Source organism: Gemmobacter aquaticus (assembly GCF_007859075.1).
Lineage (GTDB): Bacteria > Pseudomonadota > Alphaproteobacteria > Rhodobacterales > Rhodobacteraceae > Gemmobacter > Gemmobacter aquaticus.
Map to the genome: position 1 here is coordinate 444,058 of NZ_VOAK01000011.1, position 54,936 is coordinate 498,993.

Below are 54,936 nucleotides of genomic sequence, written 5' to 3' on the forward strand. Positions count from 1 at the left end.
GCAATCCGGGCATCGCGGACGAACTGCGACATGCCCCATTCCTCGATATAGCCGTGGCCGCCGTAAACCTGCTGGGCCTGAACCGCCATCTCGAAGCCCTTGTCGGTCTGGAAGCCCTTGATGACCGGGGTCAGCAGGCCGATCAGCCCGTCGGCGGCCGTGTCGTTCTGGCGGTGGTGGCGGTCAATCAGGGTGGCGCCCCAGAAGGTCAGCGCGCGGGCGCCTTCGACGAAGCTTTTCTGGTCCATCAGGTTGCGCCGGATATCGGGATGCACGATCAGCGGGTCGGCCGGGCCGTTCGGATTCTTGACGCCGGTCACGTCACGGCCCTGAAGGCGGTCCTTGGCATAGGCCACCGCGTTCTGGTAGGCGGCCTCGGCCACTGCATAGCCTTGAAGGCCCACACCGAGACGGGCCTCGTTCATCATGGTGAACATGGCGCGCATGCCCTTGTGCAGATCCCCAAGCAGCCAGCCTTTCGCCCCGTCATAGTTCAGCACGCAGGTCGAGTTGCCGTGGATGCCCATCTTCTCTTCGATCTTGCCGACCGAGACGGGATTGCGCGCGCCAAGGCTGCCATCTTCGTTCACAAGGAATTTCGGCACGATGAAGAGGCTGATGCCCTTGGTGCCCTCACCGCCACCCGGAGCCTTCGCCAGCACCAGATGGATGACGTTTTCCGCCATGTCGTGATCGCCGGCCGAGATGAAGATCTTTTGCCCGGTGATCAGATAGCTGCCATCCGCTTGCGGTTCAGCCTTGGTGCGCAAAAGGCCAAGGTCGGTCCCGCAATGCGGCTCGGTCAGGTTCATGGTCCCGGTCCAGTCGCAGGACACCATCTTGGGCAGATAGGTCGCCTTCTGCTCGGCCGTGCCATGGGCATGGATGGCCGAATAGGCGCCGTGGGTCAGGCCCTGATACATGTTGAAGGCCATGTTGGCCGAGACGAGAATCTCGCCCACGGCCGTACCCATGATGTAGGGCAGGCCCTGACCGCCGTATTCCGGGTCACAGTCCAGCGCGGTCCAGCCGCCTTCCTTGACCTTCTCAAAGGCGGCCTTGAAGCCCGTGGGGGTGCGCACAACACCGTTTTCCAACACGCAGCCCTCGTGGTCGCCCACGGCATTGAGGGGAGCCAGAACCTCGGAGGCGAGCTTGCCCGCCTCTTCCAGTACCGCCGAGGTGAAGGCCGGATCCAGATCCTCGTAGCCGGGCACGCCGGCCTCGGAAACCTGCAGCACCTCCTGCAACAGGAACTGCATGTCTTTCACAGGTGCGGTGTAGGTGGTCATCAGTCACTCCCTCTGATGGGCTTTGGCGGAGGCCGCCATCGTTTCTTCAGGCCGCGCCGGATTTGCGCAGCGATTTCAACATGTCCTCACCCCAGGCAAGCTGTGCCTTGAGCTCGTCAATCGCCTCGTTCAACTCGTCGCGCTGCTGCTCCATGACCTTCAGCCGCTCATTGGCAAGCTCATAGGTCCGCTCAAGCTGCACCGCCTGCTGGACGGGGTTGTGGTCGTACATGTCCAGCAGTTGCCGGATGTCCTCGAGCGAAAAGCCGAAACGCTTGCCGCGCAGGATAAGCTTCAGCCGCGCACGGTCGCGGCGGGTGAACAGGCGCCGCGTACCCTGACGGATCGGGAACAGAAGCTCTTTCTGTTCGTAGAACCGCAGCGTGCGGGGGGTGACCTCGTGGGCGTCACACATCTCGCGGATGGTCATGACGTCTGTCAGATCTGACACTTGGTTTTTGCTCATGGGTCGTCTCTCGCAGTTTACTCTGCGTCACAGATGTGAGGTCGTACCCTGTCTTACCAGAGTGGATGACGTTGACGTAAACGGAACGTAACGTCAGTTTCGGCTTGACGTAATGTCGGGAAAGATGACGCAAGGGAAACGAAAGATTATGATCCTGCGTCAGTCACGAAATCCGGTATTCGGGGCCGGCTCTGGCCCCGTTCACGGTCGCGAATCCTGTCGGTGTCTCAGCTGTTCAACTCGCCAGAGGCGGTCTCGCGCAGGGCGCGCAGGTCATCGATAGTCATTTCCAGCTCGGCCTTCTGGGCGGCAAGCGCCTCAAGCTGGCGGTCGGCCATGGCGATCCATGCCTCAAGCTGCGGCTTGGTGCCCTTCTGCTGGTAGATGAGCAGCCATTGCCGGATTTCCTCCAGCGAAAAGCCGAAGCGGCGGCCGCGCAGGATCAGCGTCATGCGCGCAATCTCACGCGGGCCGTAAAAGCGGGCGCGGCCCTCTTTCTCGGGGGCCAGAAGTTCGATGTACTCGTAATAGCGCAGGGTCCGCGGCGTCACGTCGAAACGGGCGCACATTTCCTTGAAGCTGAGGCGGGGTTCGGTCATGCGCTTGGTCCTCCTGTCGAAGCAGACTAACGGGGGAACGCCGCGCAGTGCAATCGCCTTGGAGATCTTCCGCCGCGTCGCTGCGTCGCGCCCGGTCATCTGCCACGTGGTGTGCAGGGCAGGGGCTTGAACAAGCCTGCGCGCGCGTGTCTGATGACGGCGAACAGGGGGATAGTCATGGACGATATTGCCAGACGGGCGCGACAGTTCATCGAGGCGCTGCCGCATGCCCGCGCATTGGGGATGCGGCTCGAAGGATTTGGCGAAGGTCGGGCGACGCTGGCGATGGACTATGATGCTCGTTTTGTGGGTGATCCGCGCACGGGGGTCATCCATGGCGGTGCGGTGTCGGCATTGATGGATACGGCAAGCGGTGCGGCGGTGATGAGCCATCCGGCCGCGCCGGCGGCAACCGCGACGATCGATCTGCGGATCGACTATATGCGCCCCGCAACGCCGGGTCAGGCGATCCGCGCGAAAGCGGAATGCTATCACGTCACCCGGACCGTTGCCTTCATCCGCGTGCTTGCCACCGATGATGACGAAACCCGGCCCGTCGCCGCCGCCACAGGGGCCTTCACGTTCGACCAGGGCGCCGCGCCCAAGAGAGGTGCGCAATGATCTTGCACATGAAGCCCGAGCCGGTTCAGGTCGTAAAAGGGCGGCGCGATGCGGCGCTGCGCTGGCTGGTCGACGGCATTCCCTACCTGCGTTTTCTGGGGATCGAGTTTGATCGCCGGGGCGACGAGCTGACGGCGGTTCTGCCCTTTCGGGAGGATCTGATCGGCAATCCTGCGCTGCCGGCGCTGCATGGCGGCGCGACGGCCGCCTTTCTGGAATGTGCCTCGATCATCGAGTTGAGCTGGGCGACCCTGTGGGAAGAGATGGAGAGCGGCCGGATCGACCCGACCGCCGCCGACATGCCCTATCCGCATCTGCCCAAGACCATCGACTTTGCGGTGGATTACCTGCGCCCCGGCCTGCCGCGCGATGCCTATGCGCGGGCGCGGGTGAACCGGTCCGGCCGGCGCTACGCCAGCGTGCATGTCGAGGCTTGGCAGGATAACCGCGCCCGCCCGTTCGCGCAGGCGACCGGACATTTCCTGATGCCCGAGGACGAGGTGTGAGCGTCGCCGGCGAGGATGCTGTCACCCATCGCAGGGTGCTGCGGATCGCCGGTCCGATCGTTCTGTCGAATGCCACCGTTCCGCTGCTTGGGGCAGTGGACACGGGTGTCGTGGGCCAGATGGGGGCTGCGGCCCCTATCGGCGCGGTGGGCCTGGGCGCGGTGGTGCTGGCCACCTTCTACTGGATCTTCGGCTTTCTGCGGATGGGAACGACTGGCCTTGCCGCGCAGGCCCACGGCCGCGGCGACGGGGCCGAGCGGGCGGCGGTGCTGTGGCGCGCGCTGACCATCGGCCTTGCTGCCGGACTGGGACTGATCCTGTGTCAGGGGCTTTTGTTCTGGGCCGCCTTCCGTGTCGCTCCTGCCTCGGCCGAGGTCGAGGCGCTTGCCCGCAGCTATCTGGGCCTGCGGATCTGGGGGGCACCTGCGACGATCTCGCTTTATGCGGTCACCGGTTGGTTGATCGCCATGGAGCGGACCCGCGGCGTTCTGGTCCTGCAACTGTGGATGAACGGGCTGAACATCGCGCTGGACCTATGGTTCGTCCTTGGCCTTGGTTGGGGTGTGCCGGGTGTGGCGATTGCCACGCTGATCGCCGAATGGACGGGGTTGGCGTTTGGCCTCTGGCTCTGCCGCGACGGTCTGGCGAGGCTCGAGTTGCCCCGGATTCTTGACCGTGTTGCCCTGCGCCGGATGGCGGGCGTAAACAGCGACATCATGATCCGCTCAGTGCTGCTGCAGGGCAGCTTTACGGCCTTCCTCTTCTTTGGGGCAGGTCTGGGGGATGTGACGCTGGCGGCCAATCAGGTCTTGCTGCAGTTCCTTGAGATCACCGCCTATGCGCTGGACGGTTTTGCCTTCGCGGCCGAAACCTTGGTGGGGCAGGCGGTCGGGGCGGGCTCGCGTCCGGCGCTGCGTCGGTCAATCCGGCTGTCCTTCCAGTGGTCCGTGGGTGGGGCCTTCGCCCTTTCTGCGCTGTTTGCCGTGGCAGGGCCGATCATCATTGACATGATGACCACCGCCCCCGAGGTGCGCGAGACGGCGCGTATCTACCTCTGGTGGCTGGTCGCGGCGCCCCTGATCGGTGTGGCGAGCTGGACCTATGACGGGATCTATATCGGCGCCACTGCAACGCGTGAGATGCGCAACGCGATGGTCTTCTGTGTCAGCCTCTATGCGCTGTCGCTGGCAATCCTGCTGCCTGCGTTGGGAAACCACGGCCTCTGGGCCTCGATCATGGTTCTGAACACGCTGCGCGGTCTGACGCTGGGTCGGCGCTGGCCGGCAATCGAGGCGCGGCTTACCACCTGAGCCGTGCGAAGATCGCCGAAGCGCCCCATCCTGCAAGCCCCGCAATCAGCAGGGCGGCAAAGCCGTAGAGCAACGCGTATTCATGGGCGGCATTGTGCAGAAACCGCTCAAGCCCCGTCTTGCGCACCCAGATCGTGCGGCGCATCTCGTCGACGACTTCGCCCTCGCGGGTCAGGAAGATGCGGACCTTGTAATTCCCTTCGGTCAGGGCCGCAGGCAGGCGGACGACCGTGTTGAAGAGTGTGTCTTCGGTGAAACCGATGCTGCCCTCATTCAGCGCATAGAACCCGCTCTTCGTACGCAAGCGCAGCAACGCATCCAGAAACGGTTGCGCAGCACTATCGGGGCTGCGCATCGCAGGAGGCAGGGTGATGCCAAGGCGCAGGTCCTCTTCCGGCGCGAGCGCGTCCTTGAGCGGGGCCGAGGTCGCAACGGCGTAAAAGGTGGGCACCGGTCCGGGACGCAGGCGCGCGTCGTTCAGCCAGATCCCGAAGGTGCGTTCCTTGCGGCGGATGACGACGGGCAGGTCCGGCCCTTCAACCGTGATGATCACACGCAGGGGCGGCTCTTTCAGGATCGGTGCTTCGCGCCGCACCGCGCCATAAATAAGGATCTCGGTCCCGGCATAGTCCGTGGTGATCGAAACCGAGGACTGCGACAGACCTGACACGATCGTCTCTGCCGTCGCAATCAAGGGCGTCAGCAGGCCAAGGATCAGGGTTGCGATCAAGGCGGGGCGCTTCATGGCAACCGCCCCGGCGTGATCGAGTAGAACTCCTCGGGCGTCAGCACCAGATCCAGCGCGACCCGCCCGCAGACCAGCAGCACCAGTATGGCAAGCGAAATCCGCAGGTACTCCGCCCGCATCCGGACCCCGACCTTGGCACCAAACTGCGCCCCGATGACCCCGCCGAGGATCAGCAGAAGCGCCAGCAGAATGTCGACAGACTGGCTGGTTACGGCATGCATGACCGTGGTGAATGCGGTGGTGAAGATGATCTGGAAGAGCGAGGTTCCAATCACCACCTTGGTCGGCATGCCCAGCAGATAGATCATCGCGGGCACCATGATGAACCCGCCGCCCACCCCCATGATGGCCGACAGGAAGCCGACGAAGGCACCGATCGCCATTGGCGGGATCACACTGATGTAGAGGCCCGAGGTGCGGAACTTCATCTTCAGCGGCATGCCATGTGCCCAGGTATGCACATGCGCCCGCCGCACCGGTGTTGCGCCCGTCCGTCGTGCGCGCAGGATCGCCCGCAGGCTTTCCTGCAGCATGATCAACCCGACGGTACCGAGGAACAGGACATAGGAAAGCTGGACGAAGGCATCGATCTTGCCCAAGGCATTGAGCCGCGCGAAGATCCATATGCCAATGGACGACCCGATCAAGCCGCCCGCCAAGAGGACGAACCCCATCCGGAAGTCGACGGCCTTGCGCTTCAGCTGCGCGAGAACCCCGGAAATTGACGATGCGACAACCTGGTTCGATCCCGTTGCCACCGCTACAGTGGGTGGCACGCCGATGAAGAACAGAAGTGGTGTGATCAGGAACCCGCCACCGACACCGAACAGGCCTGACAGAAAACCGACGATCCCGCCAATGCCGACAAGTGCATAGGCGTTCACAGAAACCTCGGCGATGGGGAGGTAGATCTGCATCGGTCCGCCTGCGCTGGAGTATGTCTCAGGCTTGCCGCATCGCGGCGGAAAGTCAAATCCGCAACCCGACCTGTCGATGCGATTTTGCGGCAGATGTTGCGAAAAGGCAGGGGGCGCTCGCGCCCCCTCTGGACCTGTCGGCCCATTCACCCCCTGAGGATATTTGAGAAAAAGAGAAAGGGATAGGCGGCTTCTTCTTTTCCCAAATATCCTCGGGGGGTGCGGGGGGCAGAGAGCCCCCCGTCGCCATCCGTTGGGATCAGAGATCGCGCAGGAATCGGCGTAGGACGCGCTCCAGCTTGGCCGCACCCAGCGGGGCCATCGCCTTGGTGTGTTCGTGGCTGATCTTTTCGTCCGACATGCCCTGGGCCATGTTGGTGATGGTCGAGATCGCCGCGACGCGCAGCCCGAGGAAGCGGGCGAGGATCACTTCGGGCACGGTCGACATGCCCACCGCATCGCCGCCGAGGATCTTGATGGCGCGGATCTCTGCCGGGGTTTCGAAAGAGGGGCCGGAGTACCAGGTGTAGACGCCTTCGGGCAAGGTGACATCTTCTGCCCTGGCCGCCGTTTGCAGCGCTGCGCGCAGGGTCGGGTCATAGGCATCGCCCATGGGCACGAAGCGGGCGTCCGTCGTCTCGCCAATCAGTGGATTGCGGCCCGAGAAGTTGATGTGATCGCTGATCAGCATCAGATCGCCCGGCGGGATATCCGGGCGCAGGCTGCCTGCGGCATTGGTTGCAATCAGCGTCGTGGCGCCCAGCGATTTCAACAACTCCAACGCCGGGCGCATCGCGGCGGGGTTGCCGTTCTCGTAGTAGTGTTCGCGCGCGCCGAAAACGGCGACGCGCACCCCCTCCAGCTGGCCGATCACAAGGTTCGGGTTATGGCCGGACACGCCCGCATGCGGAAACCCCGGCATCTCGGCGTAAGGGATCGCCACGCCATCGACAGCGCCCGCCAAGTGACCGAGGCCGGAGCCGAGGATCAACCCGACGCTTACCGGGTCGCTTCCCGCGCGGCTGTGCACGAGGGAGGTGAGGTCAGAAATGGCCATATCAGCGTTCTTTCACATAAGGTTCGCCACCAGCGCGCGGCGGCACGGCCTTGCCAACCAATCCGGCCAGCACGATGACCGTCAGGATATAGGGCAGGGCGTCGAGTACCGGCACAGGAACCCGCAGTCCAACCGATTGCAGCACGTCGGGCCGCAGCGCCAGCGACTGGAAGAAGCCAAACAGCAGGCAGGCCCACAGCGCATGCCATGGCCGCCATTTGGCGAAGATCAGCGCCGCCAGCGCGATATAGCCACGACCGGCCGTCATCTCGCGCCCGAAGCCCGCCTGCAGCCCGGTCGCCATATAGGCGCCCGCCAGACCGCAAAGAATGCCCGCGATCAGCACCGCCGCAAAGCGCAGCCGCGCGACCGAGACGCCTGCGGTATCGACAGAGGCCGGGTTTTCGCCCACAGCACGCAGCCGCAGGCCAAAGCGTGTCCGGTAGAGCAGCCACCAGGTTGCCGGGACCAGTGCAATGCCGACATAAACGAGCAGCGGATGGCCCGAAATCACATCGGCATAAAGCGGCCCGATGATCGGAACGGACCGCAATGCATCGGCGAAGGGCAGGGTGACCTCACCCATCCGGGCGCCACCTTCAAGCGGTGGGGTGCGTCCGCCCTGACCGAACAGCGCCAGCGCAACCAGAACGGTGATGCCCGAGGCTACGAAATTTAGCGCCACGCCGGAAATCAGCTGATTGCCCCGGAAGGTGATCGAGGCCAGCCCATGCACCAGCGCGAAGAGCAAAGAGCCTACAATGGCCGCCAGAGCCCCCAGCCAGACCGAGCCCGTCAGATAGGCAACCGTCCCTGCGCACATCGCCCCCATCAGCATCTTGCCCTCAAGCCCGATGTCGAAGATGCCCGCCCGTTCCGAATAGAGACCGGCAAGGCAGGCAAACAGCAGCGGCGTCGCGAGGCGCAGCGTCGTGTCAAGGAGCTGAAGGAATGTTGCGTAATCCATCATCGCCCCCTTATGCCCGCCGCGCGCGGAAGGCAAAGCCCAGCATCATGCGCACCATTTGGTCCAGCGCGCCGGTGAAAAGGATCACCAGACCCTGCACCACGATCCGCAGTTCGATCGGGATCGTCGTCTCAAGCCCAAGTGCCGCGCCACCCTGATAGAGAAAGCCGAAAAGGATCGCGGCCAGAAATACGCCGACCGGATGGTTTCGCCCCATCAGCGCCACGGCGATTCCGATGAAACCAGCCCCCTCGGCTGAATTCTGCAGAAGCCGTTCTGCCTGTCCCATCACATTGTTGATCGCCATCAGACCCGCCAGCGCACCCGAGATCAGCATGGTCACGATGGTGATCTTGACAGCCGAGATACCAGCGTAGCGCGCGGCCTTTTCGGATTTCCCGAAGGCGCGGATCATATACCCAAGCCGCGTGTGCCACAGCAGAACCCATGTCCCGACACAGGCGAGAATGGCCAGAAAGAAGCTGATGTTGGCCGGCACCTTCTGATACATCGGCTCACCTGCCGGGTTCAGGCGCACCTGACCATCCGGCGTGTAGCGCAGGAAGAAGTCGCTGATGAAGGGCAACTGGTGGAAATGCGGCAGCGAGACCGTGGCCGGAAACCGGGCAGAGGCCGGGTCCATGCTGGTCGGCGGCCGCAGGAAATCGACCAGAAGCCAGATCATCAGCGCTGCGGCGATGTAGTTGAACATGATCGTGGTGATCACGATGTGGCTGCCGCGTTTGGCCTGCAGATAGGCCGGAACTGCGGCCCATGCCGCTCCGAAGACTGCCGCTGCCACCATGGCACCGATCAGCGCCAGCGACCAGTGCGGCCAAGGCAGCATCAGGCAGCACAGCGCCACGCCCAGGCCGCCAAGCTGCGCCTGCCCCTCGGCGCCGATATTGAAGAGCCCGGCGTGATAGGCCACCGTCACCGCAAGCCCGGTAAAGATGAAAGAGGTCGCGTAATAGAGCGTATAGCCCCAGCCTTGCGGTGACATCAGCGCACCCTTGACCATCACCGTCAGCGCCTGCATGGGGCTTTGCCCGATGGCGAGCAGCACGAGCGCCGACACCAGCGCCGCTAGGATCAGTGAGATCAGCGGCACCAGAACGACATCGGCCCATTTGGGAAGCGAGTTCATGCGGCACCCCCTTCGGCGACACCGGCCATCAGCAAGCCAAGCTCGCGTTCATTGGTGGTGGCGGGATCACGCTCGCCCATGATGCGGCCGTCGAACATCACGGCGATGCGGTCAGAAAGGCTCATGATTTCATCGAGTTCCACGGATACGAGCAGCACGGCCTTTCCGGCGTCGCGCAGCGCCACGATCTGCTTGTGGATGAATTCGATCGCGCCGATATCGACGCCGCGGGTGGGCTGACCCACAAGCAGCAGGTCGGGGTTTCGCTCGATCTCGCGCGCGACGACGATCTTCTGCTGGTTGCCGCCCGAGAAGTTCTTGGCGGCCAGCGTCGGAATGGGCGGGCGCACGTCAAAGGTGGCCATCTTGGCCTCGCAATCGGCGCGGATCGCGGCATTATCCATCAAGAGCGCGTTCTTCTGATATTCCGGCGCGTGGTGGTAGCCGAAAGCGACATTCTCCCACGCCGTGAAATCCATGATCAGGCCAAGCACCTGCCGGTCTTCGGGTACATGGGCGATGCCATCGGCACGCCGGCTTTGGCCGTCGGAATGCTTGCCTGTCAGGTCCAGCTCCTTGCCGTTGATACGGATGGTGCCGGTGCCGTGATCGATGCCGCCCAGAACCTCCAGCAGCTCGGACTGGCCGTTGCCGGCGACCCCGGCGATGCCGAGGATCTCGCCTGCGCGAATGTGCAGATTGATGCCCTTCAGCCGCTCGACCCCGTGTTCATCGACGACACGCAGGTTTTCAACCTCAAGCACGGTGCGGCCGGGGTTGGCGGGTTGTTTTTCGACCTGTAGCAGCACCTTGCGGCCCACCATCAGCTCGGCCAGCTGTTCGGGGCTGGTCTCGGCGGTCTTGACGGTCGCCGTCATCTGGCCGCGACGCATGACGCTGACGGTGTCGGTGATCTCCATGATCTCGCGCAGCTTGTGGGTGATCAGGATCACGGTCTTGCCCTGATCCTTGAGCCCGTTCAGGATGCGGAACAGATGGTCTGCCTCGGCCGGGGTCAGAACGCCGGTTGGCTCGTCCAGGATCAGGATCTCGGCCTGACGATAGAGCGCCTTCAGGATCTCCACACGCTGCTGGTGGCCCACGCTCAGATCCTCGATCAGGGCATCGGGATCGACGTCAAGTTCGTATTCGCGGGACAGCTGGTCCAGAACGCGGCGCGCCTTGGACAGCGAGGGGGCGAGCATCGCGCCATCTTCGGCGCCGAGAATGATGTTCTCGAGCACCGTGAAATTCTGCACCAGCTTGAAATGCTGGAAGACCATGCCGATGCCGGCGCGGATGGCGCTCTGGCTATCGGGGATGGAGGTCGGGCGGCCGTTGATCAGGATCTCGCCGCTGTCGGCCTTGTAGAACCCGTAAAGGATGGACATCAGCGTGGACTTGCCTGCGCCGTTCTCGCCGATGATGCCGTGGATCGATCCCTTAGCAACCTGGATCGAGATGTCCTTGTTGGCCTGAACCGGGCCGAAGGCCTTTGAGATGCCCTTCAGCTCGATGGCGAAGGGGGCGGCAGGTGTCTGCCGCCCCGAACCAATGGCGCCCGCCATGGCGATCAGAACGTCGCCGCCGGGCAGGTGTTGTCCGACATATAGTCGTGCACCTTCAGCTCGCCCGCCTTGATCTTTTCCGCCGCTGCATCGACGGCCGCCTTCATCTCGGGCGTGATCAGTGCGGCGTTGTTGTCATCGAGCGCATAGCCCACGCCTTCGGCCTTCAGGTCCAGCGTCGTGATGCCGGGCTCGATAGCCTCGCCTTCCTTGAAGGCATTGTAGACGGCCACGTCGACGCGCTTGAGCATCGAGGTCAGAACCTTGCCCGGATGCAGGTGGTTCTGGTTGCTGTCCACGCCGATCGACAGGATACCTTCGTCCGCCGCGGCCTGCAGAACGCCGATGCCCGTGCCGCCGGCAGCGGCAAAGATCACATCCGCACCTTGCGATTTCTGAGCCTTGGTCAGCTCGGCACCCTTCACCGGGTCATTCCATGCGGCCGGGGTGGTGCCGGTCATGTTCAGCACGATCTTGGCATCCGGGTTCACTGCCTTGACGCCTTCGGCATAGCCGCAGCCGAACTTGCGGATCAGCGGGATGTCCATGCCGCCGATAAAGCCCACGGTGCCGGATTTCGAGGCCAGCGCGGCCAGCATGCCGACCAGATACGAGCCTTCGTGTTCAGTGAAGATCACCGACTTCACGTTGGGCTGCTCGACCACCATGTCGATGATCGCGAACTTGGTGTCCGGGTAGTCAGCCGCCACAGTGTTCAGCACATCGCCAAAGGCAAAGCCGGTCATCACGATGGGATTGGCGCCGGCATCGGCCAGCTGGCGCAGGGCTTGCTCGCGCTGCGCCTCGGACTGCATTTCCAGCTCCTTGAAGGTGCCGCCGGTTTCCTGCGCCCATTTGGTTGCGCCGTTGAACGCAGCCTCGTTGAACGACTTGTCGAACTTGCCGCCCAGGTCGAAGATGATGGCAGGATCGGCCGAAACCATTGCCGAAGACAGCGCAAGCGTTGCCGCCGCGCCGAGCAGGGTTTTCATCAGGGTCATGGAAATCTCCCGGTTATCGTTAAGTTTTTTCGCGCCGCCGTTGTCCGGTCTCCTTGCCGGGTGCGGCCTTCACCGCCGAATTAGGGCGGGAATGCCCCAGCCGGTCAAGATGGAATCGCGGGCGATCATGGGGCGCCTTTGATCTTTCGATCAAATTCGTGACGTCAAGTCGCGATGCCGGGCGGTGAAAGCGGGCGCGACAGGACCATCGCATCGACCGCGTGCCCTGATTCCGTGCGGTAATAGGCCCGACGGCGACCGACTGTCGAGAATCCCTGTGCGTGGTAGAGCGCGAGGGCGGGTACGTTGTCGGCGGCCACTTCAAGAAACGCCACCTCGGCACCCCGCACCAAGGCTTCCATCACGAAGTCCGAGACCAGATGTGCGCCCAATCCCTGTCTGCGCGCTTCGGGCGCGACGGCGATGGTCAGCAGTTCTGCCTCACCTGCAACGCAGCGGCCAATCAGAAATCCATTGGGTTGAAAAAGGGCATAAACCTGAGGATCGGCTAGAAGCTGTGCGATTTCTGCGGCCGACCAAGGGCGCGGGACCGTAAAGCACCGCGCGTGCAGGGCGGCCATCTGTGCCGGAGTCATGGCAGAATCACCGGCGGCGGGTCGGCAGGCGGTGCCGCATCGGCGCCACGCAGGTAGAAGGGGGCCGGGCGGGGGCCAGGCGAGCTTGTGGCAGCAATGCGGGCAATCGCCTCGGCCAGGGGCTGGGCGGGGGGCAGGGCGTCCGCGATTGCCGATCCGGTGCGGTGTGGGACCTCGGGCAGGTCTGCAACTGGCATCAGCCGCGCCTCTTCAAATCCCGGCATATCAAAGCCTTGGGCATAGGCCTCGGCCCGGCGCGCGTCCTCGGCCACCAGAAGGGGGCGGGGCAGACCATGGGCCAGCGCCGCAAGCCGCGTGACGCCAATCGCCGGGATGCCAAGCCCAAGCGCCAGCCCGCGCGCGGCCGCGACAGAGATGCGCACCCCGGTAAAGTTGCCGGGGCCGGTGCCCACGCCAATCCGGGTAAGGTCAGCCCAGTCCAGATCCGCGTCTGCCAGAAGTTCGGCCAACATCGGCATCAACCGTTCGGCCTGACCTTTTTCCATCGGTTCCAGCCGGTTCAGCACAGTGCCGTCAGGCAAAAGCAAAGCGGCCGCGCAATGCGCGGCCGATGTGTCAAAGGCCAGTACGGTCTCAGGCGGCAACAGGGCGCACCTCGAGCACCTCAGGGATGTAATGGCGCAGCAGGTTCTCGATCCCCATCTTGAGCGTCAGGGTCGAGGACGGACAGCCCGCGCAGGCGCCCTGCATGTGCAGATAGACCACCCCACGGTCAAAGCCGTGGAAGGTGATGTCGCCGCCATCCTGAGCAACGGCCGGACGCACGCGGGTGTCCAGCAACTCCTTGATCTGGCGCACGATGTCGTCGTCTTCAGCCGCGTGGTTGCTGGCATGGCCGCTGCCGGCGGCCTCACCCTGCATGACGGGGGCGCCCGACTGGAAATGCTCCATGATGGCGCCAAGGATCGCGGGCTTGATATGGTCCCAGAGGGTCTCTTCCGTCTTGGTGACGGTGACGAAGTCCGACCCGAAGAACACGCCCTGCACGCCAGACACCGCAAAAATGCGCTGCGCAAGCGGGCTTTGCGCGGCCGTATCGGCCGAGGGGAAATCCGCAGTCCCAACTTCGAGCACGGTGCGTCCGGGCAGGAACTTCAGTGTCGCGGGGTTCGGCGTGGATTCGGTCTGGATGAACATTGGATATCTCCGACGATGCTTGTCGGATATGGGCCCGAGGGGGCGTCAAGTCAAGCCGGACCGCCGCGCCGTTCCCGCGACAGGGTGACCTTATTCGGCCGACCAGTAGCCGAACATCTGATCCAAGGCCGAGATTTCGCGGAGCGGACCCTTGGCCGGGGTAGGCACATAGTAGGCAAGCGCGTCTTCGGTCTTGATGGCGACAGGCGTCACATCCGGCTCTGACGGGGCCGGGCGTGGGGTTCTTGAAGGTCGCATGAACATGGACGAAGCCTTTCTTTCAGCGCTTCCTCCCTGCGCGCAATTTATGCTGCGATGCGGCAAAAGTCCAGTCCGCCGCAGGGAAATGACGTGAGGTCGCGCCGGCGGGGCGGCTTTTTCAGGTGATCGCCTCAAGCCGTTCCTTGGACATGTCGCCCGGAACGATGGTAATCGGAATGGGCAGTGTGCCCGAGTTGCGGCTGAGTGTGGTGACCAGTGGACCCGGGCCCTTCTTGTCAGTGCCAGCGCCCAGAACGAGGATGCCGATCTCGGTGTCGGCCTTGACCTGCGCCAGAATCTCGGTCGCGGGGTCGCCCTCGCGGATCACGAGTTCGGGGTTCACGCCTTGCTTGTCGCGCATCCATTTGGCGAAAACCTCGAAATGCGCTTCAATCCGTTCGCGGGCCTCGGCCCGCATCAGATCAGCCACACCCATCCAATGGCGAAACTCCTCTGGCGGGATGATCGACAGGATTTGCACGCCCGCCCCGGTATGGGCTGCCCGCAATGCCGCATAGCGCATCGCGTTGAGGCATTCGCGGCTGTCATCCAGCACCACCAGAAACTTGCGCATACCGATCCCCTCGCCGGGCCCTTGTTCCGGGCCTTCCTGTCGGGGCGGATCATGGACTGCTCCGGGCGGGCTTGGCAAGCGGGGAGGCATGGAAGGGGGCTTGCATATTACCAACTGAAACAGTAAGGAAATATCGATCGAGCCTGAAGCCAGATCCGGAAACAGCGCCAGACAGGGCGCAAGGAGGCAACATGGCGACGATATGGGATGATCTGCTGGCGGCGGATGACATGGCCCGACGGCATGGGGCAGGGGGCATGCACCCCCGGCTGCGCAAGGCGATCGAGGCAAGCACGACGTTCGCTTCCCGCTCCAGCGGGCCTGTGGCGGGTGCCGATCCGGTGACGGCTGGCGAGAATGTCGTCTGGCTGCATGGCCCGGACGCCTTGCCGCAGCGGGGGCGCGCATGACCGACCTTTGCCCACCCCGTCCGAACACCGTCCTTGTCGACACCCTGGCACTGGATGATCTGGAGCTGGGCGTGCTGTCCGTTCTACGTCATTTCCTGACGAGCTTCGCGCAGCCGGAAACACAGGCCTGGACCGTGGCTTTCACCGTTGCGACCGAGCGTTGGGGCGTTGCCGAAGGGCCGCGGCTTGCGCAGGGTGTGCTGGCGGTGCTGCAGGCCCTGATGAACTGCCGGTCAAGTGGCCTGCGCTTTTCCAACCCGATGTGCGAGGGGTGCCGGCTGCGGGCGACCTGCGATGAGGCTGCCTTCATGACCATGCTGCATTGCATGCGCCGGGATCGGACAGCCGAGGCGCGCGCGGCCCTGGCGGAGCTGACGTTCGGGCGGATGGACAGCACGCTGATCCAGACAGGTCTGGCGCTTGCCTCGCGCTTTCCTGCCGAGCGGGGTGGCGCATGGCGGACCGATGCAAGGATGCCTTCGGCCGCGCTGCACTAGCGCGGTCCCCCACCCCGAGCCATAGACAGGTGAAGGGCGAGCGAGGGCGCGAAGAACAGAAGCCACCCTGTCGTCACAAAGACCCACAGGAGCGCCGGGAACCACAGGACACAGAACAGGACGCCCACGCGCCCGGCCCATTGCATCGCCGCGCGCCCCGGCATGGCGCGGCGCAGCCAGAGCAGCAGCAACCTGCCGCCATCCAGCGGCTGCACAGGCACCATGTTGTAGACGAACAGAAACAAGTTGACCGCTGCGGCCATGCCAAGGGCGGGAACCAACGCAAGGCCCAGCGGGATCCAGCGGGGATTATCCAGCACAAAGTGATAGACGCCCACTTGCATCAGCCCAAGCCCTGCCCACAGGGCAAGGCTTGTCAACGGGCCCATCAGAACCGTGAACTCTTCCTGATGTGCGAATCCGCGCGCGGATTCGCAGTAGCCGCCGCCCGCGTGGATGACGATGCGGCGCACCTCGAGCCCCTGCACATGCGCGCCCCAGGCATGCCCGCATTCATGCAGCAGGACCGAAAGGAACAACAGCACAAGGAAGCTGACCGGCCCGGCCCCCCCCCGCCCTGAAAGAGCGAGAAGCCGAGGATGAAAAGCACAAGTACCCCGGCCGACTGCCGAACCTCCAGCCGCGCACCGAACGGGCCACGCAGTTCCAGCAGGTTGGCTTCGGGCATCATGCCGCGCGGGCCGCAGCGCTGGTCGCCCAGTCCATGTACAGCGCACGGACATGATCGGTCATCCGCCGGCTGCGATAGGTCGTGTCATCGAGGCGGGCGACCGAGGTAACCTTGGCAAAGTTGCCTGAGAGGAAGACCTCGTCCGCGGCTTCGAAATCGGCGAAGGTGAGCACGGTTTCCCGCACCTCTATCCCGTCGGCGCGCAGGTTCGCGATGTGGCGGGCGCGGGTAATGCCGGACAGGAATGTGCCATTGGCGATGGGGGTGAAGACCACGCCATCCTTGACCATGAAGACGTTGGCCGTAGCCGTTTCGGCCACGTTGCCCATCGCATCGGCGACAAGCGCGTTGCCAAAACCCTTGTGCTTGGCCTCGACCAGCATGCGGGCGTTGTTGGGGTAGAGGCAGCCGGCCTTGGCGTTGCAGACCGCATCTTCCAGCACGGGGCGGCGAAAGCGGGTGCGGGTCAGCGTCGTCTGCGCCTCGGCCGGTGGCATCGGAACCTCTTCGAGGCAAAGCGCAAAGGCCGTTGAGTTTTCCGCCGGCGCCACGCCCAGTTCCGAGCCGTCGACCGCCCAGTACATCGGGCGGATGTAGACTGCCTGCCCGCGCCCGTAGGGACGCAAGCCCTCGCGCGCGATGTCGAGCATCTCGTCCGCGCTGACGGTCGGCGTAATCATCAGCGCCTCGGCCGAGCGGTTGACACGGGCCAGATGCAGATCCAGGTCCGGGGTCACGCCGTCGAAAAGGCGTGCGCCGTCAAAGACCGAAGATCCCTGCCAGATGCCATGATCCGCCGCACGCATGACCGGGATATCGCCCTCGTGCCAGCGGCCTTCAAAGTAGGTGCGGATGTTCTTGCCAAATGCCATGGTCGCCTCCGTTTCGTGCCGACTTAACCACCGCAGCCGGGCGAGGTCCAGCGCAAGGCTGTCACCGTTACAATTGGCGAAAGGGGAAGGTTGGGGGCGCTCGCGCCCCCTCTGGGCCTGTCGGCCCATTCACCCCCTGAGGATATTTGAGAAAAGAAGAATGGGGTGGGTTCGATCGGTCTGGATAGCTTCGGCGTGAGGTGTGGCACGCACCGAATGCAGGGTCAGGCGGCCTCGGACAGAAGTTTGTTGAGGTCGAGCCGTCCGGTGACCATTTTCAGATTTCCCTCTGCATCGCGCGGCCAGTCGGCAGGCGGACGGTCGCGGTAAAGCTCCACTCCATTGCCGTCAGGATCGCGCAGGTAGATCGCTTCGCTGACCCCGTGGTCAGACGCGCCCTCAAGCGGCCAACCGGCGTCAAGAATACGCTTCAGCGCTCCGCCCAGGCTCGGACGGTCGGGAAACAGGATCGCGGTGTGGTAAAGACCGGTCGTACCCGGCGCCGGTGGCTGGCCGCCCTTGGATTCCCAGGTGTTCAGACCGATGTGGTGATGGTAGCCACCGGCGGACAGGAACACGGCCTGCGCGCCGTAGCGTTGGGTGATCTCGAAGCCAAGGATGCCCTGATAGAACGCGAGCGCGCGGTCAAGGTCGGCGACCTTGAGGTGGACGTGGCCGATGCGGGTTTCGGGTGGCAGAAGCGGCTTGTCGGTCATGGCATCCTCGGCAGGCTTGGGCGTGTCCCAAAGAATAGGCGCGCAGCCTTGGTCCGCATAGGCGCAGGCCCGCACAGGGCCTGTCCGACCCGCGCACAGATCAGCGGCGCGCGCCGCCGATCCAGACGGCATGCACCGCGCGGTCGTCGCCCATCATGATCGTCGGGAATACGGCCTCCCAAATTGTTCCGGCGCGATGGCTCGCCTGCGCGATCGCAGGCGTGGAGGCGAGGTCGATCACCACGAGATCGGCCTCCATCCCAGGCGCGATGTTTCCGATCCGGTCATCGGCCAGTAGGCTGCGCGCCGATCCTTGCGTCGCGAGCCACCACAGTTCGGCCGGATGCAGTGCGCGCCCCTTGAGCTGGCCTACCTCATAGGCCGCAGCCATCGTCCGCAGCATTGAGAAGCTTGATCCGCCGCCTGTGTCGGTGGCGAGGCCAACGCGATGCCCGGCGGCCTTCAACCCGCCCATGTCGAACAACCCCGAGCCGATGAAGGTATTCGACGTGGGGCAGTGGATGAGGCTCGCATCGACCTCGCGCAGGCGGTCTTTCTCGCGCGGCTCAAGGTGGATCGCGTGGCCATAAAGCCCGCCCCGGCCGAGAAGACCGAACTGTTCATAGGTATCGAGATAGTCGCGCGCTTGCGGATAAAGGCCCTTCACCCATTCAATCTCGTCCAGCTGCTCGCTGAGGTGGGTCTGCATCAGGCAGTCGGGGTGCGCGGCCCACAGGGCGCCAAGCGCCTCAAGCTGTTCGGCCGTCGATGTGGGCGAGAAGCGCGGCGTGATGACATAGGAAAGGCGGTCAACGCCATGCCATTTCGCGAGCAGCGCCGCACTGTCGTCATAGGCCGATTGCGCCGTGTCGCGCAGGCCATCGGGCGCGTTGCGGTCCATGCAGGTCTTGCCGGTCCAGATCCGTTGACCGCGTGCTCTGGCCTCGGCCATCAGCGCGTCGACTGAAGCGGGATGGATCGTCGCATAGGAACAGACCGAGGTCGTCCCGTTGGCCAGCGTCAGATCCAGATAGCGCGCTGTCACCTCGGCCGCATAGGCAGGATCGGCAAAGCGCATCTCTTCAGGGAAGGTATACGTATTCAGCCAGTCGATCAGACGCTTGCCCCAACTGGCGATAATGGCCGTTTGCGGATAATGCACATGCGCGTCGATGAAGCCCGCCGAAACCAGATGCCGGCCATAGTCGGTGACGCGGGCCTGCGGGTACTGCCGGCGCAGGGCGTCGGCGGCACCGACTGCGGCGATACGCCCCCCCTCGATCACCAGCGCCTCGTCGATCCGGGCGGCTGACGGCCCTTCGGCGAAAGGATCGGCGGTAAAGGACAGGACCTGGCCCAAAAGAAGATCGGTCATTGCGACGCTCCGGTTCTTGCCTTGTTAGCCTAGAGGGTTGCGTCCGCCCGGTAAATTTCTTGCTTCGCACTGTTTCTTTGAAACTGCTTCGCATAAGGTCGCGCCAATCGGTTTGGAGGCGCGATGAGCGATCGGCAGGCAGCAATCGAGGCAGAGGACGAAGAGGCGCTGGACCCCCGGCGCGTCGCGGCGATTCTCGAGGCGGTCGAGGCTGGTGATGCCCTGCGCCTGCAAGAGCTGGCCGAGCCCCTGCATGCCGCTGATGTCGCCGACCTGCTGGAGCAGATCGGCCCGGTCGATCGTCGCGCGTTCCTGTCGCTCTATGCCGCCGAGATTGACGGGGACATCCTCTCCGAGATTGACGATTCGATCCGCGAAGAGGTGATCGAAGCCCTGCCGCAGGACATTGTGGCCGAGGCCGTCCGCGAGCTGGACACCGACGACGTTGTTGATATCCTTGAGGATCTCGAGGCGCCGCAGCAGGAAAAGATCCTTGAGGCGCTGGAGGTTGCCGACCGCGTCGCTGTGCAGCAGGCGCTGTCCTATCCGGAATATTCCGCCGGGCGCCTGATGCAGCGCGAGGTTGTCGTTGCGCCCGAACACTGGTCGGTGGGTGAGGCGATCGACTTCCTGCGCAGCTCTGACCATCTGCCCGACCAGTTCTACCACGTTATCCTGATTGACCCGCGCATGCGCCCCAAGGGCTACGTCACTTTGGGACGGCTGTTGTCATCGCGGCGCGATGTGGTGCTGAAAGACATTGTCGAAGACAGTTTCCGCACCATCGAGGCGACGGATGAGGAATCCGAGGTCGCCTATATCTTCAACCAGTATCACCTGATCTCCTGCCCGGTGGTCGACGAGAACGGCAAACTGGTTGGAGTGATCACCATCGACGACGCGATGAACGTGCTGGACGAAGAGCACGAGGAAGACATGCTGCGTCTGGCAGGCGTGGGCGACGATTCGAGCCTTTCGGACGGCGCGCTGGCTACAGCCCGGCAGCGCTTGCCTTGGCTGGTCGTCAACCTCTTTACCGCCTCGCTGTCTGCCATCGTCATTTCGCGGTTCGAGGGAACGATCGCCGCGATCGTGACGCTGGCCGCGCTGATGCCCATCGTTGCCTCGACCGGTGGCATCGCGGGCACACAATCGCTTGCGGTGGCGGTGCGCTCGCTTGCGACCCGCAGCCTGACCTCATCCAACGCGCGGCGCGTGGTGTTGCGTGAACTGGGCGCGGGGATTTTGAACGGGCTGGGCCTTGCGCTGATCCTCGGGCTTGCCGGGACGCTGATCTTTGGCGACCCGAAGCTTGGCGCGGTGCTGGGCATGGCGATGATCTGCAACCAGATCGTTGCGGCACTTGGCGGCGTGCTTGTCCCGCTGACGCTGAACCGGATGGGGCTTGACCCTGCGCTTGCCTCGGGCACCTTCGTCACGACGCTGACCGACGTTATGGGCTTTCTTGCCTTCCTCGGCCTCGCCACGGTGATCCTGCTATGACGCTCAGTGAATTGAAGGCGGCCGCCCGCAAATCGGCTTTTGCCGTACGGAAAGAAGCGTTTGCCCGCGGACAGGGGCAGGCCGCAGCAATCCTCGCCGATTTCCTTGCCCCCCATGCAGCCCGTCCACTGGCGGGCTACATGGCGATGCGGACCGAGATCGATCCGCTGGACGCGATGGCCGCCCATGCAGGGCCGGTCGGCGTGCCGGTGATTACGGGTGCGGGGCAACCCTTGCGCTTTCGCGAGTGGGGGCCGGGTTGTGCGTTGATCGAGGGCGAATTCGGCGCCCGTATCCCGGCCGAGGGCGCCTGGCTAGAGCCTGAGGTGCTGATCGTGCCGTTGCTGGCCTGGGATCGGCGTGGGTATCGTCTGGGTTATGGCGGCGGGTTCTATGACCGCACGCTGGAGTGGCTGCGCAGCCGTCACCCGACGCTCGCCGTGGGTTTTGCCTTCGCCGCGCAAGAGATGCCCGAGGTTCCGACGGAACCAGTGGACCAGCCGCTGGATGCCATCATCACCGAAGAGGGTGTCCTGACCTTCGGCTAAAGCGGCGCGCAGGCCGCTTGCAGCCAGTCGCGTGCCGCGCCCTCGACGCGTGGTCCGATCTTCGCTAGAACCTCGGCGTGATAGGCGTCGATCCACGCGCGCTCGCCGGGCGAAAGCATCGCCAGATCGATCAGGCGGCGGTCGAAGGGGGCAAAGGTCAATGTCTCGAACGTAAACTGCGGGCGGTTGTCGCCAAGGGGCGGCGCCTCGGTCACGACGATCAGGTTCTCCAGCCGGATGCCGAATGCACCCTCGCGGTAGTAGCCCGGCTCGTTTGACAGGATCATCCCCGGCTGCAGCGGCACTTCGGACAGCCGCGAGATGCGCTGCGGCCCCTCATGGACCGAAAGGAACGCGCCGACGCCGTGCCCGGTGCCGTGGTCGTAGTCCTGCCCCGCCATCCACAGCGCAGCCCGTGCAAGCGCATCCAGGTCGCGACCTGCCACACCTTTGGGAAAGCGCGCGCGGGAAATCGCGATCAGCCCCTGCAGCACGCGGGTATAGCAGGCGCGTTCCTCGTCCCCGACGGCACCAACGGCCATGGTCCGGGTGATGTCGGTCGTGCCATCGTGATATTGCCCGCCGCTGTCCACCAGCAGCAACTCGCCCGTTCGCACGGGGCGATCGGTGTCGGTCGTCACACGGTAGTGTATGATCGCGCCATCGGCGCCCGCGCCGCAGATCGTGTCAAAGCTGATGTCATGCAGGGCATTCGTCGCCCGGCGGAAGCCCTCCAGCGCCTTGACCACGGAAATCTCGGTCAGCCCACCTTGCGGCGCCTCGGCATCGAGCCAGGCAAGGAAGTTCACCATGGCCGCGCCATCGCGCAGATGCGCGACCCGCGCGCCCTCGATCTCGGCTGGGGTCTTGCAGGCTTTGGGCAGTTTGCAGGGATCGTCACCCCAGACACAGGCCACCCCCGCTGCCTCCAGTTCTTGCGAGACGGCAAGCGGTGCCGAAGCCTTGTCCACCCGCACGGGGCCGGTCAGGGTGTGCAAACCGGGGACAAAAGCCGCCGGTGGACGCAGCGTGACATGGGCTCCCATATGTGCGCGGATCGCATCGTCAAACTTGGCGGGTTCGGCATAAAGCGTGACCCGCGCATCGTCATGCAGCACGGCAAAACCGTGCAGCACGGGGTTCTTGGGGACATCGGCGCCGCGGATGTTGAGAAGCCAGCAGATGCTGTCGGGCAAGGTGATGACCGCAGCCTTCTGCCCGGTCTCGCGCAGGATGCCAGCAAGGCGTGTACGCTTCTGCTCGCCAGTGGCCCCGGCAAGGGCGACGGGGTGCACAAAGGCGCGCCCCATCGGTGGATCGGGCTGGTCGGGCCAGATTGCATCCACCATGTTCGGCACCGCGCGCAGGCTGACTGCAGAGCCTTGCAGGGCGGTTTCCAGCTTGGCGATCTCATCAGCCGTATGCAGCCACGGATCGAAACCGACGATCCCCGCTGCAAGATGGCTGGCAATCCAGGGGCCGGGTTGGACCTCGGGCCAGTCAACGGGCGTGAAGGCCGCCAGGTCGACCTGGGCGCGCACCTGCACGCGATAGCGCCCGTCGACGAAAACCCCCGCCACTTCGGGCAGCACAACGGCAAAGCCGGCAGAGCCGGTAAAGCCGGTCAGCCAAGACAGCCGTTCATCCCGCGCGGCGACATATTCCCCCTGATGGGCGTCCGAGCGGGGCACCAGAAATCCCCGCAGTCCTTCGGACGCCAGCCGTTCCCGCAATGCCGCCAGTCGCGCGGCACCCTTTGCCGGATCAGCCTCGCTGGTAAAGCTCTGGAACACGCGCCTTGTCCTTCTTCTTTTCCCAAGTATCCCGGGGGTGAGCGCCCGAAGGGCGCGAGGGGGCAGCGCCCCCTTACCCCAGCTTGCGGCCCAGAAGACCGCGTGCCCGTTTGCGCGGATCGCTTTCGAAGAGGCTTGCCAGCTGCTCGGTCATCGCACCGGCCAATTGCTCGACATCGGTGATCGTGACCGCCCGCTGGTAGTAACGGGTGACGTCATGGCCAATGCCGATGGCTATCAGCTCGACCTGCTTCTTGCGCTCGACCATCGCAATCACATCGCGCAGGTGCTTTTCAAGGAAGCTCGCCGCATTCACCGACAGGGTGGAGTCGTCCACCGGCGCCCCGTCCGAGATCACCATCAGGATCTTGCGGGCCTCAGGCCGGTGCGACAGACGGCGATGCGCCCATTCCAGCGCCTCACCGTCAATGTTCTCTTTCAGCAGGCCCTCTTTCATCATCAGGCCGAGGTTCGGTCGCGCGCGCCGCCATGGCGCATCGGCGCCCTTGTAGACGATGTGGCGCAGGTCGTTCAGGCGTCCGGGCTGTTGCGGACGGCCCGAGGCCAGCCACTTCTCGCGGCTCTGCCCCCCCTTCCAGGCGCGGGTGGTAAATCCGAGGATCTCGACCTTGACGCTGCAGCGCTCCAGAGTGCGCGCCAGAACGTCGGCGCAGATCGCCGCGATCGAAATCGGGCGTCCGCGCATCGAGCCGGAGTTGTCCAGAAGCAGCGTCACGCAGGTGTCGCGGAACTCGGTGTCCTTTTCCTGCTTGAATGACAAGGGCGTCGTCGGGTTGGCGACAACGCGGGCCAGACGCCCGGCGTCCAGCGTGCCTTCCTCAAGATCAAACAGCCAACTGCGGTTCTGCTGCGCCTGAAGGCGGCGCTGCAGCTTGTTGGCCAGACGGCTGACGGCCCCCTTCAGCGGTTCGAGCTGCTGGTCGAGATAGGCGCGAAGGCGCTCCAACTCCGCCGGCTCGGCCAGATCCTCGGCATGGATCTCCTCGTCGAACTCGGTCGTGTAGACGGTGTAGTTCGGGTCGGCGTCTGAATGCGGCGCGGGGGGCGGAGGCTCCAGCGGGGCCTCGCCCTCGGGCAGTTCGGTCTCTTCCGCCTCGTCCATATCGGCCGCGTCATCCATCGAGACCTGGGCCTGGGACTGATCCTGGCTCTTGTCCTGGCTACGCTCAGGATCGGCCTCGGCCTCTTCCTGCTCTTCGGCCTGATCCTCGCCGGTGCTGTCGGGGTTCTCTTCTTCCTGGGCCTGATCCTCGGCGTCCTGATCCTCGTCATCGGCATCGGGGTCGTCGCCCAGTTGATCGCCATAGCCAAGGTCCGCGATCACCTTGCGCGCCAGCCGCGCGAAGGACGCTTGGTCGGCAAGTACCTCATCGAGGTGCGACAGGGTAGGACCGGCCTGCTCTTCGATAAAGCCGCGCCAGAGGTTCATGACGTTTTCGGCCGCGCGCGGCAGCGGCTGGCAGGTCGCAAGATGCCGCACCAGATAACCGGCCGCGACCGGAAGGGGCGCATCGGCCGGGTTGGTGATCTGCCCGTACCCCTTGCGCTCGGCCTCCTGACCCAGCTTGTGAGCGATGTTGACGGCCGTGCCAGGCATCGCCCGCGCGCCAAGTGCCTCGGCGCGGGCGGTTTCCATCGCCTCGTAGATCTCGCGTGCAAGGCCGCCGGGCGGCGCATATTTCGCGGCCAGTCCCTCGTCATGGTGTTTGCGGCGAAGCGCCAAGGCATCAGCGGTGCCCCGCGCCATCAGTACTTCGTCCCGCGTCATGCGGCGGCTGACCTGAGGCAGGCGCATCCCCTCCTTCGTCAGGCCCGAAGGGTCGACGGAATAGGTCACGGCCAGTTCCGGATCATCGGCCATCGTCCGTGTGGCGTCGGCCAAGGCCTTCTTGAACGGATCGGCGGGGTTGTCGGCAGGTTTGGTCATTGCGCGCGGGCTCCGGGGCAGAGCGTCAGGTTTCTTCGCCGCACGGGGGGCTGTCTGCCCCCCACGCTTCCCTGCGGGAAGCTCCCCCCGAGGATACTTGGAGAAAGAAGAAATCAAGCGGCGTTCTTCTTTTCGGAAATATCCTCGGGGGGTGAGGCCGCAGGCCGAGGGGGGCAGACTGCCCCCCTGCGGCGATCACTTCATCGCCATCGAGGCGGCGCTTTCAGGCAGTTCTTCGCCGAAGCAGCGCTGGTAGAATTCAGCCACTGTCTGGCGCTCCAGCTCGTCGCACTTGTTCAGGAACGACAGACGGAAGGCATAGCCTACATTGCGGAAGATCTCGGCGTTCTGGGCCCAGTTGATCACGGTCCTGGGCGACATCACGGTCGAGAGGTCTCCGTTCATGAAGGCCGTCCGCGTCAGGTCGGCCACCGTGACCATCTGGTTGATGGTCTTGCGGCCTTTTTCGGTGTTGTAATGCGGGTTCTTGGACAGAACGATCGCCGCCTCGGCGTCATGCGAGAGGTAGTTCAGCGTGGCGACAAGGCTCCAGCGGTCCATCTGCGCCTGGTTGATCTGCTGCACGCCGTGATAAAGGCCCGTCGTATCGCCAAGGCCCACGGTGTTTGCGGTGGCGAAAAGCCGGAAGTAGGGGTGCGGGGTGATGATCTCGTTCTGATCAAGCAGCGTGAGCTTTCCGTCATGCTCCAGCACGCGCTGGATCACGAACATCACATCGGCGCGACCGGCATCATATTCGTCAAACACGATGGCGACGGGGTTCTTCAACGCCCAGGGCAGGATGCCGGGATGGAACTCGGTCACCTGCTTGCCGTCGCGCAGCTTGATCGCGTCCTTTCCGATCAGGTCGATCCGGCTGATGTGGCTATCGAGGTTCACCCGAACGCAGGGCCAGTTCAGGCGCGCGGCCACCTGTTCGATATGGGTCGACTTGCCCGTGCCGTGATAGCCCTGGATCATTACGCGGCGGTTGTAGGCAAAGCCTGCAAGGATCGCGAGCGTCGTGTCCGGGTCAAACTTGTAGGTCGAGTCAATTTCCGGCACGCGTTCGCTACGCTCGGCAAAGGCCTTGACCTTCATGTCGGTGTCGATGCCGAACACATCGCGGACCGAGATTTCTTCCGTGGGTTTCGCAGTCAGATCCAGCATATCGTCCGCCATCATCGCATCGGGCACCCACTTCGGGCGCGGTTCGTTCCAAAGGTTTGTGGATCATATCGCGGGGGGCTGCAAGGGGCAGGGGACCTGCGTGCCGCCCATCGATGGCGCAGTCGGGCAAACGGCCCTTGCGCCTTTCAGAAATCGGTGGACCGCATGCAGGCGCAGCGCTAGCGTCTGTCCAACGTCGGCCACGGAATTTGCTGGCGGAAACCGGGTTTCAGGAAAGCGGCTTGATCAGGGTGAGCAGGGTGTCGAACATGGCGCTGTGGACGCCCTCTTTGTCAGGACGATCCGGTTTCAAACCCCCAACGGCAGACCGCATCTTGCCACTTGCGTCCTGGCCCCGGATACCCAGCACATGACGAAACGTCCCAGACATGACTCTGCGCGCAATGCGGCGATCTATTTCGCCGCCGATGGCTACGATCCTGCGGCCAAGGGCATCAACGGGCGCCGCGTGGCAGGGGAAAGCTTCATCCGTGGCTTCTTCCGCCACGCCGAGGTCGACGAGTTTGTGTCGCTGGCGACAACCTCGGCCGATCAGCCGCTGTTCGATCGACTGGCATCCGAGGAACGAGCAGGCATGCCCGTGCGCCACCTTCTGGCGCGTCAGCCCCAACAGATCGCGTCATTGGGGACGCTCTTCTATCCAAGCCCGAATTTCGCGGCCGAGACCTGGCGGCGGGCGCCAACGGGGCAGGCGGCATGGTCGATCTGCGGGATTACCCATACGATCTCGACCAAAGGGGTGATGCAGGGGTTTTATGACCTTCGCGCAAGTGCGCAGGCCGAGTGGGATGCGGTCATCTGCACCTCGCGCGCGGTTCTGGCATCGGTGCTGCACCAGTTCGAGTTGATCGACAGCTTTCATGAGCGGCGCTTTCACGGTGCCCGCCCGCCGAGGCCGCAGTTACCGGTGATCCCGCTGGGCGTGCATTGCGATGCTTTTGCACCCGATCCGGCCGCAGGGGCTGCGCTTCGCGAGCGGCTCGGGCTCGGGCCGAAGGACGTGCTCTTCACCACAATCGCGCGGCTGACCCCGCATGAGAAGTTCGACCCCCTGCCGCTTTATATCGCCATGCAGGCCGCGCAGCGGAGAATGCCAAGGGGTGCGCGTCTTGCAGTCGCATTCTGCGGGATCTTTCGCGACGACTATTCCCGCAAGATCTTTGAACAAGGCGCGGCGAAGCTGATGCCTGACGTGGGCTTCCACCTGCTTGACGGGGAGAGTGCGGCCGACCGAAAGGCGGCTCTGTCGGGGGCGGATGTTTTCGTCTTTGCCATCGACAATATTCAGGAAACCTTCGGTCTTGCCCCGATCGAGGCGATGGCTGCGGGGGTGCCGGTGCTCGTGTCTGACTGGGATGGCTTGCGCGATACGGTGACGGCCGATGTGGGGTTGCGTGTCGCCACCCGGACACTCGGCGCTGCCCATGCCGAGCAGGAGTCCTTTCGTCACCTGACCGGCGTCGACACCTATCTGCAGTATTGCGGGCAGGCCTCGGCCATGACCGAGATTGACATGGTCGCGCTGACCGGGGCGATCCAGATGCTGGCCCTGAACCCCGACCTGCGCGCACGCATGGGCGCGGCCGGTGCTCGGCGGGCGCGGGCGGTGTATGACTGGTCGCAGGTCATCCCGCAGATGCAGGATCTCTGGCAAGAACTTTCGGTGCGACGCAAGGCGGCGCTTTCAGCCGAGCCCGCGATGGCGCGTGCTGCCATTCCGGTCGGACCCTCGCCATTTGCGATGTTTGCGACCTATCCCACCCGACGCGGCGGGTTGGAGGGCGAACGGTTCATCCCCGGTGCGTTGGCGCCGACGCTGACATTGGCAGAAACGCTGGCGTTGCGGGACTATACCTCGACGGGGCGGCAGGTCGAAGCGACGACTACGCTGGCCGCTGTCCATGATGCGATCCTCGCAGCCGGCGCCGCAGGAATCGACCGCGCAGGACTTGAGGCGCGTACGGGAATGAACCCGATCTCGACGGACCGGGCGCTGATCTGGCTCTTGAAGTACGGGTTTGCCCGGCGGGCCTGACCGGCCCGCGTCAGTCGCGGAAGTGCCGGCTCTCGCGGATCTGCTCCCACGCCCAGACAACCTCTTGCAGGCGCTCTTCGTCCTCGCGGTTGCCGCCGTTCATGTCGGGGTGCAGGTCCTTGACCAGACTCTTGTATTGCTTGCGGATTTCGGTGCGCGTCCAGGTGTCGCGCGCATCGAGGATCTCCAGCGCCTTGCGCTCGGTCGATGGCAGCTTGCGGGTGACGGTGCTTTGAACCTTGCCGGGGTTCTGTGTGGCCTTTTCCCCCAGAAGCTGCATGGGATCGTTCACGCCAAGCCGCGCCCAGGCCCGGCCGTCATCCTTCTGGCTGAATGGCTTGGTTTCGCGCTCCCACACACGGGCCTTGTCCAGAAACTTCTGGAACTCGTCGTCCGTGGCCCCTTCAAAGAAGTTCCAGCGCAGGTTGTATTCGCGGACGTGATCCTTGCAGAACCAGAAAAAGTCATCCAGCTGGTCCGGCGACTTTGGCGCACGATAGAGGCCCGGCGCCGAGCAATCCGGAAAGTCGCAGGGCTTTTGCGAGGACTCGAAGGCCCCGGACATACCCCGCCGACCTGTCTTGCGCTTCTTCTTGTCAGAAGAGACGCGAATGTCGAATTCGAACGGGGGTTTCTGCATGGGTAGGCCTTTCCGACTCGGGGCGCCAAGTTTAGGTGATTGTGCGGCAACGTGAAGGGGGCAACGTCGGAAAATGGCGATCAGGGATGAAATACATGCACGGCTGACCGCGGCCTTTGCCCCGGATGTCTTGCAGATTCAGGATGATAGCGAAAAACACCGTGGCCATGGCGGCTGGCGCGAAGGCGGCGAGACGCATTTCAACGTGACCATCCGCGCGCCAAGCCTTGCGTCAATGACCCGCATCGCCCGCCACCGTGCCGTTCATCAGGCGCTCGGCGATCTGACCACACGCATCCATGCGCTGTCGCTGGACATCGGTTAATACCCGGTCCTGCGTCTTTCCTTTTGAAAATATCCTCGGGGGGTGCGGGGGGGCAGACAGCCCCCCGTCCACGGTCAGCCGAAAAGTGCCTTTGTTTCAAGCCTGCGCGCATGCAGCACGGGCTCGGTATAGCCCGAGGGCTGGATGCGGCCCTTGAACACCAGATCACACGCCGCAAGGAAAGCCGGGCCGTCAAAACCGGGGGCCATCGGGCGATAGGCCGGATCGCCCGCATTCTGGCGATCGACGACCGCCGCCATCTTGCGCATGGCCTGCATTACCTCATCTTCGGTGACGACCCCATGCAGCAACCAGTTTGCCAGCGCCTGGCTTGAGATGCGGCAGGTCGCGCGGTCTTCCATCAGGCCCACATCATGAATGTCCGGCACCTTTGAACAGCCGACGCCCTGATCCACCCAACGGACGACATAGCCCAGAATGCCTTGGGCGTTGTTCTCCACTTCGGCGCGGATTTCGTCGGCCGACCAGTTCTGCCCCTGTGCCACCGGCACGGTCAGCAGGTCGCGTAGGGTGCCGCGCGCGCCGCCCGCCGCGATCTCGGCCTGCCGTGCCAGCACATCGACCTTGTGGTAGTGCGTTGCATGCAGCGTAGCGGCGGTGGGCGAGGGCACCCATGCGCAATTCGCACCCGCCTTGGGATGCGCAATCTTCTGGTCCAGCATCGCGGCCATCAGATCAGGCGCCGCCCACATGCCCTTGCCGATCTGCGCCCGGCCCTGCAATCCGCAGGCAAGACCGATATCGACGTTGCGGTCCTCATAGCTCTTGATCCAGGCCGAGGACTTCATGTCGCCCTTCCGGATCATCGGCCCGGCCTCGATCGAGGTGTGGATCTCGTCGCCAGTCCGATCAAGGAAGCCGGTGTTGATGAAGGCCACCCGTTCGCGCGCCGCACGGATGCATTCCTTGAGGTTCACCGATGTCCGACGCTCTTCATCCATGATGCCCAGCTTCACGGTATTGCGCGGCAGGCCCAGCGTATCCTCGACCTTGTCGAAAATCTCGACGGCAAAGGCCACTTCCTCGGGGCCGTGCATCTTGGGCTTCACCACATAGACCGATCCTGCGGCCGAGTTGCGCGGGCCGCTGGCTTTCTTCAGGTCGTGCATGGCGCAGAGCGTGGTGACAAAGGCATCCATGATCCCCTCGCCGATCTCACGCCCTTCGGTGTCGAGGATCGCCGGGTTGGTCATCAGGTGACCGACATTGCGCACAAGCATCAGCGAGCGGCATTTCAGGGTCAGCGGCTGTCCATCGGCGCCGGTATAGGTGAAGTCGGGGTTCAGCTTGCGCGTAAAGCTCTTGCCACCCTTGCTGACCTCTTCGGTCAGGTCGCCCTTCATTAGCCCCAGCCAGTTTCCATAGGCCAGAACCTTGTCCTCGGCATCGACTGCGGCCACCGAATCCTCGCAATCCATGATGGCCGACATGGCCGATTCCAGCCAGACGTCCGAGATATGCGCCGGGTCGGTCGCCCCGATCTGCGACGTGGCGTCGATCAGCACTTCGATGTGCAATCCGTTGTTGCGCAGCACGAACTGGCTGGGGGCGGTGGCCGCACCGAAATAACCGGCGAACTGCGAGGGGCCCGCAAGGCCGGTGCTGCCCGATGCCAGACGCACCACCAGTGCGCCGCCATCAACCGCAAAGCTGCGCGCATCGCGCCAGCTTGCCCCGGCCAGCGGCACGGCGTCGTCGAGAAATCTGCGCGCCCAATCGATCACGCGCTGTCCACGTGCCGGATCATAGGCGCCACCCTTGGGCGCATCGCCAAGCGCATCCGTGCCATAGAGAGCGTCATACAGGCTGCCCCACCGCGCATTCGCGGCGTTCAGCGCGTATCGCGCATTCATCACAGGGACCACCAGTTGCGGGCCGGGGATGGTGGCAATCTCGGGGTCCACGTTTGTCGTGGACACCTGAAAATCCGGCCCCTCGGGCTGGATGTAGCCGATCTCGCGCAGGAAGGCCTCATGCGCGGCGGCGTCGAAGGGCTGGCCACGGCGTGCCTTGAACCAGTCGTCAATCGCGCTCTGCAAGGCCTCGCGCCGGGCCAGAAGATCGCGGTTCTTGGGGCCAAAGACGGACACTGCCTCGGCGAGGCCCTTCCAGAAGTTCCCGGCGCTGACACCAGAGCCGGGAAGGGCCTGTCCCTCGACAAACGCGACAAGCCGTGCGTCAACCTGCAACCCGTTTCTGTCCAAACGCTCGGCCATCGCGAACTCCTGATGTGATATCGGGCGAGGATGCGAAAAAATGTCAGGTCTGGCAACGGCTCGCGCCCAGCTATCTTGCGCCGCTGCTGGAAAAAACCTTGCTGAGCGTAGGCTCGGCGCCGCCTCTAGAGATCGAGGCTTAACTGTGCGGAGCTGGACTTGCCACGTGTTCCCGTGCGGCTGCGCGGCGGCATCCGGCTGCCGTGTCGTTCCAACACCTCGGCCCGCTCTTCGGCGAATCCGGGGGCGCGGCGCAGGCCATAGATCGTCTCGCGCGCGGCACGCGCTGCGGCGGCCACGTCGACGATCGGTTCGGGGTAGCGCCTCCCCAACAGACGGGCTGCGCCCGACCAGCGCCAAGGGGCGTGCAGATGGGTCTCGGGAACCTCGGCCAGTTCGGGCAGCCAACGGCGGATGAAGGCGCCGGTCGGGTCCTGATCCAGCCCCTGCTTCACCGGATTGTAGATGCGCGGCCGGTTTATCGCGGTGACGCCCGACTGCATCTGCACCTGCGGCCAATGGATGCCGGGCTCATAGTCGGTAAAAAGACGCGCCAGAACCGCGCCAGACTGCCGCCAATCAAGCCAGAGGTGATAGGAGGCACAGGCCATGACCATCGCCCGCATCCTGAAATTCAGCCAGCCCGTCGCGCGCAGATAGCGCATGCAGGCGTCGAGAAAGGGAATGCCGGTCTCGCCCAGGGTCCAGGCATGCAGGCGCGCGGCATCGCTGTCGCGCAGGCTGTCTGCCGCCACGTGCAGGGCATGGCACTCGATTTCGGGATCGTCCTCCAGCTTCTGCATGAAGTGGTCGCGCCATGCGAGCCGCGACTGAAAGCTGCTCAGGCTTGGTCCCCACGGGGCTGGCAGGCGTTCGGCTTGCCTTCGCGCGGTGGCCTGCACGACCTCGCGCACAGACACCGTACCGAGCGCGATGTGCGGAGAGAGCCGCGAGCAGGCGCGCTCTGCCGTCAATGGCGAGGACATGGCGCTGCGATAGGGTGCCCCGCGATGGGTCAGGAAGCTGTCGAGGCAGGCCAGCGCACGGGCACGTCCGCCGGCTTGCATGTGCGGGCATGGATCGTCCGCAAGGCCGAGTGATCGCGCAGTCGGGATTGCGCCCGGCTCAACGCCGGGCACCGGTGAAAGGCCCTGCGGCTGGACGGGATCGGCGGCCATGAAGGCATCGCGCCGGGCAGCCCAGCCATCGCGCTCGGCAAGCCGCCGGACCACGCCGGATTGAGGGACCTCGGTCCAGCGGATGCCCCGGCCGCGTGCCCAAGCCCCGACCCGCCGATCCCGCGCATAGGTCCACAGGTTGCCGGTTTCCTCATGGCTGACGATTTCACTGATTCCATAGGTGCGACAAAGCCGGTCCAGCACCTCGACGGCGTCCCCGGTGCGGACCACCAGGGGCAGGCCGCGCTGTGCGAGGTCGCCGCGCAAGGCGGCAAGCGAGCTTGCGACGAACGCCCATTGGCGGCCCGATGTATCGGGCAGGCGCCAATACTCCGGTTCGGCAATATAGACCGGCAGAACCCGTCCACGCGTGGCGGCAAGGGCCAGCGCAGGGTGATCTTCGGTGCGCAGGTCGCGCTTCATCCAGATAAGAACATTCATGGAACATTTATTGGTTGGCCCAGTGATGAAAGTAAAGATGTGGCCGAAAGCCGGGTTGCCAAGACCAAAGTTCGCGAACCGCCGCCGGTGATGACTTGCAGGGTGATCAACCTGTCATACAAGTATTGACTTTATGCCTGACATGGCGCTATCAAACTTTCGGGGCCGGACGAATCCCGATGCCGGTGCCTGGAATGCAGGGGGAGAGTGCATGATCATTACCGATGTCGAGGTGCGGGTCTTCCGCACGACCACGCGCCGCCATTCAGACAGCGCGGGTCATGCCCACCCCGGACCTGCGCACCAGGTGCAGCAGGCCATGCTGACACTCCGCTCTGAGGATGGCCACGAAGGTCATTCCTTCACCGCGCCCGAGATTGTCCGGCCGCATGTGATCGATAAGTTCGTCAAGAAAGTTCTGATTGGGCAAGATCATAGGGATCGCGAGCGTCTGTGGCACGATCTGGCGCACTGGCAGCGCGGCTCCGCAGCGCAACTGACTGATCGCACACTCGCCGTGGTGGATTGCGCGCTTTGGGATCTGGCAGGGCGCAGTCTTGGTCAGCCTGTTCACAAACTGATTGGCGCCTACCGTGACAAGGTTCTGGCCTATGGCAGCATCATGTGCGGGGACGAGCTGGAAGGGGGGCTGGCGACACCCGAGGACTATGGCCGCTTCGCCGAAACCCTGGTGAAGCGCGGCTACAAGGGCATCAAGTTGCACACCTGGATGCCACCTGTCAGCTGGGCACCGGACGTGAAAATGGATCTCAAGGCCTGTGCTGCGGTGCGCGAGGCGGTTGGGCCGGATATCCGCCTGATGATCGATGCGTTCCACTGGTACACCCGCACCGACGCGCTGGAACTGGGGCGAGGGCTTGAAAAACTTGGCTTTGACTGGATTGAAGAGCCAATGGATGAACAATCCATGTCGTCCTACAAATGGCTGGCCGACAATCTCGATATCCCCGTGATCGGGCCGGAGAGTGCGGCTGGAAAGCATTGGCACCGCGCCGAATGGGTGCGTCAAGGTGCCTGCGATATTCTGCGGACCGGGGTAAACGACGTGGGCGGCATCACCCCGGCGATCAAGACCATGCGTATGGCCGAGGCCTTTGGCATGGACTGCGAAGTGCATGGCAATACGGCCATGAACCTGCATGTGGTGGCCGCTTCCAAGAATTGCCGCTGGTATGAGCGCGGGCTTCTGCACCCGTTCCTCGAGTACGACGACGGCCACGACTATCTGAAATCACTCTCGGACCCGATGGATCGGGATGGCTTTGTCCATGTGCCTGACCGCCCCGGTCTGGGCGAGGACATCGACTTTGATTTCATCGAGAACAACCGCGTAGGATGAAAGCAAGGCGCTCGAAATGAAACAGATTCTTGCGTTTGGTGACAGTCTGACATGGGGTGCCGATCCGGTCACCGGCCTGCGCCATCCTGAGAGCGGGCAATGGCCGCGCGTGCTTGGGGCGGGGCTGGATGGTGCGCGCGTCCATGCAGACGGGGTGGGCGGTCGCACCACCTGCCGTGACGACGATGCGGGGGCCGCATGCCGGAACGGGGCCAAGGCGCTGCCGGTTGCCCTGTCTGCACATATGCCGCTCGATCTGGTCATTCTGATGCTGGGTACCAATGATCTGAAGGCGGTGCATGGGGGGCGGGCCGTGACGGCGCAGGCGGGTATTCGTCGCCTGGCAGAGATCGTTGAGCTTTTTCCCTACAAGCCACGCAGCGCGAAACCCCGATTGCTGATCGTCGCACCGCCGGCCTGCGGCCCGAATGCCGCGGGCGGCCGGATTGTTTCTGAATCAGAGCTATTGGCGCTGCTCTATCGCAGTCTCGCCACCGAACTGGACTGCGCCTTCTTTGATGCCGGCACCGTCGCACACTGCAGTGCGGCCGATGGCGTGCATCTGGATGCCGAGAATACAGCGGCGATTGGCCGCGCCCTGATTGGCCCTGTTTTGCAGCTTCTTGCCTGACAGGATAGCGCAGATACGCCACATGCCGGACATGTTGGCTTCGAGGCGAGCCGCGCGCCCTTGACGCGGCACTGGATGGGAGGACACATGAAACGCTTTCTGGCATCGGTCGCGCTTGGCGCATTGCTGATCGGGGCAGCTCCGATGGGGGCCATTGCGGAAACCCCGGCGGATCAGCTGATCGTCGCAACGAGCATGAGCAACATTCTGACGCTTGATCCCGCGACGATTACCGGGCGCGAGACGGTACAGGTGCTGAACAACATCTATGACACGCTGGTGATCCTGTCGCCCGAGGATCGTTCGATCCAGCCCCGCATTGCCGAAAGCTGGGAGGTGGCGCCCGACCGTATGTCGATCCGCTTCAAGCTGCGGCAGGATGCGAAATTCGCCTCGGGCAATCCGGTGACGGCGCAGGATGTCGCCTGGAGCCTGCAGCGCCTGATGAAGCTGAACCTTGCGCAGGCATCATTCCTGAAGTCGCGCGGCTTCACGGCCGATGCGGCGCCTACACTGTTCGTGGCAGAGGATGACCACACTTTTGTGATGAACCTGCCGAAACCCGATGACCCGAACCTGATCCTGATGGTGCTTGCACAAAGCGGGCCGGGCTCGATACTCGATACAAAGACCGTGCTCGAGCATGAAAAGGACGGTGATCTGGGGGCTGACTGGTTGACCCTGAACTCGGCCGGATCGGGACCGTTCACGCTGACGCAATGGGCGTCGAACGAATACATCATCCTCACGCGCAATGACAATTACTGGGGGCCAGCCCCTGCGATGAACCGCGTGCTGATGCGCCACCTGCCGGAATCGCAATCGCAGCGACTGATGCTGGAGCAGGGCGATATCGACGTGGCCTATTCGATGCAGGCCCCCGATCTGCAGTCGCTGGAAGGCAGTGAAAAGATCACCGTCGCCTCTGCGCCGGGTTCAGGTTTTTACTACCTGTCCGTGTCGATGAAGGATGAACGCTTTGCCAATCCGAAGGTGCGTGCTGCGCTGCGGCTGCTGATCGACTACGAGGGTATCAACAAGGCCGTCATGCCCTATTACGGCAAGCTGCACCAACGGCCGCTGTCGACCGGCGTTGCGGGTCTGCTGCCCGATCCGGGGTATAAGCTGGATGTGGAACAGGCCAAGGCGCTGTTGGCCGAAGCAGGTTACCCCGACGGGTTCAAGACCACGCTGCGGGTTCTGTCGGAAGATCCCTTCATGAAGGCCGCGACCGCGATCCAGAACACGCTGGCGCAGGCCGGTATCGAGGCAGAGCTGATCACCGGCTCGGGCGACCAGATCTATGGCGCGATGCGCGAGCGGAACTTTGAACTGCTCGTCGGGCGCGGCGGCGGCGGTCAGCAACCCCATGCCGACAGCAATCTGCGCGCGCTGGCCTACAACCCCGACAATAGCGATGAGGCGAAGCTCACCAACTATCAGGGTTGGCGCACCAGCTATTACGACCCGAAGCTGAACGAGATGATCGAGGCTGCGCTGCTTGAGCAGGATCCGGCCAAGCAGGCCAAGCTTTATGAGGAAATTCAGGTCTATATGGACCAATCCGTCATGTCGATCCTGCCGTTCTCGGAGGTTGTCGATACCGCCGCCTACCAGTCGGATGTTCAGGGCATGATCGTCAGCCCCTGGGTGTCGCGGTTTGAAGGCGTGACCAAGACCCGCTGATCCATTCCTCCACACCCTCCACGGATCGGCCAAGGGACGGGCGCATCGCAAGATGCGCCCGTTCGCCTTTGTGCGTCACGCGAGCCCAGGGGCGGGACAAACGGAAAGGGCCGCGCCTTTCGGCACGGCCCTTTCGGTTGCGGTGGGGCAGAGGTCAGATCTGCCCTTCGTATTCCAGCGAGGCGGCGATCAGTTGCCGCGCGTAAGGATGGGTTGCGCCATTCCCGGCGATCGCCTCGCGCGGCAGGATCTCGGTGATCTCACCGTGCAGCATCACTGCGAAACGGTCACACATATGGTCAACCACGGCCAGATCATGCGTCACCATGATATAGGTGAAGCCACGCTCTTCCCGCAGTCGGGCGAGCAGGTTCAGGATCTCTGCCTGAACCGAGACATCAAGCGCCGAGGTCGGCTCATCCAGCAGCAGGACCGCAGGTTCAAGGATCAGCGCGCGCGCAATGGCCACCCGCTGCCGCTGCCCGCCCGAGAGTTGATGGGGGAAGCGGTCGAGGAACTCGACGGGCAGGCCCACATCGGTCAGCGCGCGGCGCATCCGCGCCTCACGGTCGTCAAGGCCATGGATGCGCAGCGGCTCGGCCAGCACGGTGCGCACCGATTGGCGCGGGTGGAGCGAACCGTAGGGGTCCTGGAACACCATCTGCAGCAGACGGCAGCGGTCCTTCAGCGGCACGTCGCGCACATTACGGCCGCCGATCTCCACCTTGCCGGTCCAGAAGTCGGTCAGCATCGAAACACAGCGCAGCACAGTCGACTTGCCCGAACCGCTTTCGCCGACAAGCCCGAAGCACTCGCCCGGCTTGACCGAGAAGCTGACGCCGGGCAGCACCTTGACAGCATCCGGCCCGTGGCCAAAGCTGATCGACAGGTCTTGGATAGCGACTGATGCGGTCATGTCCGGGCCTCCTCTTTCCATTCCGGGCGACGGTCAAGCACAGCCAGCGGTGCGCGCGATCCGCCGATGCGCGGCTGTGCGGCCAGAAGGCCGCGGGTGTAGGGGTGTTGCGCGTGGTCCATGTCGCGCGCATTCAGCGTCTCCACCACGCGACCGGCATACATGATCAGCACCCGGTCGCAGAAATTGCGGACAAGATTAAGGTCATGCGAGATCATGATGAGGCCAATGCCGCGATCGCGCACCAGCCCGTCGAGGATGTTCAGAACCTGCAGACGCACCGTCACATCCAGCGCCGATGTCGGCTCGTCCGCGATGACCAGATCGGGATCGGCCAAAAGCATCATTGCGATCATCACGCGCTGGCCCATGCCGCCCGAAATCTCGTGGGGGTAAAGGTCATGCACGCGCTCCGGGTCGCGGATTTTTACCGCCGCAAGCATCTCAAGCGTCTTGACGCGTGCGTCTGACTTCGACACCGGAAAGTGCCGCAGCAGCGTCTCGGCCACCTGATGGCCCACGCGTTGAATGGGGTTCAGGCTGAACTTCGGGTCCTGCAGGATCATCGACATCCGCCGCCCGCGCACCTTGAGCATCTGCGCCTCGGAAAGGTTGAGCAGGTCGAGATCCTCGAACCGGAGTTTCTCGGCCGTCACCTGCGCCGAGGGCAAGAGCCGCAGCAGCGCCCGGCCTACGGTCGATTTGCCCGACCCGCTTTCACCCACGATACCAAGCCGTTCGCGCCCGAGCGTGAAGCTCACGTCGCGCACGGCATCGGTGGGGGCGCCATTGTAGCGGATGCAAAGGTTCTTGACCTCGAGAATGGGGTTTTCCATCGGCTTACCTGCGGTTCATCTGCTTGGGGTCCAGCGCGTCGCGCAAGCCATCGCCCAGAAGGTTGAAGGCAAGGCTGACACAAAGGATCGAAAGGCCGGGGAAGGTCACAAGCCACCAGCTGTCGATCATGTAGCGCCGCCCGGTGGCGATCATCGCGCCCCATTCGGGCAGGGGCGGCTGCGCGCCGAGCCCCAGAAAGCCAAGCCCGGCTGCAGTCAGGATCACGGTTGCCATGTTCAGCGTAAGCCGGATCAGCACCGAGGGCAGGCACATCGGCATGATCGACTTGACGATGATCCGCAGGGGCGAGGCGCCTTGCAGACGCGCGGCGGCAATGTAGTCGGCCTTGCGGAAGGTCATCGTCTCGGCGCGCGCAAGGCGGGCGATCGGGGGCCAGGCGGTCAGGCCGATGGCGATGATTGCGTTGTTCAGGCTTGGGCCGAGCGCCGCGACAAAGGCCAGCGACAGGATCAGCGAGGGAAAGGACAGAAAGATGTCGGTGATCCGCATCATTACCGTATCAATGCGCCCGCCAAGATAGCCCGAGGTGGTGCCGACGATCAGTCCGATGGGGCCTACGACAATCGACACGAGGAAGATGATGGTCAGCGTGATCCGCGCGCCCCAGACAAGGCGCGAAAATATGTCCCGCCCCAACTCATCCGCGCCGAACAGATGGCCGTTGCCCGGTGCCTGAAGCACGTTGTTGAGGTCTTGCGCATAGGGGTCATGCGTGGCGATCCATGGCGCGAAGGCTGCGGTGAGGATCAGGATCGACAACACCAGAAGGCCAAAGGCCGAGGTTGGCGAGCGAAGGAGAAATGTCAGGATGTTGCGCGCGGCCAGAAGCGGCGCAGGCAGGCGGGATGCGGGCAGCGCGGTCATTTTGTCCTCGGATCGAACAAGCGATAAAGAAGATCAGAGAGCAGGTTCAGCGCGATGAAGATCACGCCCACGATCAGAACGCAGGTCATCACGGCGTTCATGTCTCCGATGATCAGGTTGTTGGTCAGGTACTGGCCAAAGCCCGGCCAGGCGAAGACCGTCTCGATCAGCACCGCGCCTTCAAGAAGGCCGCCATAGGCCAGCGCGATGATCGTCACCAGTTGCACGCGGATGTTGCCAAAGGCGTGCCGCCAGATGGTCTGCCGCCGCGACAGGCCTTTGACGCGGGCGGTGACCATATACTCCTGCCCCAGTTGATCCAGCATGAAGCTGCGGGTCATCCGGGTGATATAGGCCGAGGAGGAATATCCCAGCAGGGCAGCAGGCAGGATCAGGTGGTTCACGGCGCTGGCGAAAACGTCCATCTCGCCGGCAATCAGGCTGTCGATCAGCAGAAAGCCAGTCACGTCCGGGACCATGCCAATGTAGAACTGGCTCATCCGCCCCGATCCGCCGACCCAACCCAGATGGGCATAAAAAACGATCAGCGCGATCATCCCTGTCCAGAAGATCGGCATCGAATGACCAAACAGGCTGAACACCCGCACCAGATGGTCCGGCCAACGGTCCTTGTTGACCGCCGCCGTAACGCCCAGCGGGATGCCCAGCCCCGCGCCGATCAGGATGGCAAAGGTGGCAAGCTCGATCGTGGCGGGCATGACATGCAGGATATCCTCGATCACCGGCTTGCCTGTACGGATCGAGGTGCCGAAATCGCCTGTCAGGACATCGCCCAGATAGCGCAGGAATTGCTCCCAAAGCGGGCGATCAAGGCCGAGTTGCTGGAACACTTGCTGGTAGATCTCGGGTGAGGCTTCCTCGCCCACAATGGCGCGCACCGGATCGGCAGGCATCATACGCCCGATAACGAAGGTGAGCAGCAAAAGCCCCAGCAGTGTAACCGCAATGGTGCCGGCCTGCCCAAGGGCGCCACGCAGGCGCATTCGGCTGATTGACATGGTTCCTCCCCCGGTCTCGCCTGTTCCACGCTATCGAAGGTCGTACAGGCTGACAGATACTTATACCTGTCTGACAAGTTTGCGTGTTGCTGTCAAGCCGGGGATGGCCTGACAGCGCTTTCTTACAGGAAATCGTCGCGGCGCGGCGTGAAGCAGTCGATCAGTTCACCGGCCTCAAGGCATTCACAGCCGTGTTCGATGCCCGATGGAATCACCAGGCTGTCACCGGCTTGCAGGTCATGGGCCACTCCATCGCGGAAAAAGCGGAACTTGCCCCTTGCCACATAGGTCGATTGCACGTGCGGATGGCTGTGCAACTTGCCGTTTGCGCCGGTTTCAAAGCGAAACGACACGACCATCAGCTCGGGTGACTCGGCGAGCACCTGGCGCTGGACGCCAGTGTCGGGGGTGCGTACGGGAAAGGTGGGAAGGGACATGGCCTGGCCTCCAGATTAAACTCTGGTCATCACATATCCAGTTCAATCCTGTCTGACAAGACGGCTTGCCGTCAGGTCGTGGATCGCCCGACCCGAAGCAGGGCCTTGTAGCGTTCAAGGCTGCCGCGCAGGTGCTCTCTCATGCGGTCACGCGCGGCCTCGGCGTCACCTTCCATGATGGCATCAAGGATCTGACTGTGTTCCTGTTGCAGGTGAAGGTTATAGTCCTTCGGCCTTGCGCCGGGGGCGGCGCCCTGCAGTTCGCCGCGCGGGATGATCCCTGATCGAATCAGGGTCAGAAACTCAGGAAAGCGGCGGTTCTGCGTGGCCTCGGCAATGGCCATGTGAAACTCGAAATCCGCGTCGCGGGTGGGTTCATCGGCGCGCAGGCAGTCGACGACGCGGTGATGTGCGTCGATGATTGCCTCCAGCTGGGCAGGGGACCGACGTGCTGCGGCAAGGGCTGCGGCCTCTATCTCGAACACCGTCCGCAACTCAAGCAGTTCGATGACCGACGAGATACGCGCGGTTGTCAGATCATCAAATGGTCGCGTGGGTCGGGCCGAAAGATCCAGCGCGAAGACGCCGGCACCCTTGCGCGCCTCAACCAACCCGTCAGCGCGCAAGGCGGCGATCGCTTCACGAACGACGGCGCGGCTGACCGAATGCAGACGCGTCAGCTCGTTCTCGCTGGGCAATTTGTCTCCGGCACGGAACACGCCCGCTTCAAGATCGCGCCGCAGGCTGTTTGCGATCCGATCGACAAGCGAATCCTCGGACCGGGTGGGCAAAACCTTGGCTGCGTCAATCATCTTGCTCTCCTGCCGGTCTGTCCGACATCTTGGCGTCCTTGCAAGAGTGGTATCGCTATGCGGCCCCACCTGCAAGCGATCAGCGCAGTTGACGTTCAAGCCAGTCGAAGGCTGCGGTCTGACGGTCAGGAAGAAAGCTGTGACCGCAGTCAGGACGGTGCAAGGCCAGGCGGTCCGCAGCTCCAAACGCTTGCCACACTTCGGAAAGCCTCGTGTAAGCGGACTCGACCGCCGGTGCGGGGAACAGATGGTCCGCAAGGCCGACCTCTGACCAGAGGGGTCTTGGGGCGGACAGTGCCGCGATGTCAGGCAGGTCGAGGTAGCGTGCCAGCAGGGGGTGTGTCATCCAGAAGGCCGATTGCCCTCGCGTCTGGTTGTTCTCGGGCGTCATCAGGCCTGGCAGGCTTGCCATCCAGCTGATCGAGACGGTGGCCGCGATATGCCGTGACAGCGCTGCCGTTTGCCAAGCCCGAAAGCCGCCGAGAGAAAATCCGACTGCAGCGATGCGTTGGGCGTCGACGGACGGGTGTGTTGCAAGCCAGTCTGCGGCGCGGCAGTCCTCCCAGGCCATGATGCTCGCGGGCGACAGGCCGATTTGCATCAGGTTGGCGGCCAGAGCCTGTTGCGCCGCATAGCCATTGCCCGCGCGGCCACCCCAGCCAAGCGCATCGACCGAGAGCACCGCAAAACCCCGGCGCAGCAACTCGGCCCCGTAGGGTCGCGCGCCGAAAAAACGCTGCGCCCAGGCCTCGGCCACCGGGTTCGGGGCTGTGCATGGCAAGCATTTCTCCTTGCCGATTGCAAACTCTGACCCGTGGTCATGAAGGGCGAGAACGGCGGGATGCGGCCCCGTGGTATCCGGAAGGGCCAGCAGCGCGGGGGCAATCAGGCCCGAGCCGAAATCGAGCGCGATCTCCTGAACGACGCCACCTGCGACGGGAACCTCTGTGAACACCTCTTTGGTGATCGGCGGCTCCGGAAGATCCGGTAGCGCAAGGTCGCGCAGAATTTGCCGACCCGCCTCGCGCCATCCGGCAGGATCGGCGTCTGGCCGCCAGCCCGCGAGAAAACCGCGCCTCCGGGCATGCTCCAGCAGGGCAGGCACCAGATTGTCGGGGGTGATCTGTGGTTCACGCATCCTCAGTCCGGGGGAAGGGCGTTGCACCGGCAGGTGCCGGAAGACCGGTAGGCCCGGAGGGACTCGAACCCCCAACCAAGGCGTTATGAGCGCCCTGCTCTAACCATTGAGCTACAGGCCCGGACCGGCGTCGACAGGCTTAGGCGGGTTGATGGGCGCGGTCAAGCGCGGGGCGTTGCCTGTGCGGGCAATATCGTCTATGCGGGCGCGAATTCCGCCACATACCGGAGAGCGCCAGATGACCACGCCGAAGAACGGCCCGACCACGGGACTGACCTATGCCGATGCGGGCGTGGATATCGATGCAGGCAACGCGCTGGTGGATCGGATCAAGCCTGCGGCCAAGCGGACCAACCGTCCGGGTACAATGTCCGGCCTTGGCGGGTTCGGCGCGCTTTTCGACCTGAAGGCTGCGGGCTACAACGACCCGATTCTTGTTGGTGCGACCGACGGCGTCGGCACCAAGCTGCGTATCGCAATCGACACCGGCAATGTGGACACGATCGGCATTGATCTGGTCGCAATGTGCGTGAACGATCTGGTCTGCCAAGGAGCAGAGCCGCTGTTCTTCCTCGACTATTTCGCGACCGGCAAGTTGGAGGTCGATCAGGCCACCCGCATCATCGAAGGCATCGCCGAGGGCTGTGTCCAGTCAGGCTGTGCGCTGATCGGGGGTGAGACCGCCGAGATGCCGGGCATGTATCACAAGGGAGATTTCGACCTCGCGGGCTTTGCGGTGGGCGCGATGGAGCGCGGCAGCGATCTTCCTGCTGGCGTGCAGGAAGGCGATGTGCTGATCGGGCTCGCCTCGAACGGGGTGCATTCGAACGGCTATTCCTTCGTGCGCAAGGTGGTCGAGCTTTCGGGCCTTGGCTGGGACGCGCCTTCGCCGTTCAGCGATGGCGCGCTGGGTCAGGCGCTGCTTGCGCCGACGCGGCTCTACGTAAAGCAGGCGCTGAAGGCCGTTCGGGCGGGTGGGGTGCATGCGCTGGCCCACATCACCGGGGGCGGGCTGACCGAGAACCCCCCGCGCGTGATCCCCGAGGGGCTGGCCTGCGAGATTGACCTGTCGTCCTGGCAACTGCCCCCGGTGTTCCGCTGGCTGGCCGAGACCGCCGGCATGTCCGAGCCGGAGCTGCTGAAGACCTTCAACTGCGGCATCGGCATGATCGCCGTGGTTGCCGCAGACCGTGCTGACGCGATCGAGGCACTGTTCCGGGCCGAGGGCGAAACCGTGACCCGCCTTGGCCGCGTGGTGCCGGGCGATGGCGTGATCTACAAGGGCCGCCTGCTGTGAAACGCGTCGCCATCCTGATTTCGGGGGGTGGCTCGAACATGGTGGCGCTGGTGAACTCGATGACCGGGGATCACCCGGCCCGTCCGGTTCTTGTCGCCTCGAATGATCCTGCGGCCGGTGGGCTGACCAAGGCGGCGGCGCACGGCATCGCGACGGCGGCCGTCGATCATCGCCAGTTCGGCCGCGACCGCGCCGCGTTTGAGGCGGCACTTCTGAGCCATATCGAGGCGGCCGAGCCGGATATCCTGTGCCTTGCGGGCTTCATGCGCGTGCTGACCCCTGCCTTTGTGGAGCGATTTGAAGGGCGGATGCTGAACATCCACCCCTCGCTTCTGCCCAAGTACCCCGGTCTGCATACCCATCAACGCGCAATCGAGGCAGGCGATGCAGAGGCCGGCTGCACGGTGCACGAAGTGACGGCCGTGCTGGATGACGGTCCGATTCTGGGGCAGGCGCGTGTGCCGGTCTTGCCGGGTGATACTGCGGATGCACTGGCAGGTCGTGTGCTGGTGCAAGAGCATCGACTCTATCCGGAAGTATTGCGCCGCTATGCGGCGGGCGACCGGACGACGGTCTATCTCTAGTTGCCAACTATTTAGGGGGGCCAGAGGGGCGGGTAAGGATCCATCCGCCCATGACGGTCAACACCATCGCCTGCAACAGCAGTGCCCAGAGTTTCAGGCCCAGAAGCACACTTATCCCAAAGGCTGCTACCATCGCGCCTACCGAAGCGCGCTTGGCAAAGGGCGAGATGGCCCGGTACTGGCGCCAGTCACGGATCGCCGGGCCAAATACCCGGTGGTTCCAGAGCCAGTCGTGCAACCGAGGTGATGAACGGGCAAAGCAGGCCGCAGCCAGGATCATCAAGGGTGTCGTTGGCAAAAGCGGCACAACGATGCCGATCAACCCGATCCCGGCTGACAGTGCGCCGGCCGCAAGCCACAAGGGGCGCATCAGCAAGGTCTCCGTTCACGGGAATCGGTCACCCGGCATAACCTAGTCCGGGCGGCCTGCGCGTCAAACATCGCCATTCGCCGCATGTCCGAGGCTTGCATCAAATGCATAGCGGGCTGCCTCTACTGCGGCGATATTGTCCTTGGTCCAACGGTAGAGCGTGCGGAATGGCGGCAAAAGTGTCTGGCCAAGCGCGCTCATCTCATACTCCACCGCGACGGGCGAAGTGGCCAGAACGCGGCGATGGATCAGGCCGTTCCGTTCAAGCCGGCGCAGCGTCTGCGTCAAGGATTTTTGCGACACGCCTTCAAGCATCTTCTTGATTGCATTGAATCTTTGTGGACCTCTGTCCAGAACGGTCAGCACCATCATCGACCATTTGTCGGCGATCTGGTCAAACAGCTCGCGCGATGGGCACTGGGCCGAGAAATGGCCGGGCAGGCAGACATGCGCGGCAGGCTCGGGTGCGGGTCTCATGTCGTTCATGCGGTAACCTCAAGGTAACCTGGTGTCGCAAAGGTGCCTGATTGACACCAAGTTTCCAATGTATACCTGTTCCGGCACGGTTTGAACAGGAGCAAGAATATGACTTCGACCGATGTGCTGTTTCGTCCCTTTGCGCTGAAAGGGCTGACCCTTGCCAATCGTATCGTGATGGCGCCGATGACGCGGGCCATGGCGGAAGGTGGGGTTCCGGGGACAAAGCAGGCCGATTATTACCGCCGCCGCGCCGAAGGTGGCGTGGGGCTTATCCTGTCCGAGGGCACGGTGATCGACCGTCCGGCCTCGCGCAATCTTCCGGGAATTCCGTTCTTTCACGGCGATGCCGCGCTTGCCGGTTGGAAAGGTGTGATCGACGCCGTGCATGCGGCAGGTGGCAAGATGGGGCCGCAGATCTGGCACACCGGCAGCACCCGCGCCGGTGACTGGCAGCCCGATGCGCCCGTCGAGAGCCCGTCTGCGCTTGTCGGTCCCGGTGATCCCCGCGGCGTCGCGATGACCGACGAGGATATCGCCGACACGATCTCGGCCTTTGCCCGTGCTGCCCAAGCCGCCAAGGGCCTGGGGTTCGACGTGGTCGAGTTGCACGGTGCCCATGGCTATCTGATCGATCAATTCTTCTGGGGCGGCACCAACCTGCGCGATGATCGCTGGGGTGGCGCCACGATCAAGGAGCGCGCCCGGTTTGCGGCCGAGGTCGTCAAGGCCACACGTGCCGCTCTTGGCCCCGATTACCCGCTGATCCTGCGTGTCAGCCAGTGGAAGCAGCAGGACTACAGCGTCAAGCTGGCTGCCAACCCGGCGGAACTGGGCGAATGGCTTGATCCACTGGTCGAGGCCGGGGTCGATATCATCCACGCCTCGCAGCGCCGGTTCTGGGAGGCGGAGTTCCCCGAGCTTGACGGCGAAGAGGGCCTCAATTTCGCGGGTTGGGTCAAGAAAGTGACAGGCGCTCCCACGATCTCCGTCGGTTCCGTCGGCCTTGCGGGCGAGTTCTTCGCGGCCTTCCGGGGCGAGGGCGCCGGTGCCACGCCGCTTGACAAGCTGGTCGCGCGGATGGAGCGCGAGGAGTTTGACCTGATCGCGGTGGGCCGGGCGCTTATCTCTGATCCCGCATGGGTGCGCCATGTGCGCGAAGGTGAAACCGACCGACTGAAGGGCTTTGCGGCCAAGGATCTGGCTGAACTTGTGTAAAATGGATGCAGGGTAGGGAAATCCTGCCCTGCACCCCTTGAAAACGGTTCCCTTGTTCCATGTCGGCTTTTATAGCGGATTTGCGGGATGCCCCCGCGACACGCACCGAAAGACGCCCATGCGCACCATTACCACGACCGAAGAGCTGGCTGCCTTCTGCGCTGCCGCCAAATCGGAACCCTATGTCACGATCGATACCGAGTTCCTGCGCGAGCGAACCTATTGGTCGAAACTGTGCCTGATCCAGATGGCCCTTCCCGGGAAGACGGGCGAAGGCGTGCTGGTCGACCCCATCGAGGGCGGAGAGGCACTGTCGCTCGAACCGCTCTACGACCTCTTCCGCCACAAGGCGACGGTCAAGGTGTTCCACGCCGCGCGGCAGGATCTTGAGATCTTCTTTGTCGAAGGCGGGGTCTTTCCGGACCCGCTGTTTGATACGCAGGTCGCGGCCATGGTCTGCGGCTACGGTGAACAGGCCGGCTATGAGACGCTGGTCAAGAAGATTGCCAAGGAAAGCCTCGACAAGACCTCGCGCTTTACCGACTGGTCGCGCCGCCCCTTGTCGGACGCGCAGAAGGAATATGCGCTGGCTGATGTGACGCATCTGCGGCTGGTCTACGAAAGCCTCGCGCGGCAGATCGCCAAATCCGGGCGCGAGGCATGGGTCGCGGAAGAGCTGAAACTGCTGACCGACCCCGAAACCTATACCGTGCGCCCGGAAGAGGCGTGGCTGCGGGTCAAGACCCGCACGACCTCGGGCCGGTTTCTGGCGGTGGTCAAGGCGCTGGCGCAGTTCCGCGAGGAATACGCGCAGTCGAACAACGTGCCGCGCAGCCGCGTGATGAAGGATGATGCGCTGCTCGAGATCGCCTCGACGCGCCCCACCAATCACGAGGAACTGGGCCGGTCGCGCCTGCTCTTGCGTGAGGGGCGCAAGGGCGACATTGCGGATGGAATTCTGTCGGCGGTTCAGGCGGGGCTGGAAATGCGCCCCGAGGACATGCCGAAGCCCGACCTCACGCGCGAACAGTTGCAAGTCAACCCCGCGCTGGCCGATCTGCTGCGGGTGCTCTTGAAAGCCAAATCCGAAAGTCTGGGGGTGGCGGCCAAGCTGATCGCATCAGCAGGCGAGCTTGACGCGATTGCCGCAGGCGAACGTGACGTGCCCGCGCTGCATGGCTGGCGGTTTGAGGCCTTTGGCGAAGATGCACTGCGGCTCTGCCGGGGCGAGATCGCGCTGACCGCTCGGGGCAACGAGGTGCGGGTCGTCCGAACCGCCTGACCAAAGGCCGCCGCGGGTTTAGCGGCGGCTGGTCAGTCCGTTGGTCTGGCCCTGAACGGTGATTGACCGGATTGTAGAAAGGCGGATATCCGACAGGAAAACCGCAGCTGTCACCTGACGCGATTGCGGCGTCGAGACGCGGGTCTGCCGCTGTGGCGGGAAGACGCGGAACTCATAGACCATCGCGCCGTCCACGGGCTCGTCCTCAAGCGCCACAAGCTCGGCCTGCCACCATCCCTGGCTTTCCATCACGGCGGTCGCACGGACAATGGCGCCGCCGGGCATGGGCTCCACCTTCAATTCGGTGATCTGAAGGGCAAGAAGGCGTGGGTCTGCCTTGGACGGCAATTGCTGCGTATCGGCGGGCGGCGAGGCTTCGGCGCCACCGAACCAGTTGAACGGATTGAGCCGCGTCCCGCAGGCCGAAACCAACATCACCAGCGAAAGTGCCGCAAGCAGCGAAAATCTCATGCCCATTCCCTTTTGGCCCCGTAACCCTGGCGAGGCTTTCACCCTTGGCTAGCGCATGCCGCGGCATTTGAAAAGCGCCCCTCTGGACCTTTCGACCGCAAGCGCATAGCTCTGAGCCAAAGCAGGAGACAGCCATGGCCACCCCCGCGTTCGAGGACATCGCCGAAACCTTTGAATTCCTGGATGACTGGGAAGACCGCTATCGCCATGTCATCGAACTCGGAAAGGCATTCCCCGATCTGGACCCCGCGTTTCAGGTGCCTGCCTTCAAGGTGGACGGCTGTGCGAGCCAAGTCTGGCTGCGACCGATGATCGAAGGGCAGGGGGCTGCGGCGCGCTTTGATTTTCAGGGCACCTCGGATGCGATGATCGTGCGCGGGCTGATCGCAGTGCTGCACGCGCTCTATGCGGGGCTCACGCTGTCCGAGGTGGGGCGCGTCGATGCCCAGGCAGAACTTGCCCGGCTTGGGTTGAACGACCATCTGTCGTCACAGCGGTCGAACGGCCTGCGCGCGATGGTTCAGCGCATTCGCGAGACGGCCGCCACCGCCGCCGCCTGATTCCAGCGACTGATGCGGATGATGCGCCCGAAGCCGGGCGCATCGGGTTACTTGGCGATCTGTTCGTCGCGCACGAACATGTTGGCCCATGCCCGGTCGATCAACTCAGGGCTCATCTGGTTCGGGATTCCCTCAAACTCGCAGATTGCGATCATCTGGTCGATCAGGAACACCGGCTGGTAGTTTGCGTAGTTGTTGTTGATCGTCGGGTACTTGTTCTTCAGCAGGTGCAGGATGGCATCCTGATCAAGCGGCATCTTCTTCTTGCGCGCGACCAGGGCGAGGATCTTCAGGAAGTTCTCCTGGTTCGGCCCGTCGATCTTGATCTTGAAGAAGATCCGGCGCAGTGCCGCTCCGTCAAAGATCTCGTTCGGGTGGAAGTTCGTCGAAAAGATCACCAGCGTATCAAAGGGCACCGTGAACTTCTCACCCGATTGCAGCTGCAGAATGTCGCGGCTTTCTTCCAGCGGCACAATCCAGCGGTTCACAAGCTTTTGTGGCGGTTCTGCCTGACGGCCAAGGTCGTCGACGATGAAGATGCCGCCGTTCGACTTCATCTGCAGCGGCGCGGTATAGGTGCGCGCGACCGAGTTGTATTTCAGGTCCAGCATGTCAAGTGACAATTCGCCCCCGGTGATGACCGAAGGCCGCTGGCACCAGACATAGCGCTGGTCGAACCGGTTCGCCGTCCGGCGCAGAGAGTTTGGATCGTCGGTCACTTCGACCGCTGCGGTATGTACGATCGGGTCATAGACGGTGATCACCTGCCCCGAATACTCGACAGCACGCGGGATGTAGATCTTGTCGCCAAGCGCGTCGCGGATCCCGTTGGAGATCGAGGATTTGCCGTTGCCGGGCGGGCCATACATCAGGATCGAGCGGCCCGAGCCGACTGCGGGCCCCAGATTGCCGATCAGATCTTCGGGCAGGATCAAATGTCCCATGCCCACCATCAGCTGATCGCGCGTCAGCTTCATGTTGCGAACCGATTGACGCTGAACTTGTGCGCTGTACTCGGCCAGCGGAACCGGCATGGCGCCATAGTATTCCGATTGCGCCAGCGCATCCAGCGCACGGGCCTTGCCGCCATCCGTCAGCTGATAGCCCATCTCATTGCCGCTGGTGGCATGCAGTGTGCCCGTGGCCTCCAGCAGGCGCTGAGTCCGCGCGAGGTCAATCAGCTCTTGCGTCAGGGTAAGCGGCAGGCAGATCGCGCGGCTGACCTCGGAGGCGAGGTCCAGGTTGGTGCGGAACATCGTCTTGATGAGGATGTCGCGCATCATCACCAGCGTCAGCCCGGTTTCGGCCAGCGTGCGCGGCGCGGGTGGGGCAATGACCTGAGGTGTGGCCTGAATATTCATCTGCTCGTCCTTGGCAACATGGGGCCGGGCCTTGAGTCGCCCGGCACCGTCATTGCTGATCAGGAGAACCGATCAATTGGCCAGAAATGGGGCGAGAAGATAGAAAATCAGCGTCCCTGCCAGCGCAAGGCCCATCGGAAAGTCCTTGTGATTCCAGCTGGTCCAGTCAGGCGTCGTCCGGCGGATCGCCGGGATCGCCCGCGCGATGCGATGGGTTGCAAAGGCCCCCAGAAGGCAAGCGCAGAAGAGGGCGAGGATCGCGCGCCAGTCGCCGGTCGAAAAAACCGGCGCCATGGCCGCCGCAAACTTGGCATCCCCCGCACCGACAAGGCCAAGTGCGCTCAGGATGAAGCCTACGGCCAGAACGATGCCCAACACCGCCCAGCCCCAGCCATACTGCGGCAGCGGGAAGGCGAGAAGACCCACCACTGCCCAGATGGCCGCCATGGTCAGCACGGCCTTGTTCGGGATCTTCATGGAGGCCATGTCTGACCACGCGACCCAGATCGCGACCGGAACGCAGAACGGCAGGAACCATAGCGCGGCTTGCGCGTCGATGAACACGTCGGATACCCCTGTCAGCCTTGCAGCGCGGCAAGGCTGCGGGCCGCGGCCTCAAAGTGTTGCGGATGGGTTTCGACCGCTTCTTCCAGCAGGTTGCGTCCGACCGTCACGTCGCCACGCTTCACAGCCGCAAGGCCGAGCGTATAGAGCAGTTCCGCCCGCTCGCGCTGCGTCATCTCCACCACGGGCAGGTCGTATTTGCGCTGCGCGCCGCGGGCCAGGACGAGGTTGTTCTTGGCGGTGAACATCGATGGGTCGTTCTTCAGCGCCTCATTGAACAGCTTTTCTGCCCCGGCATAGTCACCGCGGTTCAGCTTGGAATAGCCCCAGTTGTTCAGCACGCTTGCCGGACGCGTGGTCAGCCCGGCGGCGGTATCGTAAAAACTGTCGGCCTTTTGCCACTGCTTTTTGCTGTCGGCGACCATCGCTTCAAGGCGGTAGCGGTCGTATGTTTCATGCGTGGGCGGGATCTGGTTCAGAACCGCTTCGGCCTCAGGCCACTTGTTGCTGCGGATCAGCGCTTCGGCATAGCCGACCTGATCCTCCGCCGTCCCCTGACCCGAACCAATCAGTCCCGACCAGATCTTCGCAGAATCTTCTGGCTGGCCCGCGCGCATCAGTGACTTGGCAAGCCCGCGCTGCAGGTCAGGGCGTCCGGGGTTCTGCTGCAGGGTCCGGGTAAAATAGGCAACAGATTCATTGGGATCGCCCACCGTCAGCATGATCTCGCTGAGGTTGCTTTCGTCGATGACGTTAACGTCCTTTATGGCGCGCTTTACTTCGGCGTCATCAAGCCCCTTGTTGCAGGCGGCAAGGCTGGTCATGCCGGCAAGGCACAGCCCGATCAGGAAAATCTGGCGCATGTCGCGTCCTTGTTGCTGCTCGATGTCCGGATGCGCTTGCCCAGGCTAGAGCGACGAGAGCAGGACGTTTTCCCCCTGACCGCGCCGGACGAGCGAGAAGCTGCGCTCCAGTTTTTGTTGTTCTGGTTCGTCAGCATAGATCGATTTTTCAGACATGGCTATCGCGCGCATCAGATTTTCGCGAATCGCGTCCGAGTTGCCACTGTCCAGTGCATAGGCCTGCTGGAACACGTTCTTTGCCTCTGGCGCCTTGCCCTGTTCCATCAGGACGACGCCAAGGTTGTTCAACGCCGGAACAAAGGTCGGCTCCTCATCCAGCGCGCGGCGCAGCACCTGTTCGGCCTGACCCAGACGGCCGAGCGCAAGGTTTGCGCTGCCGATAGCCGAGAGCACATCCGCGTTGATCCCTTGCTGCGCTGCTGCGCGGTAATAGGCCTTGAGCGCGAGTTCCGGCTCCCCTGCCTCAAGCAGGCGGTGGCCGACGATCAGCCCGTCAACATCTTCGGCGCTGGCGTCGACGCCCGGGGCAGATTTGTCGGAAGCGCCCAAGGTGCCGCCGCCAAGGGACTGGCAGGCACAAAGAAGGCACAGGCCAAGCAGCAGGAATGCGGTCTTCATGGGGCTCCGGTCAGTTCACCTGCCGCCAAGCTGGGTTGCGATGCTGTAAATCGAGGGTCCGATCAGGATCAGCATCAGCGGCGGCAGGGTGAACATCATTGTGCCCAGTGTCAGCTTCGTCGGCAAGACGTTCGCCTTTTCTTCGGCGCGCATCACTCGCTTGTCGCGCATTTCCGCCGAGTAGACCCGCAAGGCCTCGGAGATCGACGTACCGAAGGTCGCCGATTGCACAAGCGTCGTCACAAAGGATGACACATCCGCGACGCCTACTCGCTCCGACAGGTCTTTCAGCACCTGAACGCGTTCCTTGCCGGCCTTTACCTCTTGCGAGACCTGTTCGAATTCGTCGGCGAGGGCGGGGTAGCCTGCGCGCATTTCCTGCGCCACGCGGTTGATCGACTGGTCCAGCGACTGACCTGCCTCGACGCAGACCAGCATCAGGTCGAGCGCATCGGCAAAGCCCGCGACGATTTCCTGCTGGCGGGTCTGCAGGCGGCGCTGAACCCAGTACTGTGGCAGGTAATAGCCAAAGGCCGCCGGCATGATCGTGTAAAGGATCATCGTTTGTGTCGGGATATCGCCGCGCTGTGACTTGAGCAGCAGCGTATAGGCCAGCCCCAGGATCAGCGCGCCTATGCCAAGCGCCAGTTTGGCAAAGTGGTAGGTGCGGACCGCGTTCTTGGATCGATAGCCTGCGCGCAGCATCTTCAGTCGCGCGGCCGACATTTCCTCAACGCTTTGGGGTTCAAGGAAATGCGCGTATTTTTCCAGCTTATCGGCGCTGCTCTTGGTTCGCAGGGCGGCGCCTTCCGTCTTGCCTGTCATTGCCGCCCGCTGCTGGCGCAGCTTTTCAAGCGGGTCGTGCTGCTTCTTCAGCAGGGTCGGGATGACGGCCAGTACCAGCAGCAAGCCCAACGCCAGGAGGGCGAAAACCGGGCCAAGTGGACCCAGCTTCTCAACCAGAAGCGCATTGAAACTCTCGAACATGCCGCTTCCTCCCTCAGACCTTGATGTTGACCATGATCTTCATGAAGATCACGTTGACGGTGAGCATCACCCCGACGACCAAGGCTGCCGGGATGAACAGCGACGATTTCTGAACTTCGTCAAAATAGTCGGGCTTCAGCATCAGCACCATCAGCAGGGCAACGATCGGGAAGGCCGAGAGAAACATGCCCGACCACTTCGCCTCGGCCGTGATAGCCCGGACCCTGCGAAACAGCTTGAAGCGCGAGCGGATCACCTGGGCCAGCCCCTCAAGGATCTCGGCCAGGTTGCCGCCCGACTGTTGCTGGATCGCGACGGCCACGGCAAGGAAGCGGAGGTCCTGATTATCCATCCGTTCGGCAAAGGCTTTCAGGCTTTCGGCGACATCGCGGCCATAAGCGGCCTCGTCGCTGATCAGACCGAACTCGGTGCCCAGCGGGTCAGGCACCTCTTTTGCGACGATGCCGAGCGCCGAGGAGAAGGGGTGTCCGACGCGCAGGCTGCGCACCATCAGCTCGACCGCGTCGGGCAGCTGTTCCTGCAGCAGCGTAACACGTTTCTTGGCCTTGCTGTTCACCCACATGTAAACACCGCCCACGCCCATCGCCACCGCAAGGATGATCCGCACGGGCGTTTCTGCCGGCGTGCCGAAGGTCAGGCCCACATAGGCCATGATCGACAACCCGCCCATCAGCATCATCAGCTGCATCGGCGAGAAGGCGATATTGGCCTTTTGCGCCTTGTCTGCCAGAATCGAATAGAGCGGGATCGACTTGGCCGACATGTGCTGCGTCATCTCCTTGCGGAGCTGGGCCAGCACTTCTTCGCGGTTATGGTTCTTTTCCAGCAGCGCCAAGCGCCGCGACATGCGGCTGTTCAGGCTGATGGATTTGCCGAATATCGTCAGATACAGCCCCTCGACCACCGCGACGACGGCGACGAAGATGATGACGTAGACGAATATGGCGGGGTTGATGCTCATGCCGCGGCCTTAGACGATGGGTTCGTAGATGGCAGGGGGCAGGTTGAAGCCCCATTGCTTGAAACGTTCGGAATAGTGCGACCGCACGCCAGTTGCGTTGAAGCGGCCAATGATCTTGCCGTCGGGCTGCACGCCCAGACGTTCGTAGCGGAACACCTCTTGCATCGAGATCACCTCGCCCTCCATCCCGGTGATTTCGGTGACCGAGGTCATGCGACGCGAGCCGTCCTGCATGCGGCTGGCCTGCACGATCAGGTTCACGGCCGAGGCGATCTGGCTGCGCACCGCCTTTAGCGGCATCTCGATCCCGGCCATGGCAACCATGTTCTCCAGGCGGCTGATGCCGTCGCGCGGGTTGTTGGCGTGGATCGTGGTCATCGATCCATCGTGGCC

The 54,936-nt window shown here is 63.6% G+C and carries 59 protein-coding genes and 1 tRNA gene (2 of these 60 cut by a window edge); 17 read left to right on the forward strand and 43 right to left on the reverse strand.

Features of this window, described 5'->3' with window-relative positions; all coding sequences use genetic code 11:
• The 3 genes from FQU74_RS04185 to FQU74_RS04195 all read right to left on the reverse strand — a co-directional run.
• Positions 1-1,292, reverse strand: partial view of an acyl-CoA dehydrogenase C-terminal domain-containing protein gene (locus tag FQU74_RS04185; protein WP_146285166.1) — the 5' portion only. The gene continues 484 nt to the left of window position 1, outside the view; the window shows 1,292 of its 1,776 coding nt (coding positions 1-1,292); its start codon is at positions 1,290-1,292; the stop codon falls past the left edge of the window.
• Positions 1,293-1,338: 46 nt separating this feature from the next.
• Positions 1,339-1,758 carry a MerR family transcriptional regulator gene (locus tag FQU74_RS04190; RefSeq protein WP_146285167.1) on the reverse strand — a complete coding sequence of 140 codons (420 nt, stop codon included), beginning with the start codon at positions 1,756-1,758 and terminating at the stop codon, positions 1,339-1,341.
• Between the two features lie 227 nt (positions 1,759-1,985).
• Positions 1,986-2,357 (reverse strand): MerR family transcriptional regulator, encoded by a 372-nt coding sequence (locus FQU74_RS04195; RefSeq protein ID WP_146285168.1) that lies wholly within the window; start codon positions 2,355-2,357, stop codon positions 1,986-1,988.
• A gap of 177 nt (positions 2,358-2,534) precedes the next feature.
• On the opposite strand from FQU74_RS04195, the gene FQU74_RS04200 reads away from it, so the two are divergent.
• Genes FQU74_RS04200 through FQU74_RS04210 form a run of 3 tightly spaced genes read left to right on the forward strand, consistent with a single transcriptional unit; the run spans position 2,535 to position 4,794 of the window.
• Positions 2,535-2,978 (forward strand): PaaI family thioesterase, encoded by a 444-nt coding sequence (locus FQU74_RS04200; protein ID WP_146285169.1) that lies wholly within the window; start codon positions 2,535-2,537, stop codon positions 2,976-2,978.
• A complete protein-coding gene (locus tag FQU74_RS04205; RefSeq protein ID WP_373288992.1) occupies positions 2,975-3,484 on the forward strand; it encodes a PaaI family thioesterase in 510 nt (169 codons plus the stop codon). The genes FQU74_RS04200 and FQU74_RS04205 overlap by 4 nt, the downstream gene beginning before the upstream one ends.
• Positions 3,481-4,794, forward strand: coding sequence for an MATE family efflux transporter (locus FQU74_RS04210; RefSeq protein ID WP_146285170.1), 1,314 nt, complete (start codon positions 3,481-3,483; stop codon positions 4,792-4,794). The genes FQU74_RS04205 and FQU74_RS04210 overlap by 4 nt, the downstream gene beginning before the upstream one ends.
• On the opposite strand, the gene FQU74_RS04215 is transcribed toward FQU74_RS04210, so the two are convergent.
• The 12 genes from FQU74_RS04215 to FQU74_RS04265 all read right to left on the reverse strand — a co-directional run bounded on the left by FQU74_RS04215 (position 4,784) and on the right by FQU74_RS04265 (position 14,788).
• On the reverse strand, positions 4,784-5,539 hold the full coding sequence (locus FQU74_RS04215; RefSeq protein ID WP_146285171.1) for a TIGR02186 family protein: 756 nt from the start codon (positions 5,537-5,539) through the stop codon (positions 4,784-4,786). The genes FQU74_RS04210 and FQU74_RS04215 overlap by 11 nt on opposite strands.
• Positions 5,536-6,459: a sulfite exporter TauE/SafE family protein gene (locus FQU74_RS04220; protein ID WP_146285172.1), complete on the reverse strand. Its 924-nt coding sequence runs from the start codon at positions 6,457-6,459 to the stop codon at positions 5,536-5,538. The genes FQU74_RS04215 and FQU74_RS04220 overlap by 4 nt, the downstream gene beginning before the upstream one ends.
• Before the next feature lie 259 nt (positions 6,460-6,718).
• Positions 6,719-7,516, reverse strand: a complete 798-nt coding sequence (locus FQU74_RS04225) for a purine-nucleoside phosphorylase (RefSeq protein WP_146285173.1) — start codon at positions 7,514-7,516, stop codon at positions 6,719-6,721.
• Between the two features lies 1 nt (position 7,517).
• Positions 7,518-8,483: an ABC transporter permease gene (locus FQU74_RS04230; RefSeq protein WP_146285174.1), complete on the reverse strand. Its 966-nt coding sequence runs from the start codon at positions 8,481-8,483 to the stop codon at positions 7,518-7,520.
• A gap of 10 nt (positions 8,484-8,493) precedes the next feature.
• On the reverse strand, positions 8,494-9,630 hold the full coding sequence (locus tag FQU74_RS04235; RefSeq protein WP_146285175.1) for an ABC transporter permease: 1,137 nt from the start codon (positions 9,628-9,630) through the stop codon (positions 8,494-8,496).
• Positions 9,627-11,198 (reverse strand): ABC transporter ATP-binding protein, encoded by a 1,572-nt coding sequence (locus FQU74_RS04240; protein WP_146285176.1) that lies wholly within the window; start codon positions 11,196-11,198, stop codon positions 9,627-9,629. Before FQU74_RS04240 ends, FQU74_RS04235 begins: the two co-directional genes overlap by 4 nt.
• A gap of 5 nt (positions 11,199-11,203) precedes the next feature.
• Complete coding sequence (locus FQU74_RS04245; protein ID WP_146285177.1) at positions 11,204-12,199, reverse strand: BMP family lipoprotein; 996 nt, start codon at positions 12,197-12,199, stop codon at positions 11,204-11,206.
• 164 nt (positions 12,200-12,363) lie between these two features.
• Complete coding sequence (locus tag FQU74_RS04250) at positions 12,364-12,795, reverse strand: GNAT family N-acetyltransferase (protein WP_146285178.1); 432 nt, start codon at positions 12,793-12,795, stop codon at positions 12,364-12,366.
• A complete protein-coding gene (gene tsaB, locus FQU74_RS04255) occupies positions 12,792-13,403 on the reverse strand; it encodes a tRNA (adenosine(37)-N6)-threonylcarbamoyltransferase complex dimerization subunit type 1 TsaB (RefSeq protein ID WP_373289009.1) in 612 nt (203 codons plus the stop codon). The genes FQU74_RS04250 and tsaB overlap by 4 nt, the downstream gene beginning before the upstream one ends.
• Positions 13,390-13,953: a NifU family protein gene (locus FQU74_RS04260; protein ID WP_146285180.1), complete on the reverse strand. Its 564-nt coding sequence runs from the start codon at positions 13,951-13,953 to the stop codon at positions 13,390-13,392. Before FQU74_RS04260 ends, tsaB begins: the two co-directional genes overlap by 14 nt.
• Positions 13,954-14,043: 90 nt before the next feature.
• The gene (locus tag FQU74_RS19225; protein WP_158635526.1) at positions 14,044-14,211 is read right to left on the reverse strand and encodes a hypothetical protein; all 168 of its coding nucleotides are present in this window, start codon (positions 14,209-14,211) and stop codon (positions 14,044-14,046) included.
• Positions 14,212-14,332: 121 nt separating this feature from the next.
• Positions 14,333-14,788 carry a universal stress protein gene (locus FQU74_RS04265; RefSeq protein WP_146285181.1) on the reverse strand — a complete coding sequence of 152 codons (456 nt, stop codon included), beginning with the start codon at positions 14,786-14,788 and terminating at the stop codon, positions 14,333-14,335.
• Between the two features lie 191 nt (positions 14,789-14,979).
• Here FQU74_RS04265 and FQU74_RS04270 point away from each other — a divergent pair, with 191 nt between their 5' ends.
• Both FQU74_RS04270 and FQU74_RS04275 read left to right on the forward strand, forming a co-directional pair.
• Positions 14,980-15,198: a hypothetical protein gene (locus tag FQU74_RS04270; RefSeq protein WP_146285182.1), complete on the forward strand. Its 219-nt coding sequence runs from the start codon at positions 14,980-14,982 to the stop codon at positions 15,196-15,198.
• Positions 15,195-15,695 carry a hypothetical protein gene (locus FQU74_RS04275; RefSeq protein ID WP_146285183.1) on the forward strand — a complete coding sequence of 167 codons (501 nt, stop codon included), beginning with the start codon at positions 15,195-15,197 and terminating at the stop codon, positions 15,693-15,695. Before FQU74_RS04270 ends, FQU74_RS04275 begins: the two co-directional genes overlap by 4 nt.
• Here FQU74_RS04275 and FQU74_RS04280 read toward each other — a convergent pair.
• The 4 genes from FQU74_RS04280 to guaD form a co-directional block, all read right to left on the reverse strand.
• Positions 15,692-16,240: a site-2 protease family protein gene (locus tag FQU74_RS04280; RefSeq protein ID WP_158635527.1), complete on the reverse strand. Its 549-nt coding sequence runs from the start codon at positions 16,238-16,240 to the stop codon at positions 15,692-15,694. The genes FQU74_RS04275 and FQU74_RS04280 overlap by 4 nt on opposite strands.
• Positions 16,241-16,382: 142 nt before the next feature.
• On the reverse strand, positions 16,383-17,258 hold the full coding sequence (locus FQU74_RS04285; RefSeq protein ID WP_146285185.1) for a branched-chain amino acid aminotransferase: 876 nt from the start codon (positions 17,256-17,258) through the stop codon (positions 16,383-16,385).
• 224 nt (positions 17,259-17,482) lie between these two features.
• On the reverse strand, positions 17,483-17,974 hold the full coding sequence (locus FQU74_RS04290) for a VOC family protein (RefSeq protein WP_146285186.1): 492 nt from the start codon (positions 17,972-17,974) through the stop codon (positions 17,483-17,485).
• A 100-nt stretch (positions 17,975-18,074) separates the two neighbouring features.
• Positions 18,075-19,349: a guanine deaminase gene (gene guaD, locus FQU74_RS04295; RefSeq protein ID WP_146285187.1), complete on the reverse strand. Its 1,275-nt coding sequence runs from the start codon at positions 19,347-19,349 to the stop codon at positions 18,075-18,077.
• Positions 19,350-19,472: 123 nt separating this feature from the next.
• On the opposite strand from guaD, the gene mgtE reads away from it, so the two are divergent.
• Both mgtE and FQU74_RS04305 read left to right on the forward strand, forming a co-directional pair.
• Positions 19,473-20,852, forward strand: a complete 1,380-nt coding sequence (gene mgtE, locus FQU74_RS04300; protein ID WP_146285188.1) for a magnesium transporter — start codon at positions 19,473-19,475, stop codon at positions 20,850-20,852.
• A complete protein-coding gene (locus FQU74_RS04305) occupies positions 20,849-21,400 on the forward strand; it encodes a 5-formyltetrahydrofolate cyclo-ligase (RefSeq protein WP_146285189.1) in 552 nt (183 codons plus the stop codon). Before mgtE ends, FQU74_RS04305 begins: the two co-directional genes overlap by 4 nt.
• On the opposite strand, the gene FQU74_RS04310 is transcribed toward FQU74_RS04305, so the two are convergent.
• The 3 genes from FQU74_RS04310 to cobS form a co-directional block, all read right to left on the reverse strand.
• Positions 21,397-23,193, reverse strand: coding sequence for an aminopeptidase P family protein (locus tag FQU74_RS04310; RefSeq protein ID WP_146285190.1), 1,797 nt, complete (start codon positions 23,191-23,193; stop codon positions 21,397-21,399). The two genes, FQU74_RS04305 and FQU74_RS04310, sit on opposite strands and share 4 nt — an antisense overlap.
• Positions 23,194-23,266: 73 nt before the next feature.
• Positions 23,267-25,141 carry a cobaltochelatase subunit CobT gene (cobT, locus tag FQU74_RS04315; protein WP_146285191.1) on the reverse strand — a complete coding sequence of 625 codons (1,875 nt, stop codon included), beginning with the start codon at positions 25,139-25,141 and terminating at the stop codon, positions 23,267-23,269.
• 195 nt (positions 25,142-25,336) lie between these two features.
• Complete coding sequence (gene cobS / locus FQU74_RS04320; protein WP_146285192.1) at positions 25,337-26,323, reverse strand: cobaltochelatase subunit CobS; 987 nt, start codon at positions 26,321-26,323, stop codon at positions 25,337-25,339.
• A gap of 358 nt (positions 26,324-26,681) precedes the next feature.
• On the opposite strand from cobS, the gene FQU74_RS04325 reads away from it, so the two are divergent.
• On the forward strand, positions 26,682-28,367 hold the full coding sequence (locus tag FQU74_RS04325) for a glycosyltransferase family 4 protein (RefSeq protein ID WP_158635528.1): 1,686 nt from the start codon (positions 26,682-26,684) through the stop codon (positions 28,365-28,367).
• 10 nt (positions 28,368-28,377) lie between these two features.
• Here FQU74_RS04325 and FQU74_RS04330 read toward each other — a convergent pair whose 3' ends face one another.
• Complete coding sequence (locus tag FQU74_RS04330; RefSeq protein WP_146285194.1) at positions 28,378-29,007, reverse strand: J domain-containing protein; 630 nt, start codon at positions 29,005-29,007, stop codon at positions 28,378-28,380.
• 73 nt (positions 29,008-29,080) lie between these two features.
• Between FQU74_RS04330 and FQU74_RS04335 the strand changes: the two genes are divergently transcribed.
• Complete coding sequence (locus FQU74_RS04335; protein WP_146285195.1) at positions 29,081-29,332, forward strand: BolA family protein; 252 nt, start codon at positions 29,081-29,083, stop codon at positions 29,330-29,332.
• Positions 29,333-29,406: 74 nt separating this feature from the next.
• Here the strand turns inward: FQU74_RS04335 and FQU74_RS04340 are convergent, their stop codons facing one another.
• Both FQU74_RS04340 and FQU74_RS04345 read right to left on the reverse strand, forming a co-directional pair.
• Positions 29,407-31,569 carry a malate synthase G gene (locus tag FQU74_RS04340; RefSeq protein WP_146285196.1) on the reverse strand — a complete coding sequence of 721 codons (2,163 nt, stop codon included), beginning with the start codon at positions 31,567-31,569 and terminating at the stop codon, positions 29,407-29,409.
• 125 nt (positions 31,570-31,694) lie between these two features.
• Positions 31,695-33,188, reverse strand: a complete 1,494-nt coding sequence (locus tag FQU74_RS04345) for an FAD-binding domain-containing protein (RefSeq protein WP_146285197.1) — start codon at positions 33,186-33,188, stop codon at positions 31,695-31,697.
• Between the two features lie 211 nt (positions 33,189-33,399).
• Here FQU74_RS04345 and FQU74_RS04350 point away from each other — a divergent pair, with 211 nt between their 5' ends.
• The 3 genes from FQU74_RS04350 to FQU74_RS04360 all read left to right on the forward strand — a co-directional run bounded on the left by FQU74_RS04350 (position 33,400) and on the right by FQU74_RS04360 (position 36,865).
• Complete coding sequence (locus FQU74_RS04350; RefSeq protein ID WP_146285198.1) at positions 33,400-34,548, forward strand: mandelate racemase family protein; 1,149 nt, start codon at positions 33,400-33,402, stop codon at positions 34,546-34,548.
• Between the two features lie 16 nt (positions 34,549-34,564).
• Positions 34,565-35,179, forward strand: coding sequence for an SGNH/GDSL hydrolase family protein (locus tag FQU74_RS04355; RefSeq protein WP_146285199.1), 615 nt, complete (start codon positions 34,565-34,567; stop codon positions 35,177-35,179).
• Positions 35,180-35,266: 87 nt separating this feature from the next.
• Positions 35,267-36,865, forward strand: a complete 1,599-nt coding sequence (locus tag FQU74_RS04360) for an ABC transporter substrate-binding protein (protein ID WP_146285200.1) — start codon at positions 35,267-35,269, stop codon at positions 36,863-36,865.
• A gap of 154 nt (positions 36,866-37,019) precedes the next feature.
• Here FQU74_RS04360 and FQU74_RS04365 read toward each other — a convergent pair whose 3' ends face one another.
• From FQU74_RS04365 to FQU74_RS04400, 8 genes are all read right to left on the reverse strand, one after another.
• Complete coding sequence (locus FQU74_RS04365; RefSeq protein WP_146285201.1) at positions 37,020-37,781, reverse strand: ABC transporter ATP-binding protein; 762 nt, start codon at positions 37,779-37,781, stop codon at positions 37,020-37,022.
• On the reverse strand, positions 37,778-38,617 hold the full coding sequence (locus FQU74_RS04370) for an ABC transporter ATP-binding protein (protein WP_146285202.1): 840 nt from the start codon (positions 38,615-38,617) through the stop codon (positions 37,778-37,780). The genes FQU74_RS04365 and FQU74_RS04370 overlap by 4 nt, the downstream gene beginning before the upstream one ends.
• Before the next feature lie 4 nt (positions 38,618-38,621).
• Complete coding sequence (locus FQU74_RS04375; protein ID WP_146285203.1) at positions 38,622-39,503, reverse strand: ABC transporter permease; 882 nt, start codon at positions 39,501-39,503, stop codon at positions 38,622-38,624.
• Positions 39,500-40,522, reverse strand: a complete 1,023-nt coding sequence (locus FQU74_RS04380; RefSeq protein WP_146285204.1) for an ABC transporter permease — start codon at positions 40,520-40,522, stop codon at positions 39,500-39,502. Before FQU74_RS04380 ends, FQU74_RS04375 begins: the two co-directional genes overlap by 4 nt.
• Before the next feature lie 122 nt (positions 40,523-40,644).
• Positions 40,645-40,959, reverse strand: a complete 315-nt coding sequence (locus FQU74_RS04385) for a cupin domain-containing protein (protein WP_146285205.1) — start codon at positions 40,957-40,959, stop codon at positions 40,645-40,647.
• A 71-nt stretch (positions 40,960-41,030) separates the two neighbouring features.
• Positions 41,031-41,771 carry a FadR/GntR family transcriptional regulator gene (locus FQU74_RS04390; RefSeq protein WP_146285206.1) on the reverse strand — a complete coding sequence of 247 codons (741 nt, stop codon included), beginning with the start codon at positions 41,769-41,771 and terminating at the stop codon, positions 41,031-41,033.
• A gap of 79 nt (positions 41,772-41,850) precedes the next feature.
• Positions 41,851-42,909, reverse strand: a complete 1,059-nt coding sequence (locus tag FQU74_RS04395; RefSeq protein WP_146285207.1) for a dienelactone hydrolase family protein — start codon at positions 42,907-42,909, stop codon at positions 41,851-41,853.
• 48 nt (positions 42,910-42,957) lie between these two features.
• Positions 42,958-43,030 (reverse strand) — tRNA-Ile (locus FQU74_RS04400).
• A 117-nt stretch (positions 43,031-43,147) separates the two neighbouring features.
• On the opposite strand from FQU74_RS04400, the gene purM reads away from it, so the two are divergent.
• Both purM and purN read left to right on the forward strand, forming a co-directional pair.
• Complete coding sequence (gene purM / locus FQU74_RS04405) at positions 43,148-44,206, forward strand: phosphoribosylformylglycinamidine cyclo-ligase (protein ID WP_146285208.1); 1,059 nt, start codon at positions 43,148-43,150, stop codon at positions 44,204-44,206.
• Positions 44,203-44,790, forward strand: a complete 588-nt coding sequence (gene purN / locus FQU74_RS04410) for a phosphoribosylglycinamide formyltransferase (protein ID WP_146285209.1) — start codon at positions 44,203-44,205, stop codon at positions 44,788-44,790. The genes purM and purN overlap by 4 nt, the downstream gene beginning before the upstream one ends.
• A gap of 7 nt (positions 44,791-44,797) precedes the next feature.
• On the opposite strand, the gene FQU74_RS04415 is transcribed toward purN, so the two are convergent.
• Complete coding sequence (locus FQU74_RS04415) at positions 44,798-45,160, reverse strand: YbaN family protein (RefSeq protein WP_146285210.1); 363 nt, start codon at positions 45,158-45,160, stop codon at positions 44,798-44,800.
• Positions 45,161-45,223: 63 nt separating this feature from the next.
• Entirely contained in the window at positions 45,224-45,646 is a 423-nt protein-coding gene (locus FQU74_RS04420; protein ID WP_229704324.1) for a winged helix-turn-helix transcriptional regulator, read from the reverse strand.
• A 99-nt stretch (positions 45,647-45,745) separates the two neighbouring features.
• Here FQU74_RS04420 and FQU74_RS04425 point away from each other — a divergent pair, with 99 nt between their 5' ends.
• Together FQU74_RS04425 and rnd are read left to right on the forward strand one after the other, a co-directional pair.
• Positions 45,746-46,855, forward strand: coding sequence for an NADH:flavin oxidoreductase (locus FQU74_RS04425; RefSeq protein ID WP_146285211.1), 1,110 nt, complete (start codon positions 45,746-45,748; stop codon positions 46,853-46,855).
• A 118-nt stretch (positions 46,856-46,973) separates the two neighbouring features.
• Positions 46,974-48,137, forward strand: coding sequence for a ribonuclease D (rnd, locus tag FQU74_RS04430; protein WP_146285212.1), 1,164 nt, complete (start codon positions 46,974-46,976; stop codon positions 48,135-48,137).
• Positions 48,138-48,155: 18 nt separating this feature from the next.
• On the opposite strand, the gene FQU74_RS04435 is transcribed toward rnd, so the two are convergent.
• Entirely contained in the window at positions 48,156-48,608 is a 453-nt protein-coding gene (locus FQU74_RS04435; RefSeq protein WP_146285213.1) for a hypothetical protein, read from the reverse strand.
• 134 nt (positions 48,609-48,742) lie between these two features.
• On the opposite strand from FQU74_RS04435, the gene FQU74_RS04440 reads away from it, so the two are divergent.
• On the forward strand, positions 48,743-49,168 hold the full coding sequence (locus FQU74_RS04440; protein WP_146285214.1) for a SufE family protein: 426 nt from the start codon (positions 48,743-48,745) through the stop codon (positions 49,166-49,168).
• Between the two features lie 47 nt (positions 49,169-49,215).
• Here FQU74_RS04440 and FQU74_RS04445 read toward each other — a convergent pair whose 3' ends face one another.
• The 7 genes from FQU74_RS04445 to FQU74_RS04475 all read right to left on the reverse strand — a co-directional run.
• Complete coding sequence (locus FQU74_RS04445) at positions 49,216-50,529, reverse strand: P-loop NTPase family protein (protein WP_146285215.1); 1,314 nt, start codon at positions 50,527-50,529, stop codon at positions 49,216-49,218.
• A 72-nt stretch (positions 50,530-50,601) separates the two neighbouring features.
• Complete coding sequence (locus FQU74_RS04450) at positions 50,602-51,093, reverse strand: A24 family peptidase (RefSeq protein ID WP_146285216.1); 492 nt, start codon at positions 51,091-51,093, stop codon at positions 50,602-50,604.
• Between the two features lie 14 nt (positions 51,094-51,107).
• A complete protein-coding gene (locus FQU74_RS04455; protein ID WP_146285217.1) occupies positions 51,108-51,956 on the reverse strand; it encodes a tetratricopeptide repeat protein in 849 nt (282 codons plus the stop codon).
• Positions 51,957-52,001: 45 nt separating this feature from the next.
• Positions 52,002-52,574 (reverse strand): tetratricopeptide repeat protein, encoded by a 573-nt coding sequence (locus FQU74_RS04460; protein ID WP_146285218.1) that lies wholly within the window; start codon positions 52,572-52,574, stop codon positions 52,002-52,004.
• 15 nt (positions 52,575-52,589) lie between these two features.
• On the reverse strand, positions 52,590-53,561 hold the full coding sequence (locus FQU74_RS04465; protein ID WP_146285219.1) for a type II secretion system F family protein: 972 nt from the start codon (positions 53,559-53,561) through the stop codon (positions 52,590-52,592).
• 13 nt (positions 53,562-53,574) lie between these two features.
• Positions 53,575-54,543 (reverse strand): type II secretion system F family protein, encoded by a 969-nt coding sequence (locus FQU74_RS04470; protein WP_146285220.1) that lies wholly within the window; start codon positions 54,541-54,543, stop codon positions 53,575-53,577.
• 9 nt (positions 54,544-54,552) lie between these two features.
• A protein-coding gene (locus tag FQU74_RS04475) for a TadA family conjugal transfer-associated ATPase (protein WP_146285221.1) crosses the window boundary here: on the reverse strand, positions 54,553-54,936 show its 3' end. 1,080 nt of this gene lie beyond the right edge of the window; the window shows 384 of its 1,464 coding nt (coding positions 1,081-1,464); its start codon lies off the right edge, out of view; it ends in the stop codon at positions 54,553-54,555.

Coding starts and splice junctions, on each gene's coding strand:
- FQU74_RS04190 (WP_146285167.1), bottom strand. CDS start 1,758: ATGAGCAAAAACCAAGTGTCAGATCTGACAGACGTCATGACCATCCGC.
- FQU74_RS04195 (WP_146285168.1), bottom strand. CDS start 2,357: ATGACCGAACCCCGCCTCAGCTTCAAGGAAATGTGCGCCCGTTTCGAC.
- FQU74_RS04200 (WP_146285169.1), top strand. CDS start 2,535: ATGGACGATATTGCCAGACGGGCGCGACAGTTCATCGAGGCGCTGCCG.
- FQU74_RS04205 (WP_373288992.1), top strand. CDS start 2,975: ATGATCTTGCACATGAAGCCCGAGCCGGTTCAGGTCGTAAAAGGGCGG.
- FQU74_RS04215 (WP_146285171.1), bottom strand. CDS start 5,539: ATGAAGCGCCCCGCCTTGATCGCAACCCTGATCCTTGGCCTGCTGACG.
- FQU74_RS04220 (WP_146285172.1), bottom strand. CDS start 6,459: ATGCAGATCTACCTCCCCATCGCCGAGGTTTCTGTGAACGCCTATGCA.
- FQU74_RS04225 (WP_146285173.1), bottom strand. CDS start 7,516: ATGGCCATTTCTGACCTCACCTCCCTCGTGCACAGCCGCGCGGGAAGC.
- FQU74_RS04230 (WP_146285174.1), bottom strand. CDS start 8,483: ATGGATTACGCAACATTCCTTCAGCTCCTTGACACGACGCTGCGCCTC.
- FQU74_RS04235 (WP_146285175.1), bottom strand. CDS start 9,630: ATGAACTCGCTTCCCAAATGGGCCGATGTCGTTCTGGTGCCGCTGATC.
- FQU74_RS04240 (WP_146285176.1), bottom strand. CDS start 11,198: ATGGCGGGCGCCATTGGTTCGGGGCGGCAGACACCTGCCGCCCCCTTC.
- FQU74_RS04245 (WP_146285177.1), bottom strand. CDS start 12,199: ATGACCCTGATGAAAACCCTGCTCGGCGCGGCGGCAACGCTTGCGCTG.
- FQU74_RS04250 (WP_146285178.1), bottom strand. CDS start 12,795: ATGACTCCGGCACAGATGGCCGCCCTGCACGCGCGGTGCTTTACGGTC.
- FQU74_RS04260 (WP_146285180.1), bottom strand. CDS start 13,953: ATGTTCATCCAGACCGAATCCACGCCGAACCCCGCGACACTGAAGTTC.
- FQU74_RS19225 (WP_158635526.1), bottom strand. CDS start 14,211: ATGCGACCTTCAAGAACCCCACGCCCGGCCCCGTCAGAGCCGGATGTG.
- FQU74_RS04265 (WP_146285181.1), bottom strand. CDS start 14,788: ATGCGCAAGTTTCTGGTGGTGCTGGATGACAGCCGCGAATGCCTCAAC.
- FQU74_RS04270 (WP_146285182.1), top strand. CDS start 14,980: ATGGCGACGATATGGGATGATCTGCTGGCGGCGGATGACATGGCCCGA.
- FQU74_RS04275 (WP_146285183.1), top strand. CDS start 15,195: ATGACCGACCTTTGCCCACCCCGTCCGAACACCGTCCTTGTCGACACC.
- FQU74_RS04285 (WP_146285185.1), bottom strand. CDS start 17,258: ATGGCATTTGGCAAGAACATCCGCACCTACTTTGAAGGCCGCTGGCAC.
- FQU74_RS04290 (WP_146285186.1), bottom strand. CDS start 17,974: ATGACCGACAAGCCGCTTCTGCCACCCGAAACCCGCATCGGCCACGTC.
- guaD (WP_146285187.1), bottom strand. CDS start 19,349: ATGACCGATCTTCTTTTGGGCCAGGTCCTGTCCTTTACCGCCGATCCT.
- mgtE (WP_146285188.1), top strand. CDS start 19,473: ATGAGCGATCGGCAGGCAGCAATCGAGGCAGAGGACGAAGAGGCGCTG.
- FQU74_RS04305 (WP_146285189.1), top strand. CDS start 20,849: ATGACGCTCAGTGAATTGAAGGCGGCCGCCCGCAAATCGGCTTTTGCC.
- cobT (WP_146285191.1), bottom strand. CDS start 25,141: ATGACCAAACCTGCCGACAACCCCGCCGATCCGTTCAAGAAGGCCTTG.
- cobS (WP_146285192.1), bottom strand. CDS start 26,323: ATGGCGGACGATATGCTGGATCTGACTGCGAAACCCACGGAAGAAATC.
- FQU74_RS04325 (WP_158635528.1), top strand. CDS start 26,682: ATGACGAAACGTCCCAGACATGACTCTGCGCGCAATGCGGCGATCTAT.
- FQU74_RS04330 (WP_146285194.1), bottom strand. CDS start 29,007: ATGCAGAAACCCCCGTTCGAATTCGACATTCGCGTCTCTTCTGACAAG.
- FQU74_RS04335 (WP_146285195.1), top strand. CDS start 29,081: ATGGCGATCAGGGATGAAATACATGCACGGCTGACCGCGGCCTTTGCC.
- FQU74_RS04340 (WP_146285196.1), bottom strand. CDS start 31,569: ATGGCCGAGCGTTTGGACAGAAACGGGTTGCAGGTTGACGCACGGCTT.
- FQU74_RS04345 (WP_146285197.1), bottom strand. CDS start 33,188: ATGAATGTTCTTATCTGGATGAAGCGCGACCTGCGCACCGAAGATCAC.
- FQU74_RS04350 (WP_146285198.1), top strand. CDS start 33,400: ATGATCATTACCGATGTCGAGGTGCGGGTCTTCCGCACGACCACGCGC.
- FQU74_RS04355 (WP_146285199.1), top strand. CDS start 34,565: ATGAAACAGATTCTTGCGTTTGGTGACAGTCTGACATGGGGTGCCGAT.
- FQU74_RS04360 (WP_146285200.1), top strand. CDS start 35,267: ATGAAACGCTTTCTGGCATCGGTCGCGCTTGGCGCATTGCTGATCGGG.
- FQU74_RS04365 (WP_146285201.1), bottom strand. CDS start 37,781: ATGACCGCATCAGTCGCTATCCAAGACCTGTCGATCAGCTTTGGCCAC.
- FQU74_RS04370 (WP_146285202.1), bottom strand. CDS start 38,617: ATGGAAAACCCCATTCTCGAGGTCAAGAACCTTTGCATCCGCTACAAT.
- FQU74_RS04375 (WP_146285203.1), bottom strand. CDS start 39,503: ATGACCGCGCTGCCCGCATCCCGCCTGCCTGCGCCGCTTCTGGCCGCG.
- FQU74_RS04380 (WP_146285204.1), bottom strand. CDS start 40,522: ATGTCAATCAGCCGAATGCGCCTGCGTGGCGCCCTTGGGCAGGCCGGC.
- FQU74_RS04385 (WP_146285205.1), bottom strand. CDS start 40,959: ATGTCCCTTCCCACCTTTCCCGTACGCACCCCCGACACTGGCGTCCAG.
- FQU74_RS04390 (WP_146285206.1), bottom strand. CDS start 41,771: ATGATTGACGCAGCCAAGGTTTTGCCCACCCGGTCCGAGGATTCGCTT.
- FQU74_RS04395 (WP_146285207.1), bottom strand. CDS start 42,909: ATGCGTGAACCACAGATCACCCCCGACAATCTGGTGCCTGCCCTGCTG.
- purM (WP_146285208.1), top strand. CDS start 43,148: ATGACCACGCCGAAGAACGGCCCGACCACGGGACTGACCTATGCCGAT.
- FQU74_RS04415 (WP_146285210.1), bottom strand. CDS start 45,160: ATGCGCCCCTTGTGGCTTGCGGCCGGCGCACTGTCAGCCGGGATCGGG.
- FQU74_RS04420 (WP_229704324.1), bottom strand. CDS start 45,646: ATGAACGACATGAGACCCGCACCCGAGCCTGCCGCGCATGTCTGCCTG.
- FQU74_RS04425 (WP_146285211.1), top strand. CDS start 45,746: ATGACTTCGACCGATGTGCTGTTTCGTCCCTTTGCGCTGAAAGGGCTG.
- rnd (WP_146285212.1), top strand. CDS start 46,974: ATGCGCACCATTACCACGACCGAAGAGCTGGCTGCCTTCTGCGCTGCC.
- FQU74_RS04435 (WP_146285213.1), bottom strand. CDS start 48,608: ATGAGATTTTCGCTGCTTGCGGCACTTTCGCTGGTGATGTTGGTTTCG.
- FQU74_RS04440 (WP_146285214.1), top strand. CDS start 48,743: ATGGCCACCCCCGCGTTCGAGGACATCGCCGAAACCTTTGAATTCCTG.
- FQU74_RS04445 (WP_146285215.1), bottom strand. CDS start 50,529: ATGAATATTCAGGCCACACCTCAGGTCATTGCCCCACCCGCGCCGCGC.
- FQU74_RS04455 (WP_146285217.1), bottom strand. CDS start 51,956: ATGCGCCAGATTTTCCTGATCGGGCTGTGCCTTGCCGGCATGACCAGC.
- FQU74_RS04460 (WP_146285218.1), bottom strand. CDS start 52,574: ATGAAGACCGCATTCCTGCTGCTTGGCCTGTGCCTTCTTTGTGCCTGC.
- FQU74_RS04465 (WP_146285219.1), bottom strand. CDS start 53,561: ATGTTCGAGAGTTTCAATGCGCTTCTGGTTGAGAAGCTGGGTCCACTT.
- FQU74_RS04470 (WP_146285220.1), bottom strand. CDS start 54,543: ATGAGCATCAACCCCGCCATATTCGTCTACGTCATCATCTTCGTCGCC.